General features: G+C 58.1%; 61 protein-coding genes, 1 tRNA gene and 1 riboswitch (2 of these 63 only partly in view). Of the genes, 28 read left to right on the top strand and 34 right to left on the bottom strand.

Features of this window, described 5'->3' with window-relative positions; genetic code table 11:
* The 8 genes from B9Z42_RS07230 to ntrC all read left to right on the top strand — a co-directional run.
* Positions 1-403 carry the 3' portion of a polysaccharide deacetylase family protein gene (locus B9Z42_RS07230; protein WP_100132794.1) on the top strand. Its footprint begins 383 nt before the window's first position, so only the last 403 of its 786 coding nucleotides appear in the window; its start codon lies off the left edge, out of view; it ends in the stop codon at positions 401-403.
* Positions 391-1,371, top strand: coding sequence for a sterol desaturase family protein (locus B9Z42_RS07235; protein ID WP_100132658.1), 981 nt, complete (start codon positions 391-393; stop codon positions 1,369-1,371). Before B9Z42_RS07230 ends, B9Z42_RS07235 begins: the two co-directional genes overlap by 13 nt.
* 22 nt (positions 1,372-1,393) lie before the next feature.
* On the top strand, positions 1,394-2,272 hold the full coding sequence (locus tag B9Z42_RS07240; protein ID WP_100132659.1) for an EI24 domain-containing protein: 879 nt from the start codon (positions 1,394-1,396) through the stop codon (positions 2,270-2,272).
* Entirely contained in the window at positions 2,241-3,092 is an 852-nt protein-coding gene (locus tag B9Z42_RS07245; RefSeq protein WP_100132660.1) for a molybdopterin-binding protein, read from the top strand. Before B9Z42_RS07240 ends, B9Z42_RS07245 begins: the two co-directional genes overlap by 32 nt.
* A 234-nt stretch (positions 3,093-3,326) precedes the next feature.
* Positions 3,327-4,742 (top strand): type I glutamate--ammonia ligase, encoded by a 1,416-nt coding sequence (gene glnA, locus B9Z42_RS07250; RefSeq protein ID WP_100132661.1) that lies wholly within the window; start codon positions 3,327-3,329, stop codon positions 4,740-4,742.
* 189 nt (positions 4,743-4,931) lie between these two features.
* Positions 4,932-5,456, top strand: a complete 525-nt coding sequence (locus tag B9Z42_RS07255) for a hypothetical protein (protein ID WP_233203555.1) — start codon at positions 4,932-4,934, stop codon at positions 5,454-5,456.
* Between the two features lie 98 nt (positions 5,457-5,554).
* Positions 5,555-6,589, top strand: coding sequence for a nitrogen regulation protein NR(II) (glnL, locus tag B9Z42_RS07260; protein ID WP_100132795.1), 1,035 nt, complete (start codon positions 5,555-5,557; stop codon positions 6,587-6,589).
* Between the two features lie 49 nt (positions 6,590-6,638).
* A complete protein-coding gene (ntrC, locus tag B9Z42_RS07265; protein WP_100132663.1) occupies positions 6,639-8,189 on the top strand; it encodes a nitrogen regulation protein NR(I) in 1,551 nt (516 codons plus the stop codon).
* Positions 8,190-8,233: 44 nt separating this feature from the next.
* Here ntrC and xth read toward each other — a convergent pair whose 3' ends face one another.
* The 4 genes from xth to B9Z42_RS07285 are packed head-to-tail and all read right to left on the bottom strand — an operon-like array spanning position 8,234 to position 10,967.
* Entirely contained in the window at positions 8,234-8,998 is a 765-nt protein-coding gene (gene xth, locus B9Z42_RS07270; protein ID WP_100132796.1) for an exodeoxyribonuclease III, read from the bottom strand.
* A 17-nt stretch (positions 8,999-9,015) separates the two neighbouring features.
* Positions 9,016-9,591 (bottom strand): DUF4337 domain-containing protein, encoded by a 576-nt coding sequence (locus tag B9Z42_RS07275; RefSeq protein ID WP_100132664.1) that lies wholly within the window; start codon positions 9,589-9,591, stop codon positions 9,016-9,018.
* Between the two features lie 14 nt (positions 9,592-9,605).
* Positions 9,606-10,112, bottom strand: a complete 507-nt coding sequence (locus B9Z42_RS07280) for a dihydrofolate reductase (RefSeq protein ID WP_100132665.1) — start codon at positions 10,110-10,112, stop codon at positions 9,606-9,608.
* Between the two features lie 27 nt (positions 10,113-10,139).
* Complete coding sequence (locus tag B9Z42_RS07285) at positions 10,140-10,967, bottom strand: thymidylate synthase (RefSeq protein WP_100132666.1); 828 nt, start codon at positions 10,965-10,967, stop codon at positions 10,140-10,142.
* 173 nt (positions 10,968-11,140) lie between these two features.
* Between B9Z42_RS07285 and B9Z42_RS07290 the strand changes: the two genes are divergently transcribed.
* Together B9Z42_RS07290 and B9Z42_RS07295 are read left to right on the top strand one after the other, a co-directional pair.
* A complete protein-coding gene (locus B9Z42_RS07290) occupies positions 11,141-12,070 on the top strand; it encodes a hypothetical protein (RefSeq protein ID WP_100132667.1) in 930 nt (309 codons plus the stop codon).
* Between the two features lie 21 nt (positions 12,071-12,091).
* Positions 12,092-12,781 carry a response regulator transcription factor gene (locus B9Z42_RS07295; protein ID WP_100132668.1) on the top strand — a complete coding sequence of 230 codons (690 nt, stop codon included), beginning with the start codon at positions 12,092-12,094 and terminating at the stop codon, positions 12,779-12,781.
* Here B9Z42_RS07295 and B9Z42_RS07300 read toward each other — a convergent pair.
* Positions 12,756-14,189 (bottom strand): FAD-binding oxidoreductase, encoded by a 1,434-nt coding sequence (locus tag B9Z42_RS07300; protein WP_233203556.1) that lies wholly within the window; start codon positions 14,187-14,189, stop codon positions 12,756-12,758. The two genes, B9Z42_RS07295 and B9Z42_RS07300, sit on opposite strands and share 26 nt — an antisense overlap.
* Positions 14,190-14,201: 12 nt before the next feature.
* Positions 14,202-14,633 (bottom strand): DUF2069 domain-containing protein, encoded by a 432-nt coding sequence (locus tag B9Z42_RS07305; RefSeq protein ID WP_100132798.1) that lies wholly within the window; start codon positions 14,631-14,633, stop codon positions 14,202-14,204.
* Between the two features lie 22 nt (positions 14,634-14,655).
* Here B9Z42_RS07305 and B9Z42_RS07310 point away from each other — a divergent pair, with 22 nt between their 5' ends.
* On the top strand, positions 14,656-15,876 hold the full coding sequence (locus tag B9Z42_RS07310) for a YihY family inner membrane protein (protein WP_233203557.1): 1,221 nt from the start codon (positions 14,656-14,658) through the stop codon (positions 15,874-15,876).
* Positions 15,877-15,879: 3 nt separating this feature from the next.
* On the opposite strand, the gene B9Z42_RS07315 is transcribed toward B9Z42_RS07310, so the two are convergent.
* Both B9Z42_RS07315 and B9Z42_RS07320 read right to left on the bottom strand, forming a co-directional pair.
* The gene (locus B9Z42_RS07315) at positions 15,880-16,719 is read right to left on the bottom strand and encodes an alpha/beta fold hydrolase (RefSeq protein ID WP_100132799.1); all 840 of its coding nucleotides are present in this window, start codon (positions 16,717-16,719) and stop codon (positions 15,880-15,882) included.
* A 12-nt stretch (positions 16,720-16,731) separates the two neighbouring features.
* Entirely contained in the window at positions 16,732-18,075 is a 1,344-nt protein-coding gene (locus B9Z42_RS07320) for an O-acetylhomoserine aminocarboxypropyltransferase (RefSeq protein WP_100132800.1), read from the bottom strand.
* Positions 18,076-18,151: 76 nt separating this feature from the next.
* Between B9Z42_RS07320 and B9Z42_RS07325 the strand changes: the two genes are divergently transcribed.
* The 8 genes from B9Z42_RS07325 (at position 18,152) to B9Z42_RS07360 (ending at position 25,838) form a co-directional block, all read left to right on the top strand.
* Entirely contained in the window at positions 18,152-18,610 is a 459-nt protein-coding gene (locus B9Z42_RS07325; protein ID WP_100132670.1) for a CBS domain-containing protein, read from the top strand.
* Between the two features lie 43 nt (positions 18,611-18,653).
* The gene (gene aroC / locus B9Z42_RS07330) at positions 18,654-19,754 is read left to right on the top strand and encodes a chorismate synthase (RefSeq protein WP_100132671.1); all 1,101 of its coding nucleotides are present in this window, start codon (positions 18,654-18,656) and stop codon (positions 19,752-19,754) included.
* Positions 19,755-19,848: 94 nt separating this feature from the next.
* Positions 19,849-20,973, top strand: coding sequence for an MFS transporter (locus B9Z42_RS07335; RefSeq protein ID WP_233203558.1), 1,125 nt, complete (start codon positions 19,849-19,851; stop codon positions 20,971-20,973).
* A gap of 86 nt (positions 20,974-21,059) precedes the next feature.
* Entirely contained in the window at positions 21,060-22,268 is a 1,209-nt protein-coding gene (locus tag B9Z42_RS07340) for a 3-hydroxybenzoate 6-monooxygenase (protein ID WP_100132673.1), read from the top strand.
* A 15-nt stretch (positions 22,269-22,283) separates the two neighbouring features.
* Positions 22,284-23,321 carry a cupin domain-containing protein gene (locus tag B9Z42_RS07345; RefSeq protein WP_100132674.1) on the top strand — a complete coding sequence of 346 codons (1,038 nt, stop codon included), beginning with the start codon at positions 22,284-22,286 and terminating at the stop codon, positions 23,319-23,321.
* A gap of 72 nt (positions 23,322-23,393) precedes the next feature.
* Entirely contained in the window at positions 23,394-24,095 is a 702-nt protein-coding gene (locus tag B9Z42_RS07350) for a fumarylacetoacetate hydrolase family protein (RefSeq protein WP_100132675.1), read from the top strand.
* A 19-nt stretch (positions 24,096-24,114) separates the two neighbouring features.
* Complete coding sequence (maiA, locus tag B9Z42_RS07355; protein WP_100132676.1) at positions 24,115-24,756, top strand: maleylacetoacetate isomerase; 642 nt, start codon at positions 24,115-24,117, stop codon at positions 24,754-24,756.
* A gap of 95 nt (positions 24,757-24,851) precedes the next feature.
* Positions 24,852-25,838, top strand: coding sequence for a tripartite tricarboxylate transporter substrate binding protein (locus B9Z42_RS07360; protein ID WP_100132677.1), 987 nt, complete (start codon positions 24,852-24,854; stop codon positions 25,836-25,838).
* On the opposite strand, the gene B9Z42_RS07365 is transcribed toward B9Z42_RS07360, so the two are convergent.
* From B9Z42_RS07365 to nrdR, 19 genes are read right to left on the bottom strand one after another with little or no spacing between them, the layout of a single operon-like run.
* The gene (locus tag B9Z42_RS07365) at positions 25,802-26,845 is read right to left on the bottom strand and encodes an acyltransferase (RefSeq protein WP_158235922.1); all 1,044 of its coding nucleotides are present in this window, start codon (positions 26,843-26,845) and stop codon (positions 25,802-25,804) included. The two genes, B9Z42_RS07360 and B9Z42_RS07365, sit on opposite strands and share 37 nt — an antisense overlap.
* 24 nt (positions 26,846-26,869) lie before the next feature.
* On the bottom strand, positions 26,870-27,853 hold the full coding sequence (tolA, locus tag B9Z42_RS07370) for a cell envelope integrity protein TolA (protein ID WP_100132679.1): 984 nt from the start codon (positions 27,851-27,853) through the stop codon (positions 26,870-26,872).
* 25 nt (positions 27,854-27,878) lie between these two features.
* Positions 27,879-28,310, bottom strand: coding sequence for a biopolymer transporter ExbD (locus B9Z42_RS07375; RefSeq protein WP_100132680.1), 432 nt, complete (start codon positions 28,308-28,310; stop codon positions 27,879-27,881).
* A gap of 14 nt (positions 28,311-28,324) precedes the next feature.
* Positions 28,325-29,014, bottom strand: a complete 690-nt coding sequence (gene tolQ / locus B9Z42_RS07380) for a protein TolQ (RefSeq protein ID WP_100132681.1) — start codon at positions 29,012-29,014, stop codon at positions 28,325-28,327.
* Positions 29,011-29,415, bottom strand: a complete 405-nt coding sequence (gene ybgC, locus B9Z42_RS07385; protein WP_100132682.1) for a tol-pal system-associated acyl-CoA thioesterase — start codon at positions 29,413-29,415, stop codon at positions 29,011-29,013. Before ybgC ends, tolQ begins: the two co-directional genes overlap by 4 nt.
* 5 nt (positions 29,416-29,420) lie before the next feature.
* Entirely contained in the window at positions 29,421-30,608 is a 1,188-nt protein-coding gene (locus tag B9Z42_RS07390; RefSeq protein ID WP_100132683.1) for a pyridoxal phosphate-dependent aminotransferase, read from the bottom strand.
* Between the two features lie 2 nt (positions 30,609-30,610).
* Entirely contained in the window at positions 30,611-31,147 is a 537-nt protein-coding gene (nusB, locus tag B9Z42_RS07395; protein ID WP_100132684.1) for a transcription antitermination factor NusB, read from the bottom strand.
* Entirely contained in the window at positions 31,144-31,617 is a 474-nt protein-coding gene (gene ribH / locus B9Z42_RS07400) for a 6,7-dimethyl-8-ribityllumazine synthase (RefSeq protein WP_100132685.1), read from the bottom strand. The genes nusB and ribH overlap by 4 nt, the downstream gene beginning before the upstream one ends.
* A gap of 11 nt (positions 31,618-31,628) precedes the next feature.
* Positions 31,629-32,765 (bottom strand): bifunctional 3,4-dihydroxy-2-butanone-4-phosphate synthase/GTP cyclohydrolase II, encoded by a 1,137-nt coding sequence (gene ribBA / locus B9Z42_RS07405; RefSeq protein ID WP_100132686.1) that lies wholly within the window; start codon positions 32,763-32,765, stop codon positions 31,629-31,631.
* Positions 32,762-33,451 carry a riboflavin synthase gene (locus B9Z42_RS07410; protein WP_100132687.1) on the bottom strand — a complete coding sequence of 230 codons (690 nt, stop codon included), beginning with the start codon at positions 33,449-33,451 and terminating at the stop codon, positions 32,762-32,764. Before B9Z42_RS07410 ends, ribBA begins: the two co-directional genes overlap by 4 nt.
* 31 nt (positions 33,452-33,482) lie before the next feature.
* A complete protein-coding gene (gene ribD, locus B9Z42_RS07415) occupies positions 33,483-34,586 on the bottom strand; it encodes a bifunctional diaminohydroxyphosphoribosylaminopyrimidine deaminase/5-amino-6-(5-phosphoribosylamino)uracil reductase RibD (RefSeq protein WP_100132688.1) in 1,104 nt (367 codons plus the stop codon).
* Positions 34,587-34,607: 21 nt separating this feature from the next.
* Entirely contained in the window at positions 34,608-35,024 is a 417-nt protein-coding gene (locus B9Z42_RS07420) for a type II toxin-antitoxin system HicB family antitoxin (protein ID WP_100132689.1), read from the bottom strand.
* 11 nt (positions 35,025-35,035) lie between these two features.
* Entirely contained in the window at positions 35,036-35,215 is a 180-nt protein-coding gene (locus B9Z42_RS07425) for a type II toxin-antitoxin system HicA family toxin (RefSeq protein WP_100132690.1), read from the bottom strand.
* Positions 35,216-35,241: 26 nt separating this feature from the next.
* Positions 35,242-35,709, bottom strand: a complete 468-nt coding sequence (locus B9Z42_RS07430; protein ID WP_100132691.1) for a type IV pilin protein — start codon at positions 35,707-35,709, stop codon at positions 35,242-35,244.
* An 8-nt stretch (positions 35,710-35,717) separates the two neighbouring features.
* On the bottom strand, positions 35,718-36,365 hold the full coding sequence (locus tag B9Z42_RS07435; RefSeq protein WP_100132692.1) for a pilus assembly protein: 648 nt from the start codon (positions 36,363-36,365) through the stop codon (positions 35,718-35,720).
* Positions 36,362-37,099 carry a PilW family protein gene (locus tag B9Z42_RS07440; protein ID WP_158235923.1) on the bottom strand — a complete coding sequence of 246 codons (738 nt, stop codon included), beginning with the start codon at positions 37,097-37,099 and terminating at the stop codon, positions 36,362-36,364. Before B9Z42_RS07440 ends, B9Z42_RS07435 begins: the two co-directional genes overlap by 4 nt.
* Before the next feature lies 1 nt (position 37,100).
* Positions 37,101-37,643, bottom strand: a complete 543-nt coding sequence (gene pilV, locus B9Z42_RS07445) for a type IV pilus modification protein PilV (protein WP_100132694.1) — start codon at positions 37,641-37,643, stop codon at positions 37,101-37,103.
* On the bottom strand, positions 37,640-38,161 hold the full coding sequence (locus tag B9Z42_RS07450) for a Tfp pilus assembly protein FimT/FimU (RefSeq protein WP_100132695.1): 522 nt from the start codon (positions 38,159-38,161) through the stop codon (positions 37,640-37,642). The genes pilV and B9Z42_RS07450 overlap by 4 nt, the downstream gene beginning before the upstream one ends.
* Positions 38,162-38,214: 53 nt before the next feature.
* Complete coding sequence (gene nrdR, locus B9Z42_RS07455) at positions 38,215-38,664, bottom strand: transcriptional regulator NrdR (RefSeq protein ID WP_100132696.1); 450 nt, start codon at positions 38,662-38,664, stop codon at positions 38,215-38,217.
* A 40-nt stretch (positions 38,665-38,704) separates the two neighbouring features.
* Between nrdR and B9Z42_RS07460 the strand changes: the two genes are divergently transcribed.
* Complete coding sequence (locus B9Z42_RS07460) at positions 38,705-39,007, top strand: hypothetical protein (RefSeq protein WP_100132697.1); 303 nt, start codon at positions 38,705-38,707, stop codon at positions 39,005-39,007.
* 37 nt (positions 39,008-39,044) lie between these two features.
* On the opposite strand, the gene glyA is transcribed toward B9Z42_RS07460, so the two are convergent.
* Together glyA and B9Z42_RS07470 are read right to left on the bottom strand one after the other, a co-directional pair.
* Positions 39,045-40,289 carry a serine hydroxymethyltransferase gene (glyA, locus tag B9Z42_RS07465; RefSeq protein ID WP_100132698.1) on the bottom strand — a complete coding sequence of 415 codons (1,245 nt, stop codon included), beginning with the start codon at positions 40,287-40,289 and terminating at the stop codon, positions 39,045-39,047.
* 27 nt (positions 40,290-40,316) lie between these two features.
* Positions 40,317-40,445: riboswitch (ZMP/ZTP riboswitch) on the bottom strand.
* A 4-nt stretch (positions 40,446-40,449) separates the two neighbouring features.
* Positions 40,450-41,295, bottom strand: a complete 846-nt coding sequence (locus B9Z42_RS07470; protein ID WP_100132699.1) for a lytic transglycosylase domain-containing protein — start codon at positions 41,293-41,295, stop codon at positions 40,450-40,452.
* 82 nt (positions 41,296-41,377) lie between these two features.
* On the opposite strand from B9Z42_RS07470, the gene B9Z42_RS07475 reads away from it, so the two are divergent.
* Positions 41,378-44,158, top strand: coding sequence for a DUF349 domain-containing protein (locus B9Z42_RS07475; protein WP_100132700.1), 2,781 nt, complete (start codon positions 41,378-41,380; stop codon positions 44,156-44,158).
* Between the two features lie 83 nt (positions 44,159-44,241).
* Here the strand turns inward: B9Z42_RS07475 and B9Z42_RS07480 are convergent, their stop codons facing one another.
* The 4 genes from B9Z42_RS07480 to B9Z42_RS07495 all read right to left on the bottom strand — a co-directional run bounded on the left by B9Z42_RS07480 (position 44,242) and on the right by B9Z42_RS07495 (position 46,970).
* On the bottom strand, positions 44,242-45,111 hold the full coding sequence (locus B9Z42_RS07480) for a UDP-2,3-diacylglucosamine diphosphatase (RefSeq protein WP_100132701.1): 870 nt from the start codon (positions 45,109-45,111) through the stop codon (positions 44,242-44,244).
* A gap of 75 nt (positions 45,112-45,186) precedes the next feature.
* On the bottom strand, positions 45,187-45,693 hold the full coding sequence (locus B9Z42_RS07485; RefSeq protein ID WP_100132702.1) for a peptidylprolyl isomerase: 507 nt from the start codon (positions 45,691-45,693) through the stop codon (positions 45,187-45,189).
* 42 nt (positions 45,694-45,735) lie between these two features.
* Entirely contained in the window at positions 45,736-46,341 is a 606-nt protein-coding gene (locus B9Z42_RS07490; RefSeq protein ID WP_100132703.1) for a peptidylprolyl isomerase, read from the bottom strand.
* Positions 46,338-46,970 (bottom strand): tetratricopeptide repeat protein, encoded by a 633-nt coding sequence (locus B9Z42_RS07495; protein ID WP_100132704.1) that lies wholly within the window; start codon positions 46,968-46,970, stop codon positions 46,338-46,340. The genes B9Z42_RS07490 and B9Z42_RS07495 overlap by 4 nt, the downstream gene beginning before the upstream one ends.
* Before the next feature lie 115 nt (positions 46,971-47,085).
* Between B9Z42_RS07495 and cysS the strand changes: the two genes are divergently transcribed.
* From cysS to B9Z42_RS07525, 6 genes are all read left to right on the top strand, one after another.
* The gene (gene cysS / locus B9Z42_RS07500; protein WP_100132705.1) at positions 47,086-48,468 is read left to right on the top strand and encodes a cysteine--tRNA ligase; all 1,383 of its coding nucleotides are present in this window, start codon (positions 47,086-47,088) and stop codon (positions 48,466-48,468) included.
* Between the two features lie 2 nt (positions 48,469-48,470).
* Complete coding sequence (locus tag B9Z42_RS07505; RefSeq protein ID WP_100132706.1) at positions 48,471-49,115, top strand: DNA-3-methyladenine glycosylase; 645 nt, start codon at positions 48,471-48,473, stop codon at positions 49,113-49,115.
* Positions 49,116-49,135: 20 nt separating this feature from the next.
* Entirely contained in the window at positions 49,136-50,113 is a 978-nt protein-coding gene (locus tag B9Z42_RS07510; protein ID WP_100132801.1) for an acetyl-CoA carboxylase carboxyltransferase subunit alpha, read from the top strand.
* Positions 50,076-51,044: a tRNA lysidine(34) synthetase TilS gene (gene tilS, locus B9Z42_RS07515; protein ID WP_100132707.1), complete on the top strand. Its 969-nt coding sequence runs from the start codon at positions 50,076-50,078 to the stop codon at positions 51,042-51,044. The genes B9Z42_RS07510 and tilS overlap by 38 nt, the downstream gene beginning before the upstream one ends.
* Before the next feature lie 34 nt (positions 51,045-51,078).
* Positions 51,079-52,347 (top strand): aspartate kinase, encoded by a 1,269-nt coding sequence (locus tag B9Z42_RS07520; RefSeq protein ID WP_100132708.1) that lies wholly within the window; start codon positions 51,079-51,081, stop codon positions 52,345-52,347.
* Between the two features lie 24 nt (positions 52,348-52,371).
* Positions 52,372-52,464 (top strand) — tRNA-Ser (locus tag B9Z42_RS07525).
* Between the two features lie 46 nt (positions 52,465-52,510).
* On the opposite strand, the gene B9Z42_RS07530 is transcribed toward B9Z42_RS07525, so the two are convergent.
* Positions 52,511-54,268 (bottom strand): IlvD/Edd family dehydratase, encoded by a 1,758-nt coding sequence (locus tag B9Z42_RS07530; protein ID WP_100132709.1) that lies wholly within the window; start codon positions 54,266-54,268, stop codon positions 52,511-52,513.
* Between the two features lie 365 nt (positions 54,269-54,633).
* Here B9Z42_RS07530 and B9Z42_RS07535 point away from each other — a divergent pair, with 365 nt between their 5' ends.
* Positions 54,634-54,975, top strand: partial view of an EAL domain-containing protein gene (locus tag B9Z42_RS07535; RefSeq protein ID WP_100132710.1) — the beginning only. The gene runs 1,113 nt beyond the window's last position; 342 of the gene's 1,455 nt are visible here — the first part of the coding sequence; its start codon is at positions 54,634-54,636; its stop codon lies off the right edge, out of view.

Raw genomic sequence — 54,975 nt, forward strand, 5'->3', positions numbered from 1 at the left:
GAATAGCCAGCGCTATTGCGCTGAGTTGCAGCGCGCCAACACCCGTTTGCAGCAGGTGACGGGTCAAACCCCGCTGCCCTTGTTTCGCGCGCCTGGCGGTAAAACGTCGCCCTCGTTGCTGGCTGCAGCCAAGCAATGCGGGTTTGGCCATGTGGGTTGGGCGGATGCAGGCTTCTTGGGCGACGAGTTGCCCAGCGACAAATACCCCAACGCGATGTTGTTGCAGCGCGGGTTGAAAAACGTGCGCTCTGGCGACATCTTGATGGCACATTTGGGCATTTGGTCGCGCCAAGACCCGTGGGCGCCTGCGGTGTTGGAGCCGCTGATTGAAGGCTTAAAGGCCAAAGGGTTTTGTTTCGCCACCCTGCAGACGCATCCACAATTCAAAGCATGGACACACTGACCGACCTGTTCGCCGACGCTCAAGCCGCCTTGTACGAAGGCGTGATGCAGCCCTTGGCGTTTGCGTTGGGGCTAGGCAACCGCTTAGAAGATTTGTTTGATGGCACGGGGTGGTTGCTGGTGGGCTTGCTGCAAATTCTGGTCATGGTGGTGGTGATCGGCCCCTTGCAGCGCTGGCGTCCAGCAGAGGCTCAAGGCCCAGCCAGTTCGGTGCGCACCGACGTGATTTACACCCTCATCCATCGCTTGGGACTTTTTCGGATTGCCTTGTTTTTCACCATCGAGCCTGTGTTGGACGATGCGATGGGCGTGCTGCGCACCGAAGGTGTGGGCTCTTTCCATTTGGACGGTCTTTGGCCCGGCGTGACCGATGGCCCGTGGGTCAGTTTTTTGATTTACTGGTTGGTCTTCGACTTTTTGAACTACTGGCTGCACCGTGCCCAACACCAATGGCATTGGTGGTGGACCTTGCATGCGATGCACCACTCGCAACGCCACATGACACAGTGGACCGACAACCGTAACCACTTGCTCGACGACCTTATCGGTGCCGTGGTGTGGGTGATGGTGGCGCAGATCGTGGGCATCGCGCCCAGCCAATTTGTGGCCGTGGTGGCCCTGACACAACTGAGCGAAAACTTCCAGCACGCCAACTTGCGGGTGAGTTTTGGCAAATGGGGCGAGCGCCTGTGGGTGAGTCCGCGTTTTCATCGTTTGCACCACGCCATTGGTTTGGGCCACGAAACCCAGCAAAACGCGAAGGTGGTGTTGGGCGGTCACAACTTTGGGGTGTTGTTGCCTTGGTGGGACATGCTGTTTGGTACAGCCAACTTTTCAGAGAAATTCGAGTCCACAGGCATTCGCGATCAAGTGGAGAAGGGTGTGGACTACGGCGAAGGCTTTTGGGCGCAGCAGCGCTTGGGGCTGTCGCGTTTGCTGGCCGTTTTGAAGGGGCACACTGAAAGTTGATCGCCTCGGTTATGCTTTTCCAATGCGATTGTTTTTAGATTCTTTTTGGCGCGCCTTGGGCTACTGCCTGATGCCGCGCGTGATGCTGCTGTCTTTGCTGCCCTTGGTCATGCTGTTGGCCTTGGCGATGAGCTTGGGCTATTTTTACTGGCAGCCCACCCAAGACTGGGTGCGCGAGATGCTGGACTCCTGGCAGATGTTGCAAAGCATGATGGACTGGTTGCAAGCGCGCGGCGCCGGCGGCTTGCAAAGCGTGATGGTGCAGCTGGTCATCATCTTTGCCATCACCCCTGTGCTGGTGATCGTCTCCCTTTTGGCGGTGTCGTTGATGATGACGCCTGCGTTGCTCAACTTGGTGGTGGAACGCCGCTTTCAGCACCTATCACGCAAGCAAGGCGGAACCATGGTCAGCAGTTTGATGTGGACTTTGGGCTCTACCTTGGCAGCCATCCTAGCTATGCTGATTTCGCTGCCCTTGTGGGTGGTGCCGCCACTCATGTTTGTGGTGCCGCCTCTGATTTGGGGTTGGTTGAGCTACCGCGTGATGGTGTACGACGCGCTGCTGGCACATGCCAGCCGCGAGGAACGCATCACCATCGGTCGGCGGCACCGTGGCTGGCTGTTGGTGATGGGGGTGCTGACTGGCTACATGGGGGTTTTGCCCAGCATGGTGTGGGCATCTGGGGCCTTTTTTGCTGCTGCGTTTGTGCTGTTGGTGCCCTTGGCCATTTGGATTTATGCCTTGGTATTTGCCTTCACCTCCCTGTGGTTCACCCATTACAGCTTGGCGGCGTTGGAAAGTCTGAGGGCGGAGTCGGACTTTGTGGTGGTCGGCGCCTCAGAACCGCTGCCCGCGCTAGCATTGCCGGATGAACCACACGCCACACCCCCTGCCGTCTGAGACGCGCCCCGAATTTGGTCTGATCATCGTCGGTGACGAAATCTTGTCTGGCAAACGCGCTGACAAGCACATGCCCAAAACCATTGAGTTGTTGTCCGCCCGCGGTCTCACGCTGGAGTGGGCCGATTACGTGGGCGATTCGCCCGAGCGCATCACCCGCACCTTGGCCAGGGCTTTTGAAAGCAACAGCATTGTGTTTTCGTGCGGCGGTATCGGTGCCACGCCGGACGACCACACCCGCCAATGCGCGGCGCGCGCTTTAGGGGCTGAGCTTGAGCTGCATCCTGAAGCGGAAGCCTTGATTCGTGAGCGCATGCAAGACACGGCCAAAGAGCAGGGCATCCCCTACGAGCCCGACCGCGCGGACAACGTGCACCGCCTCAACATGGGCGTGTTCCCCAAAGGGGCCAGCATCATTCCCAATCCCTACAACAAGATTCCTGGTTTCAGCTGTCACGGCAAAGGTGGTGGCACGGTGCATTTTTTGCCTGGCTTTCCGGTCATGGCTTGGCCCATGATGGCTTGGGTGCTCGACACGCATTACCCGCATTTGTTCCAGCACGAGGCGTGGATTGAAAAGTCAGTCGTTGTTTACGGCTCCATGGAGGCCACGCTGACGCCCTTGATGGAGACCTTGGAGCGTGAGCACGCAGGCATCAAAGTGTTCAGCCTGCCCAGCGTGGATCATCCGGTGCATGGGCGCCACATTGAGTTGGGTGTGAAGGGGGCGCCGGCGCTGGTAGCCTTGGCTTATCCCGCTTTGTTGGCAGGCCTGCAGCCGTTTGGCGTGCAATTGGGCCCCGAACTGGTGCGGCCTTGATGGTGCATTCATTTGGTGCACTCTCTGTGACTTGCACCAATTTTGTGCGTATTGCGGCTGCCTTTTTATGCATCAAACCACATACCTGCGTCTGAGTCACCTCGAACTCAGTGCAAAATATGAGGCTTGACGGGAGAAGTGATGTCTGAACTAGGTCGTCCATGACTTGGCACAGAAACTGCATCCTTAATCCTTGAAAACTTTTTAAACCAACTACCCTAGCAGGAGAACTTGATGGCCAAGACCGTCGCAGACGTAATCAAAATGGTGAAAGAGAACGAAGTCAAATTCGTGGACTTCCGTTTCACCGACACCCGTGGCAAATGGCAGCACATCACTGCGCCCGTGTCGCAGTTTGACGAAAGCAAGTTCGAAGACGGTCAAGCGTTTGACGGTTCTTCCATCGCCGGTTGGAAAGGCATTGAAGCCTCTGACATGCTGTTGATGCCCGATCCCAACAGCGCCATCATTGACCCGTTCTTTGAAGAAGTCACTTTGGTGTTGATCTGTGACGTGATCGAACCCACCGACGGCAAAGCCTACGAGCGTGACCCACGTTCGATCGCCAAGCGCGCTGAGTCTTTCCTCAAGCAGTCTGGCATTGGCGACACCGCTTACTTCGGTCCAGAGCCAGAGTTCTTCTTGTTCGACGAAGTGCGTTGGAGCACTGAGCCTAACAACACGTTCTACGCCATCAACGAATACGAAGCCCCTTGGAACAGCGGCGAGAAAATCGAAGGCGGTAACCGTGGTCACCGTAACCGCGTCAAAGGCGGCTACTTCCCCGTGCCTCCCGTCGACAGCACACACGACATGCGCAGCGAAATGTCGTTGTTGCTCGAGTCCGTGGGCATCCCCGTCGAAGTGCACCATCACGAAGTGGCTGGCGCTGGCCAGTGCGAAATCGGCACACGTTTCTCCACTTTGGTTGAGCGCGCTGACTGGACATTGCTGCAAAAGTACGTGATCCACAACGTGGCCAACGCTTATGGCAAAACTGCCACGTTCATGCCTAAGCCCTACGCTGGCGACAACGGTTCTGGCATGCACGTTCACCAGTCCATCTGGAAAGACGGCAAGAACTTGTTCGCAGGCACTGGCTACGCTGGTTTGTCTGACTTGGCCCTGTACTACATCGGCGGCATCATCAAGCACGCCCGTGCTTTGAACGCCATCACCAACCCAGGTACCAACAGCTACAAGCGCTTGGTGCCTCATTACGAAGCACCGGTTAAGTTGGCTTACTCGGCCAAGAACCGCTCAGCATCGATCCGTATTCCTAACGTCGCAAGCGACAAGGGCCGCCGCGTGGAAGCGCGCTTCCCAGATCCATTGTGCAACCCTTACCTCGGCTTCGCAGCCTTGTTGATGGCTGGTTTGGATGGCATCGAGAACAAGATTCACCCCGGTGAAGCAGCGACCAAAGACTTGTACCACCTCCCTCCAGAGGAAGACAAGTTGGTGCCAACCGTTTGCTCCAGCTTGGACCAAGCGTTGGACGCCTTGAACGCCGACCGTGCCTTCTTGACCAAAGGCGGCGTGTTCACCGACTCGTGGATCGACGCTTACATCGAATTGAAGATGCAAGAAGTCAACCGCAACCGCGTTGAAGTGTCTCCTGTCGAATACGATATGTACTACTCGCTGTAATTCGTTACAACGTGAGATACACAAAAAGGACGGCGCGAGCCGTCCTTTTTTGTTTCAATTGAGATTGATGTTTCAACGTGGGCTGACATGACCTGTATTGCTTTGCTTCGCTTGCCACGCAGACTTGGGTGCTTCTGTCTTTGCCTAGGTCAGGTGCGAGTACGGTTGGCCGTTTTATTCGTTAGCGTCTTGGCACTTTGGATTGTTCCAGCGGCGCAGGCCGAGTCGCCACGCGTGTTTCGTTGCGGCAACGTGTACACCAACCAACCGGCCCCCAGTCAAAACTGCAAACCATTGACGGGTGGCCATGTCACGGTGATTGAGGGCACGCAGGTGCAAACGCCTGTTTCATCGGCAACACCGGGTTCGACGGCGTTAGCCGCGTCATCCGCTTCGTCCGACGCAACGGCTTCTGCCGCGCCTCCCAGCAAGCATAAAGTCGACCCTCAAGCGCAACGTCAACGCGATGCACAAGCCAGTGTGTTGTTGCAAACGGAGTTGCAAAGAGCCCAAGCGCGCCATACCGAATTGCTGCAACTGTGGCGCAACGGCGAGCCAGAGCGCCAAGCCGATGAGCAGCGACAGCCCCAAAAATACCAAGAGCGCGTGGCCCAGCTGCGCGCTGCCTTGCAACGCAGTGAAGCCGATGTGGCCGGGCTGCTGCGCGAATTGGCACGCTTGCCCAACACTCCTGTCGCCACGAGCACCCCATGAAACCCTCAAAAGCCGCTACAGCTTCCGCGCTCAAGCCCCAAGCCAAGCCAACCTCCCAAGACAAGTCAAGCTCACACGACAAGTTAGCCCCCACACACATGTTTGACTTGCTCGCCACCCTCGTTGCGATCGTGCGCGTGGATGGCATCGTGGTGTTTGCCAACGCTGCACTCGAGGACGTGATGGGTTTGTCACGCCGCAACATTGAGGGCACATCGCTGTCGGCGTATTTCACCGAAGCGCATGCGCTGAACAACGCCTTGCAAGGCGCGCAAACCAACGCCTTCGCCGCCCTGCGCTACGACGCGCACTTGCGCCGCCCCAACCAAGACCCGTTGCCTGTCCACGTCATCGTGGCCCCCAGCGATCGGGCCGATGAAGTGCTGGTGGAGTTGTTGCCCTTGGAGCAGCAAACCCGCCAAGACCGCGAAGATCGCCTGATCGACCAAGCCCAAGCCAACAAAGAGCTGATTCGCAACTTGGCCCATGAAATCAAAAACCCACTGGGTGGTATTCGCGGCGCGGCGCAGTTGCTGCAAATGGAAGTCGAGAGCAAAGACCTCATCGAATACACCCAAGTCATCATTCACGAAGCCGACCGCTTGCAGGTGTTGGTCGACCGCTTGCTGGCACCACACCGTCGTCCGCATGTGGTGGGCGACGTCAATATTCACGAGGTGTGCGAGCGCGTGCGGAGTTTGATCTTGGCTGAGTTTCCCAAGGGCTTGCGCGTGGTGCGTGACTACGACATCTCTATTCCTGAGTTGCGCGGCGACCGCGAACAGCTCATTCAAGCGGTGCTCAACATCGTGCACAACGCCGCGCAAGCTTTGGTGGATCGGATTGCGACAGGCGACGCGCAGATCATTTTGCGCACCCGCATCAATCGACAAGTAACTTTCAGCAAACAACGCTATCGGTTGGCACTGGAATTGCATGTGATAGACAACGGGCCCGGCATTCCGGAAGAAATCAAGGACAGGTTGTTCTTTCCCTTGGTTTCGGGACGAGATGGCGGATCAGGCTTGGGGCTGAATTTGGCACAAACTTTTGTGCAACAGCACCACGGCTTGATTGAGTGCGACAGCGTGGTGGGACGTACAGATTTCAAAATCTTGATCCCGCTGCCTTGATGCCTCTGACCCACGGCCCACCTATGAATTTTGAGAAAGTAGCGCTGACATGAAACCGATTTGGATTGTGGATGACGACCAGTCAATTCGCTTCGTGCTGGAGAAGGCGCTGCTGCGCGAGAACATGCCCACGCGCAGCTTCACCAACCCCCGCGAAGTGTTGCAAGCACTCGATGTCGCAGGACCTGACGACGGCCCGCAAGTGCTGGTCAGCGACATCCGCATGCCGGGCGGGTCGGGCCTGGATTTGCTGGGCAAAGTCAAAGAGCGCTTGCCTGCCTTGCCTGTCATCATCATGACGGCGTTTTCAGACTTAGACAGCGCGGTTTCTGCCTTTCAAGGCGGTGCTTTTGAGTACTTGCCCAAGCCGTTTGACTTGCCCAAAGCGGTGGAGCTGATCCGCCGTGCGGTCGAGGAAAGCCAGCGTGAGCAAGCGCAAATTGAGTTGCAAGATGCCACGCCTGAAATGCTGGGCCAAGCGCCTGCCATGCAAGACGTGTTTCGTGCCATTGGTCGCCTGAGCCAAAGCAATGTGACCGTGATGATCACCGGTGAAAGCGGCTCTGGCAAAGAGCTGGTGGCCCGGGCCCTGCACAAACACTCGCCACGCGGTGACGCGGGCAACAAAGGCCCCTTTGTGGCCATCAACACCGCCGCAATCCCCAAAGATTTGCTGGAAAGCGAGCTCTTCGGGCACGAACGTGGTGCATTCACGGGCGCACAAACCACACGCCGTGGCCGCTTTGAACAAGCTGAAGGCGGCACCCTGTTTTTGGACGAAATTGGCGACATGCCGTTCGACTTGCAAACCCGTTTGCTGCGCGTGTTGAGTGACGGCAACTACTACCGCGTCGGCGGCCACAGCGCCATCAAGGCCAATGTGCGGGTGATTGCGGCGACGCACCAAGACTTGGAGAAGCGCGTCAAAGATGGCGTGTTTCGCGAGGATTTGTTTCACCGTCTGAACGTGATTCGTTTGCGTCTGCCCGCTTTGCGGGAGCGACGTGAGGACATCCCCGCACTCACGCGCCACTTTTTGCAGCAGAGTGCACAACAATTGGGCGTGGAGTCCAAACGTATCTCCGATTTGGCGCAGAACGTGTTGAACCAGTTCAGCTTTCCCGGCAACGTGCGTCAGTTAGAGAACATTTGCCATTGGTTGACCGTGATGGCGCCCGCGCAGGTGATTGAGCCCAAAGATTTGCCGCCTGAAGTGCAGTTGCAAGGCGAGGGGGCAGACCTGGCCGTGCATGTGGGTCAAGACACATCGGCGGTGGCAATGGGCCATAGCCCTGCGTCTTCCGAGTTGCCCAAAGCCTCGGCACCGGTTTCAAGCGCCTCAGACAGCGGCGTAGCTGCACCCGTGGTGCTGAACATGCCCGGTGCTGACTGGGAGCAGGGCCTAGAAGCCGAAGCCATGAGCTTGCTCGTGGCAGGACGCACCGACATCTGGGACGTGCTGATCAACCGCTTTGAAGCGCGTTTGATTCAAACGGCTTTGGTGAACACGCGCGGACGGCGCATTGAGGCGGCCCAAAAACTGGGCATTGGCCGCAACACCATCACCCGCAAGATTCAAGAGTTGGGCCTCGACGATTGACGGCAGGCTGAGCGAGCCGCTGCTGTGGCGGCTCGTCGGGCGATTTAGCCCAGTGTGACTACCACCGGCGTGTGGTCGCTGGGGCGCTCGTTTTTACGCGGTGCTTTGTCGATCACGCAGGCTTGCACAGAGGGCTTCAAAGCGTCGCTGACCAAGATGTGGTCAATGCGCAAACCACGGTTGCGGCGGAAGGCGAACTCGCGGTAATCCCACCAACTGTAGGTTTTCTCGGCTTGGTCGAACAAACGGTAGGCGTCATGCAAGCCGGCGTCAATCAGCGCTTGGAAGTGCGCGCGTTCTTCCACGGTGCAATGGATGGTGTCTTTCAGGCCAACCGGGTCCCACACATCACGGTCGTCTACGGTGATGTTGTAGTCACCCATGAGCACCAATTTGGGGTACTGCTTGAGCTCTTCGCGAACCCACTGGTTCAAGGCTTCTAGCCAGCGCATTTTGTAGACAAACTTGTCGCTGTCCGGCGCTTGCCCGTTGGGAAAGTAGGCACCAATCACGCGTACGCCGTTCACGGTGCCTGTGATCACGCGCGCCATGTCGTCCTCAAAGCCGGGGATGTTTTTCACCACCTCGGTGGCATCGTTGCGTGAGAGCAGGGCCACGCCGTTGTAAGTTTTTTGCCCGAAAAAAGCCACTTGGTAACCCGCGGCTTCGATGGCGGCTTGGGGGAATTTGTCGTCGGTGGTTTTGGTTTCTTGCAGCACCAGGGCGTCAACAGGGTTGGCCGCCAGCCAGTCGAGCACTTGCGGCAAGCGGACGGTGAGGGAGTTGACGTTCCAGGTGGCCAGTTGCATGGGGAGCGCGCTCGCCATTAGAGGTGCATGAAGGCCAAAACGCCCACGCTCACGCCAGCAGCGCCCACACCAAACATGGCAAATTGCAGCCAGCGTTTGCGAGTCAGCAAGGCGATGGCAGCCAAGGCAATGGCGACTTGCAAAAAGGTGGTCGCTTGGGCCCAGCGATGGTGTTGGTGCATTTGATCGTCAGAAGCTTGGTCCCACTCGTTGGACTTGGCTTCCAGCGATTCAGCTTTGGCTTTGATCTCTGCTTTTTCGGATTTGTAGCGCTTGATTTCATCGGTGTAGAAATCTTTTTTGCTCGCAGGTGCCAGTTCCAAGGCCAGCTCACTCAAGTTTTGTTTGCTGCTTTTGGCTTGGTAGTAGTTCCACTGGTTGGAGGCTTCGGTTTTTTTGATGGCGGCATTGTTCTTGTACAAACCGGCATTGGCTTGGGTGGCGCCACCCATGTAGCCAAAGATGGCGCCCACAGTGGCGATGATGGCCGTGAACAAGGCGATTTTGTTGGTGAAGCCATCGCCATGCCCTTGGGCAGCGTGCTCGAGTTCGTGGTCGTGGGGACCGTGGACGTGGAAGCCGTGGTTGGACATGGAAGTTTCCTCAATTAGTGGGGGTTCGAACGGGTCAAGGTGACAAAACTGTAGGCCAAGCCATTGGCCGAGGTGTGTGCTGTGCGATTGGTTTCATGCCAAGTGGTGTCGAATTCGGGGGCGAATGCGTCGCCTTCAAATTCAGCATCGATTTCGGTGATGACGGCACGTTGCGCCAAAGGCAAGGCTTGGGCGTAAACCTCTGCGCCGCCAATGACCCAGGCTTCGCCTTTGTCGTTGCTATCTCCATCGCAAAGAGCCAAGGCTTGCGCCATGCTGTGAGCGACGTGGGCGCCAAGAGCTTGCCAATCGGTTTGACGGGTGACGACGATGTTGGTGCGCCCAGGCAGGGGACGAAACTTCGGAGGCAATGATTCCCAAGTCTTGCGGCCCATGATGACGGGCTGGCCCAAGGTGGTGGCTTTGAAGTGCGCCAAGTCCTCAGGCAAATGCCAGGGCAATGTGTTGTTTAGGCCAATCACACCACGCCTGGCGCGAGCAAAGATCAGGTTCAAACGCATGGTTTTAAAGAGCCCAAACGTTGCGCGTTAAACCGCGACCGGTGCTTTGATGGCCCCGTGACATTGGTAGTCCATGACTTCGAAGTCTTCGTACGCGTAGTCAAAGAGGCTGTCGGGCTTGCGCTTGATGTTCAGCGTGGGATAGGCAAAGGGCTCGCGACTCAGTTGCAGCGCCACTTGCTCGTGATGGTTGCGGTAGATGTGGCAATCGCCGCCGGTCCAGATGAAGTCGCCCACATCCAAATCGCACTGCTGGGCCACCATGTGTGTGAGCAAAGCGTAACTGGCGATGTTGAAGGGAACGCCCAAGAAAATGTCGGCACTGCGTTGGTATAACTGGCAGCTTAAGCGGCCGCGTTCACCTGGGTTTTGAGCGGGTGCGACATAAAACTGAAAAAACGCATGGCAAGGCATTAAAGCCATTTGGTTGAGTTCAGCCACGTTCCATGCGCTGACGATGATGCGGCGTGAGTCTGGATTGGACTTTAAGGTTTGGATGACTTCTGAGATTTGGTCAATGTGCCCGCCATCGGGCGTGGGCCAGCTGCGCCATTGCACGCCGTAAACAGGGCCTAAGTCGCCGTCTTCACGCGCCCATTCGTCCCAAATGCTGACGCCGCGGTCTTTGAGCCAGTTGTTGTTGCTGGAGCCGGTTAAAAACCACAACAATTCTTGAATGATGGAGCGCAGGTGTACTTTTTTGGTGGTGACCAGCGGGAAGCCTTCGTTCAGGTCGAACCGCATTTGGTAGCCAAACACGCTTTTTGTGCCGGTGCCGGTGCGGTCCGTCTTGGCCACGCCGTGCGTGTCAACGTGGTGCATGAAGTCTTCGTATTGGCGGCGGATGGGGCGCATAGGAGGGTAATCACTGAAAAAAAAGCTGTTTGAGTTTAAGCGGTTTGAATAACTTAAAGTTACCATTAAAGTATTATCCGCAAATTGGCGTATTGACATTGAAAGATTCTTGTCAGATATTGCATGGTTGCCAAACACATCCGCTTCGAACTATTTTCAACACATTTCAAGCCATGACTGAAACACAGCCTAATGTTTATGAAACGTGTGACCCCACGTATTTGCAGCAATTGCGGGGCAGCGTGGGCATGGATGTGGTTCAGCTCGCTCGCATTGCTTGTTTGTCGGTGGCGCAAGTGAAGTCGTTGGAGACCGGCGGCGATGACTTGTTTTACTCCACGGCCATCAAGCGCCAAGCCTACAAGCGGACATTGATGATTTTGGGTGCGCCGCCTCCATCTGCTTTCGCCGTTCCCGAGATAACACAAGACCTTGCGCCTGTGGCAGCCGCCTCTGTGAATGAGAGCTTGAACGACATCGCTGACCTGACCACACAACCCGTCGATGACTGGGCGTCCCCCAACCGTGCGGGTCTTCGAATGAGCAGCCCACGGGTCGTACTCATGGGTTTCGCCGTCCTGGTTGCATTGGGTGGTGGTTTTGCCTTTTATCCCATGGATGGGGATGTTTCTTTGACGCTGGCGTCGGTTGCTTCGAATACCACCCCCGATCAACCGCTGCTTGCCACGGCTGACAAGCCGACACAGATGGCACCCGCACCGCTTGCTTCGGTGGTGTTGGCCCCAGACACGGGCAAACTCCCGTCGGCCGAGACGGTTGCTGTGCCCCGTTCAGCTGGGGCCTGCGCGTTTTCTGGCGATCCTGGCCCCGAAGTTTCAGCAGCGATGCCCAAAAAAGATGGCAAGTTTGTGTATGTGATGAGCCCAACTGACACCAACTTGTGCGTGGTCGATGGCAACAAGCAAGCCAGCACCTTGGAACTCAAGGCGGGTGAGGGACGCAGTGTGTATGGCGCCGCGCCTTGGCAGATTTCTGGCAACAACTTAGCGCAGGTTCAAATCTACTTTCAAGGCTGGCGTGCCAGCTTGCCTGAGGGCAGCGTGCAAAAAATAGTCTTGGTGGAGAAAGCGCTGACGCCTTGATTTTTGGCATGATCTGCCCCCATGTCTGTTTTCTCTTTTCAAGCCACCACGTACCTTGGTCATGTGGTGGTCATCGATGACGATGCCTCCATTCGCCGCAGCCTCACCACGTTGTTGACCCGTACCGGTTATGACGTGACTGTGTATGAAGGTGCCGATGCTTTCTTGCAAAACCCTGTTTTACCCCTGCCCTGTGTGATTTTGTTGGACATGCGCATGCCGGGCACCGTGGGTGTGGATTTGCAAGCGCAGTTGCAGACGCGTTTGCAAGCGACTGCGCAATCGGTCCCCGTTGTCTTTGCCAGTGGCGACAGCCGTTCGGAGGAAATCATCCGTGCGATGAAGCAAGGGGCCGTGGACTTCTTGCTCAAACCCTTCACACCACAAAGCTTGCTCGACGCGCTGCAGCGCGCCATGCACTTGGCCGTGAACACGCACAAGCAAGAGGATCGCTTGGACGAAGTCAAAGCACGGCTGAAGAGTTTGACTGCGCGTGAGTTTGAGGTGTGCAGCTGGATGGTCCGTGGCTACACCAACCAACAGATTGCGGAGCTAGATGGGGGCGCTGCGGCTACGGTGAAGCTTCACCGTGCGCGGGTACTCAGCAAGTTACGCTTGCAAGCCTTGCCTGACTTGATGGCGTTGCTCGAGGGCGTTGACTTGACACCCGAGCTCTACCTCGAGATCAACGCACCACACGACCCGGATTGAGTAAGCCCTGCGGGTCCAGTGCCTGCTTGACTTGGCGCATCAAGGCCAAGGCCACAGGGTCTTTGTAGTGCGGCAGGCTGTCGACTTTGAGGCTACCCACACCATGCTCGGCCGAGATCGAGCCCCCCAGAGCTGTGACGGCCTCGTAGACCAAGGTGTTTACCCGGTCTTCTTGAGTCTGCAAGAACAACTTGTTGTCGCTGCCTTTGGGTGACTGCACGTTGTAGTGCAAATTGCCATCGCCCAAATGGCCAAAATTCACAATGCGAACGCCTTCAATTTCGCGTGTCAGCAGCGCATCGGTGCTGGCCACAAACGCCGGAATGGCAGACACCGGCAGCGAGATGTCGTGCTTGATGTTCAAGCCTTCCTCGGCCTGTGCCAAGGTGATGCTCTCGCGGATGTGCCACAAATTGCGGGCTTGTGACAAGCTCTCTGCTACCACAGCGTCTGTGACGCAGCCGTCTTCAAAAGCCAGTTCTAGCAAATGCTCAAAACGGCTGCGGGCATGTGCTTCCGATTCTGTGTCTGAGTTTTCCAGCAGCACACAGTAGGGCGTGTTTTGCCACAACGGCACGCGCAGTTGGGGGTAATGGGTGTCGACCAAGCTGAGGGCGAATTGGCCCATCATCTCGAAGCCCGTCAAGCCAGCGCCTAAATGTTGGTGCGCCAGTCCCAGCAGTTTGACAGCGTGTTCGACCGAGGGCACAGCCGCCCACGCGGTCAGGCTGACGGCGGGCAGAGGGTAGAGCTTCATGGTGGCGGCGGTGATGATGCCCAGCGTGCCTTCGCTGCCAATCATCAAGTTGCGCAGGTCGTACCCCGTGTTGTCTTTGCGCAGGCCGCTGAGGGTGTGCATCACTTCGCCTTGGGCGGTGACCACTTCGAGGCCCAGGCAAAGTTCGCGCGTGTTGCCGTAGCGCACCACCTGTGTACCGCCCGCGTTGGTCGCCAAATTGCCACCAAGGGTGCAACTGCCTTCGGAGCCCAAACTCAGGGGGAATAAAAAGCCCGCTTGCTCGGCCACTTGCTGCACGTTTTGCAACACGCAACCGGCTTCCACGGTGAGGGTGAGGTTGTCGGCATCGATGGCGCGCACGGCATTCATGCGCTGCAAGCTCAACAGCACTTGGGTGCCCGAGGCGTCGGGAATGGAGCCCACCACGAGGCCGGTGTTGCCGCCTTGCGGCACCACACTCACGCCGGCTGATGCACAGGCTTTGACCACGGCCACCACTTCTTGCGTGTTGCCGGGGCGCACGACGGCCAAGGCTTTGCCGCGCACACGTTTGCGCCAGTCTTGCTCGTAAGACGACAAATCGCCGTCGGTCAACACATAAGCATCGCCCAACGCAGAGCGCAAAGCGATGAGCAAATTTTGGTGGGTGGTTATGGTGGAGTGAGACATAAAACCTCGGGTTCAGACGGGGGTGGACACGTTTGGTGCGTCGTCAGGTGCTGGGTTGTTTTTGGCATGCCGTATGCGCAAGCGCACATGCAGGGCACATGCTGCAAACAGCACCAAGCACAGCAGCACTTCCAACAGGGCGCAATAGTTGCTGGGGGCAGCATCGCCCCAAGCCCTGACCACGCCTTCGGTGAAATACAGCCAAATCAACAAACTGAGCCAGCGGTAGGTGTACATGCGGTTTTTCAGCAAGCCGGTGAGAGGGAAACACAGGGGCAAGACTTTGAGCGCCAGCAGTGTGCCGCCTGGGCGCAGAGGCGCTAGCCACAGCTCCCAAGCCAAACCAAGCACGATCAGCCCGAGCAAGCTGCCGACAGCCAGTCCTCGGGTGAGCGTGACGTGACGAAGGGTGATTTCTGCAGGGGGTGTGGGTGGGGTGTGCATAGACGGTGGCATGATTCAGGCCATGATTGTCCCGCAACTGCAAAGCTTCCTTGACCGACTCGCCCGATTCCCTTGGCGCAACACCGCCCGCGTGCTGCGCCAGCGCTTTCGTGAGGACCGCTTGGGGCAAACCGCAGGCAGCTTGACCTTCACCACCACCATTGCTTTGGTGCCCTTGCTGGCGGTGACGTTGGCGGTGTTCACGGCATTTCCGATCTTCAGCGACTTTCAAACGGTTTTGCAAAAACGACTGGTTGAGAGCTTTGTGCCCGACAACATTTCGCGCCAAGTGTTGGGCTATTTGAGCCAATTTGCCAGCAAGGCCAGCCGCTTGGGTGTGGTGGGTGTGACCGCTTTGTTTTTGTCGGCGGTGACGTTGGTGTTGACCATCGATCGCACGCTCAACGCCATTTGGCGCGTGCGCAAGCGTCGCCCGTTTGCGCAAAGTTTGCTGCTTTATTGGACGGCTATCACCTTGGGGCCGCTGTTAATGGGGGCGAGCTTGGTGCTCATGTCTCAGTTTGTGGCAGTTTCCCAAGGCTTGGCCCCCGATATGACGGGCAATATGCGATGGCTGCTGAGTACCTTGGAGTTTTTGTTGTTGGCGTGGAGCGTGAGCGCCATGTACCGCTACGTGCCCTACACCCAAGTGCGCTGGAGCCACGCGCTGGTGGGCGGCGTGTGGGTGGCGGCCGCAACCGAAATTGCACGCAAAGTGTTGACCTATTACTTTGGCCAAATGCCCACCTATTCGGTGGTCTACGGCGCTTTTGCGACTGTGCCAATTTTGTTGATCTGGATGTACTTAGCGTGGACCATTGTGTTGCTGGGGGCCGTGTTGGTGGCCAATTTACCCAGTTTGTTAGATGGCATTTCCCGCGATGGACGTAGCGTAGGCTGGCGCTTTCAACTCGCGTTGGAAGTGTTGCAACGGTTGCAGCTGGCGCGCAGCACGCACGAACATGGTGCAAGTCTCAGCACCCTGTGTGCGGACTTGCACCTGGACCCCTTGCAGCTGGAAGAAGTGCTCGCCACTTTGGTTGACTTGGATTGGATCGCTCGTTTGAGCGAGCAAGTCGATGCCCAACAAACCCACCTCAAGGAAGCCCGCTACGTGATGTTGGCCGACCCGCACCAAACTTCACTCTCGCCTCTGATGGCGCGCTTGCTCTTGGTGCGCAGCCCCGAGTCTGAGGGGTTGTGGATGCGCTGGCACGACCTGCGTTTGAGAGACGTGCTCTGAGTTTTAAACGGTTACGCCCAAAAACGTTTTCAGCGCTTGCAAGGTTTCTTCGGGCGATTCGCTCATTTGGTGGTGACCCATGGGCACGTTGACCACACTGTAGGTTTTGCCGCCTGCCTTGGCTTGCTCGATCAAGGACTTGGCCGCTTTGGGCGTGGTCATTTGGTCGGTCGCGCCTAGCAAGAACAGAATGGGGCAGGTCACGGCATCTATCGCTGCCAAGCCGTTGGCATAGCTGTCGCAGGCCACAAAGCCGCGGTGAAACACATTCACGGCTGTGTTGCTGACTAGTACACGACGACCCAGTGCCATCGACGCGCCGAACACCCAAGTGCCGGGGCCCAGCGCCGAGGGCGGGGCGGCCAAGGTCGAGCGCGAAAACACATTCACCATTTGCAGCGCTTTCATGGGCGCGTTGAGCGAGGCATCGATCAACCCGGGCGACACCTTCATGGGGAAGGCTGTGCCTACCAGCGCCAAGTGGGTGATGCGGTCTGTCAAGCGTGCTGCAGTTTCCAGCGCGATCAACGAGCCCCAGCTGTGGCCCACCAACGCTGCTTTTTCGATTCCCGCAGCATTGAGCAAGGCTTCGATGAATTGCGCAGCTTCTTCGACCGTCGATGGCGCGTCGCCACCGCTGCGGCAATGGCCGGGCAGGTCGACTGCCAGCACGTTGAAGCCGTGGTGCGCGAGGTAGCGGCTTTGCAAAATCCACACGCTGTGGTCGTTGAGTACGCCGTGGATGAACACGAGTGTGGGTTTGGCCGCGTCAAAGGCTTTGCCGCCGGTGTAGGCATAGGCGTCAAAGGCTTGACCCGAAGCAGTTTGGAGTTGGAGTTTCATGGCCATCTCTCCTTAGGCTTGGGGGGCTTGATGCGTTTGAGCCATTGCATCGCCTGCTTTTTCAGCGGCTTTCAAGGCACGTTTCAAATCGTCGATCAAATCGGCGGGGTCTTCCAAGCCAATGGACAAACGGATGGTCCCCGGGCCAATGCCTGCACCCGCCAAGGCCTCATCGCTCATGCGGAAGTGCGTGGTGCTGGCGGGGTGAATCACCAAGCTGCGGCAATCGCCCACGTTGGCGAGGTGGCTGAAGAGTTTCAAGGCTTCGATGAAGGCCACGCCTTGCGCACGGCTGCCTTTTAAGTCAAAGCTGAACACCGAGCCTGCGCCGCGTGCGCCAAAGCGCAGCAGCTTTTCAGCCAAAGCGTGGCTAGGGTGACTCTCGATGAGGGGATGGCCCACGCGGCTGACCATGGGGTGGCTAGCCAAGAACTGCACAACTTTTTCGGTATTCGCCATGTGGCGCTCCATGCGCAGGGGCAGGGTTTCGATGCCTTGCAAAATCAGCCACGCGCTGTGCGGGCTCAGGCAGGCACCAAAGTCGCGCAAGCCTTCGCGGCGTGCGCGCAGCAAGAACGCGCCGATGGTGCTTTCTTCGCTGAACACCATGTTGTGAAAGCCTTCGTAGCTTTGGGTGAGCTCTGGGAATTTGCCACTTTTTTCCCAATCAAAGCTGCCGCCATCGACCACGATGCCGCCAATCACGGTGCCGTGGCCGCTTAAGAACTTGGTGGCCGAGTGGTAGACCAAATCAGCCCCTAACTCGAAAGGTTTGATCAGGTAGGGCGTGGTGAGGGTGGAGTCGACCAGCAGCGGCACACCTGCCTCGTGTGCGATGGCCGAAATGGTGGGGATGTCGAGCACATCCAAGCCCGGGTTGCCCACGCTTTCGCCAAAGAACAGCTTGGTGTTGGGGCGCACAGCGGCCTTCCAGCCATCGATGTCGTTAGGTTGTACGAAGGTGGTCTCAATGCCAAAACGGCTCAGCGTGTAGTGCAATAGGTTGTGCGAACCGCCATACAAGGCCGTGCTGGCCACGATGTGCGAGCCCGCGCCCATCAGCGTGGCAATGGTGAGGTGCAAGGCCGCTTGGCCGCTGGCGGTGCTGATCGCGCCAATGCCGCCTTCGAGGGCGGCCACTCGTTGCTCCAACACCGCATTGGTCGGGTTGCTGATGCGGCTGTACACATGGCCGGCACGCTCCAAGTTGAACAGCGCAGCGGCGTGATCGCTGGACTCAAACACGAACGAGGTGGTCAAGTGAATGGGCACCGCGCGTGCGCCTGTGCTGGGGTCGGGCGTGGCACCTGCGTGCAGCGCGAGCGTGTCAAAACTTGGATCGGTGTAGCCAGGCATGGTTTCCTCGGGTGATTTGTCAGTTTTACGCTGCGATTGTGGGCTATATTTCAAACCCCACCCGAGGAGAAATACCATGAAAGTCAGCGACATCTTGCGCGTCAAAGGCGGCGGAACTTTGTTCACCATCGACCCGATGGAGCCCCTATCCAGTGCGGTGGCCACCATGGCTGAAAAAGACATGGGCTCGCTCTTGGTGATGGAGCACGGCGATTTGGTCGGTTTGCTGACCTTCCGTGAAGTCATTCAGGCCCTGCATCGCTGCGGCGGTGTGTTGGGCGAAACGACGGTGCGCAGCGCGATGGACGACCACCCGCTGACCTGTTCCCCCGACACCGAACTCGATGAAGCGCGCCGCATGATGCTCGAGAGCCATGCGCGTTACATCCCCGTCATTGGCAACCGCCAGTTGCAAGGCGTGATCAGCTTCTATGACGTGGCCAAGTCGGTGGTGGACAGCCAAAAATTCGAGAATCAAATGCTGAAGGCCTACATCAAAGACTGGCCGAGCGGAACCGAAGACGAGAAAGCCTGAGTCGGTTTTCAGATCCCAGCGCCGCTCAGGGATAATCTCAGCCATGAGCGGCAATACCTTCGGAACCCTTTTTACCGTCACCAACTTTGGTGAATCCCACGGCCCAGCCATTGGCTGCGTGATTGACGGCTGCCCACCGGGCATGTCGCTGTGCGAGGCTGACATTCAGGTCGAGCTCGACCGCCGTCGCCCCGGCACCAGCCGCTATGTGACGCAGCGCAACGAGCCCGATCAAGTGCAGATCTTGTCGGGCGTGTACGAGGGCAAGACCACGGGCACCCCGATTGGCCTGTTGATCCAAAACACCGACCAGCGCAGCAAAGACTACGGCAACATCTTGCAAACCTTCCGCCCAGGTCACGCGGATTACACCTATTTCCAAAAGTTCGGCATTCGCGACCCACGTGGTGGTGGCCGCTCTTCGGCACGTTTGACCGCGCCCACCGTGGCCGCTGGCGCCGTGGCGAAGAAATGGCTCAAAGAAAAATTTGGCACCACCTTCTTTGGCTGCATGACCCAAATTGGCGAGTTACCCATTCCCTTTGAGAGCTGGGACCACGTGGGCCATAACCCGTTCTACGCGCCTTGTGCTGACGTGCAAGCATTTGAGGCCTACATGGACAGCCTGCGCAAAGCGGGCGACTCGTGCGGCGCACGCATTCGCGTGGTGGCCACGGGCATGTCTGTGGGTTTAGGTCAACCGCTGTACGACAAACTCGATGCCGACATTGCTTACGCCATGATGGGCCTCAATGCCGTCAAAGGTGTAGAAATTGGCGCAGGCTTTGCCAGCGTGGCGCAGCGCGGCACCACACACGGTGACTCGTTGACCGCAGAGGGCTTTCTGACTAACAACGCCGGTGGCGTGTTGGGCGGCATCAGCACCGGCCAAGATTTGGAAGTGAGCATTGCCATCAAGCCGACCAGCTCGATCTTGAGCCCGCGCGTGTCGATCGACCAAAACAGCCAACCCACCGAGGTGGTGACCAAGGGCCGTCACGACCCGTGCGTGGGCATTCGCGCCACGCCCATTGCCGAGGCTTTGCTGGCTTTGGTGGTGATGGATCACGCCTTGCGACACCGCGCCCAATGCGGCGATGTGCAGGTGGCGATGCCCGCTATTCCGGGTCATACCGCTGCTTGATGGCGTTGCATTTAGGTCTGTTTTGACTTCACCCGCCACAGAAGCGCGTTCTAGCAACGCGCTTTCTCGTTTTCAGCTTTTCCCATTTGCGGCCATGTCCGCCAGCTACTTTGCGCACATTGGGTTTTTTAACCCGTATTTGCCGTTGTGGCTCAAAGATTTGGGTTTCTCCATCACCATCATTGGCTTGCTCACGGCGGTGCAGGCGGCTACCCGTGTGTTGGCGCCTTACGGCTGGGGCTGGCTGAGCGACCACACGGGCGAACGCGTCAAGCTGCTGCGCTTTTGTGCGGGGGCTGCGCTCTTGTGTTCGTGTGGTTTGTTGGTGGAAGGCGGCGTGGGTTGGTTGGCTTTTGTGCTGCTGCTGATGTTCATCCACACCAGCGCCATGATGCCCATGAGCGAGGCCGCCTTGGCCCATTGGGTCAGCAGTGGCAAGGGCTTTGACGCGCGCCGTTATGGGCGCGTGCGCTTGTGGGGATCGCTGGGCTTTTTGGTCACGGTGATGGCCGCGGGCGTTTGGTTTGAGCGCATGGGCATGCAGAGTTTTCCGGTTTGGGCGGTGGGCTCTTTGCTGCTGCTCAACGTCAGCGTGTGGTGGTTGCCCAACCACCGTGAAGCGGCACACCATGACGAGGCTCGCCCACCAGTGTGGGGTGTGTTGCGCCAGTCCCACGTGCAGTGGTTTTTTGCCACCGTGTTTTTCCATGTGCTGTCGCACATTGGGGTTTATGTGTTTTTCTCCCTTTACTTGGATGAGTTGGGCTACAGCAAAACCATGATCGGCGTGCTGTGGGCCGTGTCGGTGGCAGCGGAGATTGTGTGGTTCTTCACCCAAAGTCGGTGGTTGCCGCGTTTCAGTTTGTCGACATGGCTGCTGATTTGCGCGGCGGTCATGGTGCTGCGCATGGGGCTGACCACCTGGGCTGCGGGTTGGTTGTTTGCCTTGTTGCTGGCGCAAGTGCTGCACGCTTTGACCTTTGCCACCCACCATACCGTGTGCATTTCGCTGCTGTCGCAGTATTTCCCTGACCGTTTGCGGGGCAGGGGCCAAGCGCTGTATTCATCCATTGGCTATGGTGTGCCAGGGGTGTTGGGTGCCATGGGCGGTGGTGCGCTCAGCGACGCGTTTGGACTGTCCACGGTCTACGGCGTGTCCATGGCGATGTCTGTGCTGGCTTGTGGCTGCGCTTGGCGCTGCGTGCGTTCAAACGATTAGGGTTATCCCTTAATTTTGGGAAAGATTTGTCGTTTAAACTAAACATCAGCATACTGAATATACCCATACTTTTTAAAGGTGAGACCATGAGTGAACACACACACAGTTTGCCGGTGTTGGTAGCCGGCGGCGGCATTGGCGGCTTGGCGGCTGCCTTGGCGCTGACGCGTCAGGGCTTTCACGTCAAGGTGTTGGAGCAAGCGCCTCAGATTGGCGAAATCGGCGCTGGCATTCAATTGGGCCCCAACGGTTTTCATGCGTTTGACGCCTTGGGCGTGGGCGAGAAGGCCCGCAGTCGCGCGGTCTACACCGACTACATGGTCATGCACGATGCGATCGACGAGTACCAAGTGGGCAAGATTCCCACCGGTGAGGCATTCATTCAGCGCTTTGGCAACCCGTATGCGGTGATTCACCGTGTGGATGTGCACAAGTCGTTGCTCGAAGGCGCGCAAGAGACCGGCAAGGTCGAGTTCGTCACGTCCACTCGTGTGGAACACATTGAGCAAACCGACAGCACCGTCACCGTGACCGATCAGCATGGCAACACCCACCAAGGTATTGCCTTGATTGGTGCCGATGGTGTGAAGTCGGTGGTACGGGCCAAGTACGTGAACGACCCAGCGCGCATCACCGGCCATGTGGTGTACCGCGCCGTGGTCGAGAAAAAAGATTTCCCCGAAAACCTGCAATGGAATGCCGCCAGCATTTGGGTCGGCCCCAATTGCCACTTGGTGCATTACCCCTTGCGTGGTGGTGAGCAGTACAACGTGGTGGTGACCTTTCACAGCCGCCAGCAAGAAGAGTGGGGCGTCACAGACGGCAGCAAAGAAGAAGTGCAAAGCTACTTTGAAGGCATTTGCCCCAAAGCGCGCCAGCTCATCGACTTGCCCAAAACATGGAAACGCTGGGCCACCGCCGACCGCGAGCCCATCGGCCAGTGGACCTTTGGTCGGGCGACTTTGCTGGGCGATGCCGCCCACCCCACCACGCAGTACATGGCGCAAGGCGGTTGTATGGCCTTGGAAGATGCAGTCACGTTGGGCGAAGCGCTGCGCGTAACGAACAACGATTTCGTTCAAGCGTTTGATTTGTACCAACGCGCCCGCGTGTCGCGCACAGCGCGCATTGTGTTGTCGGGCCGCGAGATGGGCCGCCTGTACCATGCCAAGGGTGTGGAGCGTTTGGTGCGCAACGACTTGTGGCGCGGCCGCAGCCCAGAGCGTTTTTATGACGCGGTGGAATGGCTTTACGGATGGAACGTCAGCAACTGTTTGTCAGCCGCTGGCCATTGAACAAAGGAGACACCCATGCAAGAACTCGGACGTTTAGAAGATCTACCCAAAGACTACGTGCAAGACCTGCGCGACCTGAACTTGGTGCCCCTGTGGCCCAGCCTGCGCGGTGTGCTGCCCCCCAAGGTGCCCACGCGCCAAACCCAGCCCACTTGCTGGGCTTACAAAGACATCAAGCCCTTGCTGCTCAAAGCAGGCGAGCTGACCCCGATTGAAAAAGCCGAGCGCCGCGTGCTGGTGCTGGCCAACCCCGGCCATGGCCTTGAAAAAATGCAGGCCTCAGCCGCCATGTATTTGGGTATGCAGTTGCTCATGCCCGGTGAGTGGGCTCCCAGCCATCGCCACACCCCCAACGCAGTGCGTATGGTGGTCGAAGGCGAAGGTGCTTGGACCAACGTGGATGGCGAAAAATGCGCCATGAGCCGCGGCGACTTGATCCTCACGCCCACGGGCCTGTGGCACGAGCACGGCCACGACGGCACCGAGCCCGTGATCTGGCTTGACGTGCTGGACCTGCCGTTGGTCTATTACATGGAAGCCAGCTACCACATCAACGGCGACCGCCAGACCGTGGTGCCCGGCCAAGGCACCCAGCAATATGCCCGCGGTGGCGTGGTGCCCAGCCATGTGTTTGGCCGCAGCAAGAAGGCTTACCCTATGCTGCGCTACGCTTGGAAGGACGCCAAAGCTGCCCTCGAAGCGATGGCTGCGGACGATGGTGCACCCGAGCATCTGCAAGTGACCTACACCAACCCCGAAACCGGCGGCGACGCAGAAAACATCTTAGGCTTTTACGCCCTGATGCTGCGCCCCGGCCAAACCCTGCGCTTGCCTGCGCGCTCGCCCGCGCAGGTGTTTCACGTCATCGAAGGCGCGGTGCAAGCGAATATCGTCGCCAGCGCCTTCACGCTGGCCGAAGCCGACACCTGCTGCGCGCCGGGTTACGAAGCGGTGACGCTGACCAACTTGAATGCCGACAAAGCAGCCTTCGTGTTCATCGCCGACGAATCGCCCCTGCACCGCAAGCTGGGTGTGTACGAGAACCGCGGCTGATTTTTGACCTTGCTTTTTTCACGCAGCGGCCCCAAGCCTGTGTGTGAACCCGTTTTGTAATTTGGAAACTCCATGACTTCTTACCTCTTCACGCCCCCCGCCGTTCAGTCCCTTGCCATCCGTGGCAAGACCGAGCGCTTCCCCATCAACCGCTTGTTCTTCGTGGGCCGCAACTACCACGCGCATGCGGTCGAAATGGGCAAGCCCGTCGACAAAACGGTGGAGCGTCCGTTCTACTTCACCAAAGCCCCGCAAACCCTCACGCACAGCGGCGCGACCGTGGCCTACCCCCCTGAAACCAAGAACTACCACTTCGAAATGGAAATGGTCGTGGCCATCGGCAAAGCCGGCTTTCGTGTGAGCCAAGAGAATGCCCACGACGTGATTTACGGCTATGCCGCGGGTTTGGATATGACCCGCCGCGACCTGCAATTGGTGGCCCGCGACAAAGGCCGCCCTTGGGATTTGGGCAAAGACGTGGAGCAATCGTCGGTGTGTACCGAGATCGTTCCTATGGAAGGCCAGATCATCGACAAAGGCGCGATTGCCCTCGAAGTCAACGGCGAAACCAAGCAGTCGTCGGATGTGGACAAGCTGATTTGGAATGTGCGCGAAATCATCGCCGATCTGTCGCTTTTCTATCATCTGCAACCCGGCGACTTGATTTACACGGGCACTCCCGAAGGTGTGAACGCGGTGCAACCGGGCGACACGATCACCGGTCGCGTGGAAGGCGTGACCGAGGTTGCGTTGACCATCGGTGCTGCCGAATAACGCCGCCACGAAAGCAGATATGAAGCTCTACAACTTTTTCCGCAGCGCCACCTCCCACCGCTTGCGCATTGCCCTCAACCTCAAGGGCATCAGTACCGATTACATCGCCGTTGATTTGCGCACCGAAGCGCATTTGAAAGAAGCCTTCAAAGCCTTGAACCCGCAAGGCTTGGTGCCTGCCTTGGTTTTGGGCGACGAACAGGTGTTGATTCAATCGCCCGCCATCATCGAATGGTTGGAAGAGACTTACCCCACGCCAGCTCTGTTGCCCGTTGACGCGCTGGACCGCGCCCATGTGCGCGCTTTGGCTGCCATCGTCGGTTGCGACATTCACCCCATCAACAACCGCCGCATTTTGGAAACCCTGCGCAAGCAATTTGGTGCCAACGAAGACGTCATCAATGCCTGGTGCAACACCTGGATCACCGACGGCTTCAACGCCATCGAGGCCTTGTTGGCCGCAGACACCCGACGCGGCGCTTTTTGTTTTGGCAACACGCCCACCTTGGCCGATGTGTACTTGATTCCGCAAGTCGAGAGCTCACGCCGCTTCAAGGTGGACCTGAGCCAATGGCCTTGCATCGCGGCCGTGGAGGCTGCATGCATGCAACTGGAAGCCTTCCAAAAAGCAGCGCCACTGCAGCAGCCTGACGCATCTTGATGGCTGCGACAGACAAGGACTGAGCGCTTTTTCTCATCGGCTTGCCCTTCGATGTTGAGCTGACTTTTTCACCTGACTTTTGAAATGAAACGCATATGAATTTCTTGAAAACTTCTTTCGTTGCTTGTGTGGCAAGTGCCGTTGTCTGGACGCTGCCCGTTGCAGCCCAACAAGCTGCCACTTTCCCGACCAAGCCGGTCAACATCGTCACGGCTTTTGCAGCCGGCAGTGGCCCTGATGCTGTGTTGCGCCAAGTGTCTGACAAGCTCTCCAAGCTGTGGAACCAACCGGTGACCATCACCAACAAACCCGGTGGTGGCGGCTTCATCGCGATCGATGCGACCCAACGCATGCCCGCCGACGGTTACACCTTGTTGCAGCTCGACAGCGAACATTTGTCAGCGTTGCCGCTGCTGTACAAATCGAAAAACTTTGTCACGCTCAACACCTTTGACCCCGTGGCACCGCTGTTTCGCACGCCTTTCTTGGTGGCCGTGGCGACTGATTCGAAGTGGCAGAACATGAAGGACTTGATTGCGTCTGCCAAGTCTGAGCCCAACAAAGTGAGCTACGGGTCATGGGGCATCGGTAGCCCGGGCCATTTGGGTGGCGAGCAGTTGGAGTTGCTCACCAACTCCGAGATGACGCATGTGGCTTACCGCGAGGTGTCGCAGTTGTTCACCTCGGTGGGCGCCGGCGACATTCAGTGGAGCTTTGCCAGCATCCCGTCCAGCCAAGGTGTGTTCAAGGCCGGCAAGATTCGCTACCTCGCGGTGGCTGCGTCCAAGCGTTTGCCACAAATGCCAGACGTGCCCACGGTGACCGAAGCCACGGGTTTGGCAGGCTTTGACGTGAACTCGTTTGTGGTGCTTTTGTCACCCAAGGGCTTGGCCAGCGATGTGTCTGCCAAGATCAACGCCGATGTGCTCAAGGTGCTGGCAGACCCCGAGGTCAAAACCCGCTTCAACACCTTTGCGTTTGAATCACTCACTTGGTCACCCGACGAGATTCGCAAGAACGCTGATGCGAAAAGCAAAATTTACGATCAGTTGGTCAAGCGCAAAAACATCAGCTTGGATTGATGCGAGATCCAGTGGTGAACGGGAATTTCTGCTTTCTCATGCAGAAATAAACCCAATCCAACACAGCAGCACCAAGCAAACCCTGTCAGCGCAAAAGCGGTGACAGGGTTGTTCAAGTGGGTGATGTTCCAGATCGCGCTGAATACCACGATCATACCGAAGTGGGTTAAAAACAGCACATAGGCACTGTTGGCCAAGCGGTGGACCACGCGTTTCATGGGCGTCCAATGCACCATGCTTTTGGGTTTGATGGCGAGCCAGATTGCGGTGAGAAGCGCCAACGAGAGGCGCGTGCGGTACTCGATCCAAAGCGCCCCCAACGCCAGCAACACGGTGATCCCAAACACGGCCGCGTCAAAGCTTGAGCGCTTGGCCCACGCGGCCAAAATACCCAAACCATAGGCTGCAAAAAAGTAAATGGCCCAGAGGTCGAGTTCATCGATTCGGTTGAACCACCACATCGACAGCACACACAACAAAGCCACGCCCAAGGACAACATGCGCAAGCCAAAACGCTGCAACTGATGGCAAAGCACGATCAACAGCACAAAGAGTTGAAAGTCGATCGCCACATACCACGCGCCGCTGGATAGCGCCTCCACCCCTGCAAGATCGTGCACCAACAAGGCGTGGGCCAATAAATGCATGAAGGTGGGCGCACTGGGCAACCAATCGCCTTGGATATTGGCGCGTGACAGAGCGACCGCCAAGCTGATGAGGCTGATCGCCAAAATGAAGATGGGCGCCAAACGTACGTAGCGTTTCAAAATATGAATGAGGGGGTACAAGACCGGCTTGTTCATCACCGATTGCCCAGCCAAAAAACCGCCCACCACCAAAAACACCTGAACGGCCTGCCGCGCGTCAAAGTAAAGCCAGTGGATCAGCTGCGGCCATTGCAAGTTCATGGTGTCGGCCATCGGGCCATAGGCTGAGAAGTGGTGCCACACGATCAGCTGTGCCGCCACCACTTTCAAGACATCCACCGTGAATGAACGTTCTAACAAATCGATCGTCTCCTGCGCTTGCTGTTAATCGCGTGGACGGAAGCTGATGATCAGCGGCGAATGCACGCGACCATCGGTGTCGCGCGGTAGCACCTCGGTTTTGTCGATGGCCTTGAGCACCGCGTTGTCCCAGGCGGTGCTGCCGCTGGACTTGACCAATTTGCGACCCACGATGGTGCCATCAGGGGCACAGCGCACTTCCACTTCGGCCGGCGTGTTGCTGGCGATGTCTTCGGTGAAGGTGATGTTGGGCTTGATGCGCGCTCGAATGCGCCCGCCATAGCTGTCGGACGGACCTGACGCACGCAGGGCCGTACCCGTGGCGTTTTCACTGCCCGTGGCACCGGCCATGCCTGCGATACGGCGCATGTTTTCAGAGCGAATGGTGTCAAGCTTTTTGGCGTCTTCTGCGGCTTGCTTAGCGGCTTGTTGGGCTTCTTTTTGCGCTTGCAGTTGTTTGGCTTCTTTGCGCTCTTTCTCTTTGCGTTCGTCGTCGCGCTTGGCCTCTAGTTTGGCATCGAGCTTGCGTTTTTCTTCTTCAGCTTTGAGCTTGTCTTTCTTCTCTTGAGCCTTCTTCAACTCGGCTTTTTTGTCTTCTTCTTTTTGACGTTCGAGTTGCTTGCGCTTCTCCGCCTCTTTGGCCTCTTGCAGCTTTTTCTCGTCGTCGAGCTGTTTGCGGCGCTTGGCCAGCGCAATTTCAGCCTCACGGTTGTCTTCGGGCGGCGGTGGTTTCACCACCACAGGCTTCGGTGCTGGCTCAGGTTTGGGCTGGGGTGTGGGCTCAGGTGGTGGCGGTGGTTCTACTGCCGCCAACGGGGGCGCTGCGGCCATAGGTACGGCCGACCACAACTCGGCCTCGGCCGACAGGGGGTCGTCTTTCTGCCATTGAATACCTGCTGTCAGTGCCACCAGCAACAAGCCATGCACAAACAAGGCGGCCACCAGCGAACGTCCCATGCCATCGGCGGGCGGTGGTGCGAATTCCAGGTGTTTGTCTTGGGCCGTCATGTGTGTGACAAAGGGCGAGCGGGCTTCACTCGGCGAGTTGCACCGACAAGCCCACGCGTTGCACACCTGAGCGTTGCAGCTTGTCCATGGCTTTCACCACGGTTTCGTACTTGATGGTGCGGTCGGCAGTGATCACTACGGGGCCTTGCGCCACTTCGCCTTGCAAGGCTTTCACATCGCGCGCCAAAGCTTCGAGCGAACTGGGCAGGGTTTTGCTCACGGTGCCAGTGCTTTTGATCGTGATTTTTTCGTCTTTGCTGATCTCGACGTGAATCACTTGGTCGGGCACCGCCGACGCTTTGCCCACGCTGGGCAAGTCAATCACGCTGGGGGAAATCAAGGGGGCGGTGACCATGAAGATGATCAGCAGCACCAGCATCACGTCGATGAACGGCACCATATTGATGTCGTTCATGGCGCGACGGCCACGGCCGGAGCGGGGAGAGATGGAAGCCATGTTGCGCCGGCCGCTCAGTGGGCGTTAGACGACGCGCTGACGTTGCGCTGCAAGATGTTGCTGAACTCTTCAATGAAGGTCTCCAGCTTGATCGAGATGCGGTCAATGTCACGCGAAAAACGGTTGTAAGCCAACACGGCAGGAATGGCCGCAAACAGGCCAATGGCGGTGGCCACCAGCGCTTCGGCAATGCCGGGTGCCACCTTGGCCAAGGTCACTTGTTGCATGCCTGCCAAGCCTGTGAAGGCGTGCATGATGCCCCAAACAGTGCCAAACAAGCCCACATACGGCGACACCGAACCGACCGAGGCCAGCAGCGACAGGTTGGACTCGATGGCGTCCATCTCGCGTTGGTAGCTGGCGCGCATGGCTCGGCGTGCACCGTCCATCAACGCGCTGCTGTCGTTGATGCGGCGTTCACGCAGTTTTTGGTACTCGCGCATGCCGCTGGCAAAGATGCGTTCCATCGGACCCGACAACTTGGCGTTTTGTGCGGCCGAGGCAAACAGCTCGTTCAAGCTGGTGCCCGACCAAAACTCGCGTTCGAACTCGTCGTTCAAGGCTTTGATGTGTTTGATCGAAATGATTTTGCGAAAGATGGCGGCCCAGCTCGCGATGGAGACGCCCATCAGCATCAGCACCACCACTTGCACGACCCAGCTGGCGTTGAGCAACAAATGGATGATGGAAAAGTCTTGTGTCATGTCAAACGTTCCAATACAGAGGGGGGGATTCTCGCAGGCTTGAGGGTACTTTCGTCCACCCAGCCGATGCGAATCGTGCCTTCGCACAGCAGGGTGTCGCCACGCCACGCTTGTTGGGCAATGACCAAGCTGGCGCGTCCGCCTTCACTCAGGCGCGCAGTGACGCGCAGCAGGTCGTCGAGTTGGGCGGGGCGGTGGTATTTGACGGCGGTTTCGCTCACCACAAACATGCCACCCGTTTCTTCCCGCAGGGCGTGTTGGCCAATGCCCAACGCACGCAACCACTCGGTGCGCGCGCGCTCAAAAAACTTCAGGTAGTTGGCGTAAAACACGATGCCACCGGCATCGGTGTCTTCCCAATAAATGCGCACGGCGTGTTCAAATGGGGCGGGGTGGGTCATGCGGTTCAGCCTAACAGCGTTTGCAAACGCACCACGGCCGCTTGTAACTCGGGCAAGGATCGAGCGGTTGAGAAGCGCACATGACGCGAGGTGTCTGCATGGCCGAAGTCGCGACCCGGCGCGATGGCGATGTTGGCTTGTTTCATTACCTCGAAGGCGAAATCCCAGCTGCCTTGAATGCCCAGTTTGTCGCAGGCTGCCGTGCAGTCGGCCCAGGCGTAAAACGCCCCGTCAGGCATGACGGGCACGTTCAGGCCCAGTGCGTTGAGGGCGGGCACAAAGAAATCGCGGCGCGCTTTGAACTCGGCGCGGCGGCGTTCGTACTCGGCGATGCTGTCTGCCTCAAAGCAGGCCAGTGCGGCGTGTTGCGCCACGGTGCTGGCGCAGATAAACAGATTTTGTGCCAAGCGCTCGACCACGGGGAGCAGCGCATCGGGCACGACCAACCAGCCCAAGCGCCAACCGGTCATATTGAAGTATTTGGAGAAACTGTTGATGCTGATCACTTGGTCGTCCAACCCAAGGGCTGACTTGCCGAATTGCGCGTCGTAGCTGAGGCCTAAATAGATCTCGTCGATCAAGGTGAAGCCGCCACGCTCAGACACTTCGTTGTGAATGGCGCGCAGCTCGCTGGGGTGAATCGAGGTGCCCGTGGGGTTGGACGGCGAGGCCAGCAACACGCCTTGGGTTTTGCCCTTCACCCAATGCTCACGCACCTGCGCTGCACTGAGTTGAAAGCGCTCTGCCGCGGTGGTGGGCACCAGCACGGCACGGCCTTCTGCGGCGCTCACAAAGTGGCGGTTGCAGGGGTAGCTGGGGTCGGGCATGAGCACCTCATCACCCGCTTCAACCAAGGCCAGACAAGCCAGCTGCAACGCAGCTGAGGCACCCGCCGTCACCACAATGCGGCGCGCCGGCACGTTCACACCAAAGCGTGTGGCGTACCACGCGCTGATGCGTTCACGCAAGGCGCTTAAGCCGAGCGCGGGTGTGTATTGGGTGAGGCCGTCGTGGACGGCGCGGGCGGCAGCTTCTTGAACCAAAGGCGGTGCGGTGAAGTCGGGCTCGCCGATGTTCAAAAAGATCATGGGCGCATCGGTGTGCGCCACAAGGGCAGCGCGTTCGGCGGCGGCTTTGGCCACCTCCATCACGTAAAACGGCTCAATGCGCTGCGCGCGCTGGGCAATTTTCATGGTCAAGAACGCACGATGCCTTTGGCGCGGTCGGCCTGCACCTCGTGGGGGCGCAGTTGAGGCGCCAAGCCATTCAGCACCGCGTTGACATACTTGTGGCCGTCGGTGCCGCCGAATGATTTGGCCAACTCGATGTATTCGTTCAGCACCACGCGCCATGGCACGTCGATGCAGTGCTTGAACTCGTAGGCACCCATCCACATCACCGCGTGTTCGATGGGGGAGATTTCTTCGATCTTTCGGTCGAGCAAGGGCACGATCAAGGCGTCGAGCAGCTCGCGCTGCTCCACACAGCCGTAAAGCAACGCGTCGTAGTGCACCGAGTCGGATTTGTGAAAACCGCTCAAGTCGCGCGTGAATACGTCGATGTCTGCTGCTTCGTTTTTGCCCACCAAAAATTGGTAGAGGCCTTGCAACGCAAACTCACGCGAGCGGCTGCGGCCTGATTTGGCCATGCTCTTGGCTATGCCATTGCTGTCCGATTTACCGGCTGTTTTGCGGGGGGCTTTTTCGTCTGTAGCGGGAGTGTGATCGCTCATGCCAAGCTCTCCAACAACAAGGCCATTTCGACCGCCACGCGTGCCGCATCGCGGCCTTTGTCGGTTTGACGCGCTACCGCTTGGGGCATGTCTTCGGTGGTGAGGATGGCGTTGGCAATCGGGATGTGATAGTCCATGCCCACACGGGTCACGCCGGCGCCCGACTCGTTGGCCACCAATTCAAAGTGGTAGGTCTCGCCGCGGATGATGCAGCCCAGCGCAATGAGGGCGCTGAACGGTTCTGGATCTTCAATTTGCGCGAGCGCCGCCAAGGCCAAGGGCACTTCAAGCGCACCAGGCACATGAACATGGGTGATGCGGTCATCCGCCACGCCCATGGCTTTGAGCTCGGCAATGCAGGCATCGGCGAGTGCGTTGGTGATGTCGTCGTTGAAGCGCGCTTGGACGATGCCAATTTTCAAAGCGCTGCCGTCGAGCATGGTGGTGGAGGCGAGGTTGGAGACAAACATGTTTTTATTCTTTATTCTTTGGAGAGGTAGCCGGTGATTTCAAGTCCGTAGCCGGCCATGCTGGGCATGCGGCGTGGGTTGCCCATGAGGCGCATTTTGTGTACGCCGCAGTCGCGCAAGATTTGTGCGCCTACGCCATAAGAGCGCAAGTCCATGCGGCCGCGCTCAGGGGCTTGTGCTGAACGAGCCGTGCCTTCGAACTGCGCCAGCAGCTGCTCGCCGCTTTCGCCACAGTTGAGCAACACGACCACGCCGTGGCCTTCTTTGTCAATGCGCTGCATGGCGGCATCCAAGCCCCAAGAGTGCATGACGCGGTTGGGTTCCAAGGCATCAAAGACCGACAGGGGTTCGTGCACGCGGGCCAACACTTCGGCGTCGGGCTGCCAGGTGCCTTTGACGAGGGCCAGATGCACCGCGCCGCTGGTCATGTCTTTGTAGGCGTTGGCGCTGAATTCGCCGTGTGACGTGTGCATGGGACGTGAGCCCACTTTGTGCACCAACGACTCGTTGCGGCTGCGGTGTTCGATCAAGTCGGCGATGGTGCCGATTTTTAAGCCGTGTTCGGCGGCAAAGATTTGCAAGTCCGGCAAGCGGGCCATGGTGCCGTCGTCTTTCATGATTTCGCAAATCACAGAAGAGGGCGAACAGCCTGCCATGGCGGCCAAGTCGCATCCGGCTTCGGTGTGGCCGGCGCGCATCAGAACGCCGCCGTCCACCGCTTGGAGCGGGAACACATGGCCGGGCTGCACCAGGTCGGTGGGCTGGGTGGCTTTGGCCACCGCTACTTGGATGGTGCGTGCGCGGTCGGCCGCTGAAATGCCGGTGGTCACACCCTCGGCAGCTTCGATCGATACGGTGAAGGCCGTGCTGTAGACCGTGCCATTGCGAGCCGCCATGGGGGGCAACTTCAGGTATTCACAGCGCTCACGGGTGAGCGTGAGGCAAATCAAGCCACGGCCAAAGCGGGCCATGAAGTTGATGGCTTCGGGGGTGACGTGGTCAGACGCCAGCACCAAATCGCCTTCGTTTTCGCGGTCTTCTTCGTCGACCAAGATCACGATGCGCCCCGCCTTCATGTCGGCGACGATGTCTTCCACGGGAGAAATGCTGACGGGCGTTTTGCCCGTGGCCGTTTGGGATGCACTCATGGGTGAGCTTTCAAAGAGGTGGGGGCAGCCAACGTGGCGTCGACGCGCAACATGCGTTCGACGTAGCGGGCCACGGTGTCAATTTCGAGGTTCACGGTGCTGCCGGATTGGAGTGAGCCAAGCGCGGTGTTGTCGACCGTGTGGGGAATGAGGTTGATGCTGATTTCTGAGCCGCGCAGCGCTTCGTGGCCTTGCGGACCGTGGTCGCCCAAGAAGTCGTCAACGCGATTAACCGTGAGGCTCACGCCATTGACGGTGATCGAGCCTTTGTAGGCCAAGTATTTGGCCAACTCAGGCGGTGCCATCACCCGTAGCTCCCAGCTTTCGCCGATTTGCGCGAAATAGGTGACGGTACCAATGCCGTCCACATGGCCTGAAACGATGTGGCCGCCCAAGCGGTCGTTGGCACGCAAGGCTTTTTCAAGGTTAACGCGACCCAACTCCGTCAAGCCCCCGGTGCGGGCCAGCGATTCGGCAGAGATGTCGATGGTGAATTGGTGGGCGTCGAGGTCAAAGCTGGTGACGGTCATGCACGCGCCATTCAAAGCGATGCTGTCTCCCAAACCGACGTCGTCGAGATAACCCGCGGGCGTCTGCAAAGTGAGACGCTTGCCGTGGTGTAAAGAGCTACCCAGGTCGTGGACAGCGGTGATGCGCCCCACGCCGGTGATGATTCCGGTGAACATAGTTTGATATTTTCGCAGGTTTACGTGCGGCTTACCGCACAGGGCGGGCCAATATCCGTAAATCTGGCCCGATGTGAGTCACTTCGTGAAAGTGGAGGGGTTTGGCATCGCTCAATTGGGTGAGCGGGCCAAGGTTGGTCATGCCGCGCCCTTGGCCGATGAGCTGGGGGGCGAGGTAGACCAAGAGTTCGTCCACCAAGTTGGCCCGCAGCAGCGATCCATTGAGTTTGTGGCCCGCTTCGACGTGCACTTCGTTGATGTGGCGTTTGCCCAAGTCTTGCAACATGGCTGCAAGATCCACTTTGTTGTTTGGGTTGGGCAGGCAAATGACTTGGGCGCCTTTGGCTTCAAGGCCGGCGCGGCGTTCGGGATGGTCCACCGCGCAGTAAATCCAAACGGGCCGCTTGGGCACAAACAGCTTGGCGGTGAGCGGCGTTTCGAGTTGGCTGTCCATCACCACCAGCGTGGGCTGGCGAGGGGTGGGTACAGCGCGCACATCCAGCTGCGGGTCGTCTTCGCGCACGGTGCCAATGCCGGTGAGCACGGCGCACGCTTGGGCGCGCCAGGCGTGGCCGTCTTGGCGGGCGGGCTCGGACGTGATCCATTGGCTGACACCGTTGTCCAGTGCGGTTTGACCGTCGAGCGAGGCGGCGACCTTCATGCGAACCCACGGCGTGCCGTGTGTCATGCGTTTGAAAAAACCGATGTTGAGTTCGTTCGCTTCTTCACCCAGTAAACCCACATCCACCTGCACGCCTGCCGCATGTAAACGCGCGATGCCTTGACCCGCCACTTGCGGGTTGGGATCGCCTTGGGCCACCACCACACGCGCCAAACCGGCGTGGATGAGGGCATCGCAGCATGGGCCCGTGCGACCTTGATGGCTGCACGGCTCTAAGGTGACGTAAGCGGTGGCACTTTGTACGTTGTGTCCTTGCGCTTGGGCGTCGCGCAAGGCCATCACCTCGGCATGGGCCTCGCCTGCGCGCTGTGTGTGCCCGCTGCCCAGCACCACACCTTGAGGGCTGACGATGACGCAGCCTACGCGGGGGTTGGGCGAGGTGAGGAAAAGCGCTTCGCGTGCCAGCGCCAAGGCTTGTTGCATGAAGGCGGTTTCGTGTGCGGAAAAACTCATGAAAGACGTGTTCAGATGTTGTTAAGCAATTTGCACGTAAACATGCTTGCCAAGGACATGGGCTGCTGCCTCTATTTGGTCCATTTTGGAGGCATGTCGCAAGTCAAACAGTCGATCGACTTGTGGCATGTGCCAACCGAGTCGGCGGGCCAGTTCGGCTTTTTTGATGCCTTGCTCGGTCATGGCTTGGTACACGCCAAGCTTGGCGCATTCCAGTGCAGAAGGGCGCACGGTCACTTGTTGTGGGGAGGGTTGACTGGGAATTGGGAGAGGTTTGCGTGCATCGACATAAAACGACAAGCCAGTTTCGAGCGCATCAACGGCGTTCAAAAGGGCGTCGTCCTCATCTGCACCAAAGGTAATGGCTTCGGGGATGTCGACAAACGTGACCAACACGGTGCCGTTGTCAGGGGTCAGTGTCACGGGATAGTCAAACATCGTTCATTCCTTTATTTCAAACCAAGTTGTCGCTTGATAGCAGCCTCTAGTCCTTTGCCAAGTTCGGTCGTGCCGTGCATGGGCAGGGTGGACTGCTTGCCATTGAGAAAAACTTTCAGATGTGAACCTTTGCCAGGCTGAAAGGTGGCACCTTGCTGCTCTAACCACTTTTTCAGTTGCTTGGAATTCATAATAACAGAAGTGTTGTGTTTCTTGCTTAACGACCCCAGCACTGCGCTGCGGTTGGGTTGGCGTTTTGTATCCCTCGTGCCCCTAAATGGTTGAGCGTCAAGGTGCCGCAGGCGTCGGCGCTTTGCGGGCCGAAAGGGGTGGCGCTGAGGGTGTAGGTTTGGGCGGTGCTGCTAAGGCTGAGTTTGTAATTGACGCCTTCGACTTGCAGCACGCTGATGGGCACCTCGGCTGGCGCGGGGTAATTGCCGTTGGCACTGGCGGCGCGTTCTAGCCAATGGGCGGCTTGCAGCAGAGCGGTGCGGGCTTGGGCGCGTTGGTTGCGTTGCAGCAGTGCTTGGTAATTGGGCCATGCCAAGCTGGTGAGGAGGGCGGTGCAAGCCAAGGCGATGGTCAGCTCCAGCAGGGTGAAGCCAAGTTGGTCGACGGGCCGATGGGCGCATTGAGGTGCACACAGTGTGTTGCGGTTGAGGATGTTGGTGTGGGGGCGTGGCATGGGTGAGTTCAGTCTTGCAAGATGCGCCAACTGTGGCGTTTGCCCCGCGTGTCGCTCAGACTGGTGCGGGTCCAGAGGGTTTGCAGCACGGTGCTGCTGCTGGGCAATACGCCGTTGGCCAGCACGGTGATGCGGTAGATGAAGGGCCGCGCGCTGCTAGCGCTGGGATTGGTGGTGAGTTGAACGGCGTCGGGCTGAATGTCGACCCAGTACCACGCGGTGCCAGCGCCGTAAGGCGTGTCGCTGGCGCTCACGGGCATGGCTGAGGCGGTCATGCTTTTCCAGGTGCTCGCCTTTGAAAGGAGGTCGTCCTTTTCTGTTTTGGGGGGCGTGAGCGCGCAAATGCCGTTGCGGCAGGCATCGCTGCCCAAGCGTTGGCGCAACACCTCGCGTTCAGCCAGCGTGGTTGGAAAAAAGACGTGCGTTTGTGTGTTGTCACCGGCTGCGCTGGCTCTGCCCACAATGTCTTGCACCGCCAAAGGCAGCACGGCTTCTGCTTTGTGTTGGGTGCGCAGCTGATCGGCTTCGGTTTTCAACAGCACCTCGTTGACCCACAACTGCCGCCATGCCAACAACGTGCCGACGCTGGCCAGCATGAGCATCACCATCACGGTGGGCAGCGCCAAACCTTGTTGAGCTGCGTGATGGCGCTTCATGGCAGCAGACCATCGCGGTTGCGCAGCGTGATGACGCGGCGAAACACCCGCCGCAAGCGGCCATCGGCAGCCACCGTTTCGCCCGCGCAGCCTTGGCTGGCGGTGGATCCGTTGCTCACCGTGGTGACGCTGGCTACCCGCAAGCAAACCTCTATCGCCAGCACCTGTGACATGGCGCTGACTTGGTCAGCTGTTTTCCATTGCAGCGTTTGGGCCGCGGGGTTGGCTTGCGCATAGCGCACTTGAAAGTCTTCCACGCCTTCGGCCAAGGCTTGATAGGTGCTGCTGGTGGGGGAGAGGTCTTTGCACGTCAGCTCTTTGTCGGCGTTGAGTTTGAAGTCATTGCGAATAACTTGGATTCCTTTCGGCTGGTTGCCTTGGCAGTCGCGGTCATAGACGTTGACCCAGTGCCCCAGCGCGACGTGCTCGTCGGCTTTGTTTCCGTTCTCACCTTGCAAGTCGGGTTGGCCAGCGCTGTAGTTTGAGGAGAGTTGGGTGTTGGGCGATGCCGATTTGTCGAGGTAAGCGGCACCTGCGATTTGCGCGTGCTCGCGGATCTTGCGCAAGGCTATGCGGGCGTTGGCATGCACTGCATCAATGGCTGCCATGTTGCTCCACGTTTGTCGACTCACGCCATAGGCCGCGGTGGCGGCCGCGATCACCATCAACCCCAAAGACAGGCCAATCAGCAATTCGGGCAGCGTGTAGCCATGTACGTTGACACGGACGCGCATCTCAAACCCCCGGACGAAAAAACAAGCGCCAACAGCTTTTGTTGTCGGGACAAGCCGGCGTGCCAGACGCGCCATCGGTGCGGTAGGTCATGCGGTCGTCGCGCCAGGTCAGCACGATGCCCCACCAGCCAGGGGCGTCGGAGAGGGCGAACACGGCGACATCGCCCTCAGGCAGCTGGGTTTGCAGCGTTTGTTGCACTTGCTGCATGTCCCACTGGGCGAGTTCGGTGCGTAAGCAGGGTTGGGCGGCGCAGTCAGGCTGCTTTCCCGTACCGAATGCAGAAGCGCCCCACGCTTTGGCGTAGTCTGCTGCGCGAGGGGCGTTGAGTTGCATGCGCTCGGCCAAATCGTCGGCCAAACCCATGGCGACGGCGCGCATGACTTGTTGGCGTTGCAAGGCCAAGGCTTGTTGGTGTGTCCACAGCAAGGTCAGTACACCTGAGGCGAGCAGCAGCAGCGCCATCAAGGCTTCCAGAAGGGCCACGCCGGTTTGCGGTGAAAGTTGGCGGTGCAAGGTCAGGATGGCTGTGACGTTTGTTTTCAACTGCAAGCCTCCCCCGACACCCAGCGAATGCGGCTAGCGCTGTTGATGCAAACGGTGATGGCGACGTTCAGCGCCGTTTGCTTCGACTTGATCACCCACCGGTCGCCCACGGTGCCTAAGTCCCCGCGATGGCTGATGACCATTGGATCGTTTTTGGGAAAGGTCAAACCCAGAGGGTTGTGCAGCGGTGAGGTGAACACAATGTGTTTGTCGAGCTGGGTGGTCACCTGCCAGCCGCAGCTCCAATCCGTGTTTGCAGAAGTGGCCCAAGTGCAGTCGCTCAGCCGCGACAGCTCCAAGGCTTGCCCGAGTTGCAGTGCGCGCAATCGGGCGTTCTGCAAATCGTTCATCAGCTGGTCGCGGGCGGCTTCAACGCGGGCGCGTTCTTGGAACCGCACCCAGCTCGGTGCGGCAAAGGCGGTTAGCACGCCCAGCAGACATAAGCAAACCAGCAACTCCACCAATGTGAAGCCTTGCGAATTGGATGCCTTAAAAACAGAAAAGCCCAGCGTTTGCATGCCGCAAATGCTAGGCCTCTGAGGTCTGTAGACGCTTTGTTAGAACTCGAAAACTACGTGCGAACTTCGTCCACCAAACTCTTGAAATCGTCGATGTCCTCAAAGCTGCGGTACACGCTGGCAAATCGGATGTAAGCTACTTTGTCGAGTTTTTTCAACTCGCGCATCACCAACTCGCCAATGCGGGTAGTGGGCAACTCACGCTGTCCCGAGCTGAGCAGCTTCTCTTCGATGTGCTCAATCGCGTTGTCCACTTGTTCGGTGCTGACGGGGCGCTTGCGCAAGGCCAAACTCATGGAGTCGAGCAGCTTTTGGCGTTGGTATTCAATACGCCGACCATCTTTTTTGACGATGTTGGGAAACGTCACATCGGGCCGCTCGTAGGTGGTGTAACGCTTGTCGCAAGCGCCGCATTGGCGACGCCGGCGCACGGAGTTAGCGTCTTCGGAGATGCGCGTCTCAACCACTTGGGTTTCTAGGTTGCCGCAGAAGGGACATTTCATTTTGTGCTCTCTTTTGCTTTTTTCTTTGCGGTGCTAGGGGGTGCTTTTTTTGCTGGGCTCGCTGAGGGCATTTGGTATTGGCCGCTTCCTCATGCTGGAGTACCAAAAATCGTCAGCGGCCAATACCAAACAGCCTCAGTCTGCGACATGCTTTGCGTCGCTCGCAAACTTCAGCCGAAACGGTAAGCCTGCAAAGTTGCAACGCAACGAGCGAACCATTTCAAACCTCAAACAGCGCGGGTTGCGGGTGCAGCGGGTGATGATTTTCGGTACCCCGTATGAAGAACCCGCTGCACCCGCCACCCGTGTCCTATCCGGCGAGAAACCTCAACGCAATAAATAAAACCCCCGTCAAAAACTCAACGGGGGTTTGAAAGAAGTTACTTGTAAACAGGAAACTTAGAAGTCAGCGCATGCACCTTGGCACGCACAGCGGCCAAGTTGGCTTCATCGTGTGGGTTGTCTAACACGTCAGCAATCAAGTTGGCGGTGATGCGGGCTTCTTCGTCCTTGAAACCACGGGTCGTCATCGCGGGGGTACCAATGCGCACGCCGCTGGTGATGAATGGTTTTTCTGGGTCGTTGGGGATGGCGTTCTTGTTGATCGTCATGTGCGCCGCGCCTAAGGCCGCTTCGGCGACTTTGCCGGTGATCTTCTTGGAACGCAGGTCCACCAGCATCACGTGGCTTTGGGTGCCGCCGCTGACGATGCGCAAACCCCGTGCTGTCAACGTCTCCGCCACGATTTGGGCGTTTTTCACCACTTGGGCTTGGTAGTCTTTGAAGTCAGGCTGCATGGCTTCTTTGAACGCTACAGCCTTGGCTGCGATGACGTGCATCAAGGGGCCACCTTGCAGGCCTGGGAAGATGGCGCTGTTGATGGCTTTTTCGTGCTCGGCCTTCATCAAGATGATGCCGCCGCGTGGACCGCGCAAGCTCTTGTGGGTGGTCGATGTCACCACGTCGGCGTGAGGCACGGGGTTGGGGTATTGGCCTGCGGCGATCAAGCCGGAGTAATGGGCCATGTCGACCATGAAGATCGCACCCACTTCTTTGGCGATTTTGGCAAAACGTGCCCAGTCGATGTGCAAGCTGTAGGCAGAAGCGCCCGCAATGATGAGTTTGGGTTTGTGCTCGCGGGCCTTGGCTTCCATCGCCTCGTAGTCGATGGCTTCGTTGGCGTCCAAGCCGTAAGACACGGCGTTGAACCACTTGCCAGACATGTTCAGCGCCATGCCGTGGGTCAAGTGACCGCCTTCGGCCAAGCTCATGCCCAAAATGGTGTCGCCGGGCTTCAAGAAAGCGAGGAACACGGCTTCGTTGGCCGATGCGCCGCAATGTGGTTGCACGTTGGCGGCCTCTGCGCCGTAAATCTGTTTCAGACGGTCAATGGCCAATTGTTCGGCCACGTCCACATGCTCGCAGCCACCGTAATAGCGCTTGCCAGGGTAGCCTTCGGCGTATTTGTTGGTCAGTTGCGAGCCTTGGGCTTGCATGACGGCGGGAGAGGCGTAGTTCTCGCTGGCGATCAGCTCAATGTGGTGCTCTTGGCGGGCGTTTTCGCCCTGAATGGCGGCCCAAATTTCGGGGTCGGTTTGTTCGATGGTGATGTTGCGGTTGTACATGCTGGCAGTCCTAGAAAAAGGTGGTTTTATGGCTGCCCAGGCGAACGGCAAAGCACCTCTTGTCAGAGAGGCTGCGCGCTTCCCAGTGGTCATACATCCACGTCAGCGGTACAGGGCTACTGCCCCGCACGCCTATCGCCAGTTGCGCACGAAAGAGAGTTTACCGTGGTTCTTCGTCGTCTTTGGGCTCTTTGCCGAAGGGGGTCAAGCGCTGTGCTTTCTCCCACAAACTCTCCAAACGGGCAGTGGCTGCCTCAGCTGCGGTCGACGGAGGCAGGGTGGTGGGTACTTTGACGCCTTTAGCGACTTGCAGCAATCGCGCGTGCTCAGCCACCACTTTGGCCGCGTAGCCGCTGTCGTCTTTGGTGTTGCCTGCGCCCACATAAAGCCGCAAACCCCCATCCAAGCTGCCTGCACGTGTGATGCATTCTTTGAGCACACTGACGCCCACCCGCAGGTTGGCTACCGGGTCAAAAGCAGCCATTGCGCCCCCAAAGCTTTGGTATTTGTCGGCGTGGACCTTGGTCATGACTTGCATCAGACCTTGAGCACCCACGCCACTTTGGGCGAAGGGGTTGAAGCTCGACTCCACGGCCATCACCGCCAAAATCAGGGTCGGATCGATGTCGTTGCGGGGGCCTAAGTCGTAGGCTTCGCTGACCAAGGCACTCACCGGTTCGGGGGCGACGCGGTATTTGCGGCTGAGCCAATAAGCCAAATTGGCTTGTTGTTTGGGTAAATCTCGCGGATCGGTGGCCGTGGCACGGTCCACCGCATCCACATCAGAGGCCAAACCCGTGGCGTCGTACTGGCGTTCTTGCAGCCAGCCAATCAGCTTGGTTTCGGTGATGGCGCGTAAATCGGGGCGCACCGTCATGGCCACCACGAAGAAAAACAAAGACAGCCCAACCACGGCCATGCCGTTGTGGGTGATGGCGAAAAAGCCTTGAGCCACGTCGGATGCAAACGTGCGCAATCCTCGCGTCAATGTGGCAACCAGGGGCATTCGTACAAATTTATAAAGTCAAGGGAATGAAAATTTTAAAGCCTAGGCGACAATCAGGGCTAATTTACTGTGAGCTCTACCTGTGACTGATTCTTCTGCCAAACCCCTCGACCTTGCTGCCCTTGACGTTTTGACCGGCGGCGCCTTCACCGCTTCTAACTCGGGAGACCGCACTGCGCGCTTGCGTGATTGGCTGTTGGGGCAGCCCACGTTGGAGCAATTGCAAGCCGTTTTTAACGAAATGAGCAGCAAAGACAAAGGCGCTGCCAAAGTCCTGCGCGAGAAGCTCGATGAGTTGCGCCGCACCAAAGACCAAGACGCTTTGATTGTTGAATGGGCCATCAAGGGCGAGGCTTTGCGCGACGCGTCCCGTATCAATTTAGCCGATGCCATGGGCTGGCAACGCGATGCCGCCAAAGCCGGCGCACCTTTGTCACGCGAGCCCTTGGCCGGATTGAAGACAGCGTTGGTCGAACGCGTCAAAGCCATTGAAGATTTGCAACACCAAACCCAAGTGCAACGTGAAGCCGCTGTGCTGTTGGCGCAGCGCATTGAGGTGCTGTCGACCAAGCCTTGGCAAGATGCCTTAGCCTTGCGCGATGGCCTGCAAGCTGATTTGGATCGCTGGAATGCGCAAGCACAAGCCTTGTTGGCCAATGCCCAGTGGCCCAGCGTCGATGCCAAGTTCGCTCCAGCGTTGCAAACCAGCGCCCAGCAAGTGCAAGCCGTGTGGACGGCCTTCAGCGCGGCTTTGAGTTTGACTGAACTTGCTGCAGCCGACACGTCAGCCCCCTTGCCAGATGTGCCGGCTTGGGCTGACCAATTGCGCTTGGCCCGTGGTGAAGCGTTGCCGCAAAAAGCAGCACCCGCCCCCAAAGTTCCCGCCGCTGGTGGTTTGGACGCGACCCGCAAGGTCAAGCCTACGGCCGATAAAACGCTGGTGGACCAAAAGCGCATGGAGCTGGTGCTCCAAGCCGAGGCGTTGTTCAAACCCGCGCCCGCGCCCAAAAAGGCGCGTGTGGTGGCGGAGGCGGTGACTGCCTCTCCGGTTGAGACTGCTGCTGAGATCGCTGTTGAGACCGTGCAGGTTGTTTCCGAAGCCGAGAGTTCGCCAGTCGTTGTAGAAGTGATCGAGTCTGCTGTGACGGCCGAGGTGGTGGCACCTGTGGCCGAAACTGCACCGGCTGTTGACACGGTCAAAACCCCCGAAGTTGTTGCCCAAGCTGACGTGCGCGTGCCCGCCATGGGCGGTCGCAAGTTGCAAGAAGCCTTGCGCAATTTGCGTGAGCAATGGAAAAAAATCGACAAAGAAGCCGCGCCTACCCCCGCGTTGTGGAAGCGTTTTGACGCTGCCTGCAACCGTGCGCACGAAGTGGTTGATGTGTGGCTCAAAGAAGCCCGCGCACAAACAGCTGCTCACAAAGCCCAGCGTTTGGCTCTGATTGAAGAAGTCAAAGCTTGGGCCGCTGAACATGCCCAAGGCCCTGACTGGAAGGGCGTGGCGCGTCAACTTCACCAATTTGCCCAACGTTGGCGCGATAGCGGCCATCTGAGCGAGAAGATGTTTGCTGAGTTGCAGCCCACTTGGAAAGCTGTCATTCACGCTGCACACGAGCCTTTAGAAGCCGTGCAAAAAGCCAGTTTGGCGCGTCGCCATGGCCTGATTGCCGAAGCCCAAGCCTTGGGTGCCGCACCCACCTTGCGCATTGATGCGGTCAAAGCTTTGCAACAGCGTTGGCAAGAAGAAGCCCACACCGTCGTGTTGGATCGCAAGCAAGAACAAAAACTGTGGGACGCCTTCCGCCAGCCGATTGACGAGGCATTTGCCCGCAAAACATCGGCGCGTGAACAGACCCAAACTGCGTTGACACCGCTGGACAAAGCCGTGTTGGACGCTTCCAAAGCCCTTGAGTCAGCCATCGCCAAAGGCGACGGTGCACAAATTCGCTCCGCCATGCAAGCGCTGGATCAGATTGCCCGCGGTGAAATGCCAGTGGCAGCACCTGCCGCCCTTACGCCTGCCCCTGCTGCCGACACACCGAAAACGGCTGAGTCCTCGTCTGTGGATGCTGCGCAAGTGGCCCAAGACAAAAGTGAATCTGTTGCAGATGCTTCTGCACCTCCTGAAACCGCTCAATCGCAAGCCGATGGGTCGTCAGCAACTGAAGCTGCTCATTCAGCAACAGCCGAAACGGCTGCTGCACCTGCGCCCGCTCCCAAAGCTGCACCGCGTCCTGTGGTTGCCGTACGTGGTGATGACCGACCTGGTCAAAAGCGCACCGAAGTGGCGCCTGCCGGGCGTGGTCGTGATGGCAAGCCCGGTGGCGGCAAGTTTGGCGACCGCGCTGGCGGTGACAAAGGCGCTGGTTTTGGCCGTGACCGTGACGGCTTTGCCCCACGCGGTCCTCGTTTGGGCGATGCGGCGTTCCGTGCGCAACGCTTTGCTTTGGAGTCCGCGCAAGACGCCTTGCGTCGCTTGGCCGCCCAAGCGCACGGCGAAGTGCTGACCCAGTTGATGCATGCCTGGGAAAAGCGTGATGCCAGCCAGTTGCCTGCGGCACAAGCCATTGGCAACAAGCTCTCGCCTGCGCAACGCACGCAATGGGCGCAAGCCTTGGCGAGCGAAGTCAAAGCAGACACGGTCACGCCTTTGTTGCGCTTAGAAGTGGCGGCTGAATTGCCCACACCTGCAGCGCAAATGGACGCACGCCGTGCCTTGCAATTGCAAATGCTGACCCGTCGCAACGACCCGTCGCCCCAAATGACATGGGCTGCCGATGCGGCACATGTCTTGGCGGGAGCTTATGACGAAGCTGCTGCGCGTCGTTTGCAGTCGGCGCTCAAGGTGTTGCTCAAGCGCTGAGCGTGAAAAGGGCGGCCTAAAACCGTCCTTTTTTAGTTTGCCTTCTTAAGCCAAGCCTCAAACCCCAAAATGCCGCAGCTCATTTATGAGTGGCTCAGCGGCAATCGACAAAGCCCCCTCGTGGGGCTTTTTTCTTGGCTACGCAACCAGCTCAGCACTTCCAAGCGTGGCGGTTGTGCGTCGGCATGCCAATCGCTGAGTACCCAGCGGGTCAAGCCATCCCCCAAGTCGTGGACAGCGGGCTTGTGGGTGTGGCCATGTAAAAAAACCGAAGCTTGCGCTGCGTCTAGCCAACTGCGAGCAGCGGGGTGGTCGACATCGGCGTAGTCGGTGTGTGTTTTCTTGCGAGCTTCGCTTTGCACGCGCAATTGGCGTGCGAAGGCTTGTCGTTGCGCCAAGGGCTGCCCTAAAAACGTGTGCTGCCAAGCGGGTTGGCGCACTTGTGCGCGAAAGGCTTGGTAATCGTGATCGTCCAAACACAGGCTGTCGCCGTGGCTGAGCAAGAGGCGCAGCGGCTGGTTGCCGCGTGAGTCAGTTGAGGAATGGAGGGCGCCGATGGCGGCAGGCTCGGTATCCATCGCTTCATCTATTTGCAAAACAGTGGGGTCGCTCAAACCCTGCATGCCTGTGGCTTTGAGCAGGGCGTCGCCCACCAAAAAGTCTCGGTTACCGCACATGAAGTACACAGGCAAGCGATGCGCGGCTTGCTGGAGCACGTCCATGCATTTCAGGGCAAAAGGGTCTTGGGTGTCATCGCCCACCCAGACCTCAAACAAATCGCCCAAGATGAAGAGGGCGTCAGCAGGGGTGTGTGCCATGTGCTGGGCCCACGCCTCAAAGGTGGCGGGCTCGCTGGCGTCTAGGTGTAGGTCAGAGATGAAGTCAATGCGTTGCCACTGCTTGGGTGCTTGCACGCAGGGCACAGGCAGTGTCAGCAGAGGTAGCGTTGGCATGGCGAGGCGAATTGAAGCCAGCGTTGTTCAAAGGCCGACTGGCTTCAGGCAATTCAGTGAGAAGAAGCAGGGGGCTCAGAGCGCCACAGCTTTTTCGATCACGACATCTTCTTTGGGCACGTCGTCATGAAAGCCCTTGCGGCCGGTTTTGACAGCAGCGATTTTGTCGACCACGTCGTTACCTGCCACCACTTTGCCAAACACGGCGTAACCCCAACCTTGTTGGCTGGGTGCTGTGTGGTTCAAAAAGTCGTTGTTGGCCACGTTGATGAAGAACTGGGCGGTGGCCGAGTGCGGGTCCGACGTGCGGGCCATGGCGAGGGTGTAGTGGTTGTTCTTGAGGCCGTTGTTGGCTTCGTTGTCGATGGGCGCGTCGCAAGACTTTTGGGTCATGCCTGGCTCAAATCCGCCGCCTTGCACCATGAAGCCGGGAATGACACGGTGAAAAATGGTCTTGTCGTAGTGACCTTTGTTCACGTAGCTCAAGAAGTTTTCCGTGCACTTGGGGGCTTTTTCCGCATCGAGTTCGATGGTGATGACGCCGTGGTCCAAGATGTGCAGTTCGACTTGTGGGTTGCTCATGGTGTGTTTCCTAAAAATGAAAAAAAGTGTTGCCTGTGCGTTTCAAAGCAAGGTGGCTGATTGGATGACGATGGGCGTACGGGGCACATCGGAGGGAAAGGGGCCGCCAGCACCTGTGGGGGTGGACTTGATCTTGTTCACGGTGTCCATGCCCGAGACCACTTTGCCGAACACGGTGTAGCCCCATTGTTGAGGGGTGGGGTCAAGAAAGCCGTTGTCCACCACGTTGATGAAGAACTGGGCGGTGGCTGAATGTGGGGCATTGGTGCGCGCCATGGCGAGGGTGCCCACCGTGTTGCGAGGTCCACCTTTAGCGAGAGCTTCGCGGCCTTCGTGCATCACAGGTGCACGTCCGGGGCGTTCCGAGTAGCGGCTGTCAAAACCGCCGCCTTGGACCATGAAGTTGCCAATCACCCGGTGAAAGATGGTGCCGTCGTAGTGCTTGTCACGCACATATTGCACAAAGTTTTCCACGGTTTTGGGGGCTTTGTCTGTGTAGAGCTCGACCACAAACTCGCCCGCGTTGGTGACGAACTTCACTTGCTGTACTTTGCCCATGTCTTGCGCCATAGCCAGCGGCGTGACGAAGCTGCAAGCGGCTAAGCCGATGGCGCAGAGGGTGCGACGAGAAAGGTTCAAAAGTGTCATGGTTTTTTGCCTTGGGTGAGTGCAAGTGCGGGTTGTAGAGCTTCAATTTTCTTCGCGGGTGCACGGTGTGCGGGCTCGATGCTGAGGGCCCGTTCGTAAGATTGCCGGGCCAACTGCACCATCAAATCACCCATGTTTTCGTGGGCAGCAGCGTAGTTAGGGTTAGCACGCAAAGCGGCTTCTACCGCCACTTTGGCGCGTGGGTAGTCACCTTGGGCGGCATACAGCACGCCCAAATTGTTGTGAGGTTCGGCCAGCTCGGGGTAGTCTTGGCTGAGGTTTTGGTAAATGGTGAGCGCTTGGGCTGTTTGACCCATGTGGTCCAGCATGAAGGCTTGCCAAAACCGCATTTGTGGGTCGTTGGGGTTTGTTTTGAGGCTCTTTTCAACCAACACCAAGGCTTGTGGGTACTTGGCCTGGCGCAGCAATTTGCGAACGCTGTCGTGCGGATCACTCTGCATTTGCGGCACAGAGGGTTGGCCGGGCTGCCAGTCTTGGCTGGCGTTGGTTTGGGCGAGTGCCAAGTCGGCCGTGCACAAGGCGCTTGTGAAAAACAGGAGCCCTAAACCCCAGCGCTTCAAAAACGGCAGCGAGGTTGCTGTGCGGAAAGAGATGTCAGGGTTTTTCATGTGCTTTGTATACTGACACTATTGTAAAACAGAGGGTCTTTATTGCACCGCTCTGCCACCCCCCTCAGTCACACCCCTTATGTCCGCCTCTAGCGCGGTCTTTCACGACTCACTCATGACGCTTCGCATTCACAACACGCTCACGCGTGCGCTGGAGAAATTTTCGCCACTCGAGCCTGGCCACGTCCGCATGTACGTCTGCGGCATGACCGTGTACGACCTGTGCCACTTGGGTCACGCCCGTTCGATGGTGGCATTTGACGTGGTGCAGCGCTGGCTCAAAGCCAGCGGCTACCGCGTGACCTATGTGCGCAACATCACCGACATCGATGACAAGATCATCAAACGTTCGCTGGAAAACGGCGAAACCGTGCGCGGCCTGACCGACCGCATGATTGATGCACTGCACCAAGATGCCGATGCATTGGGCATCGAGCGCCCCACGTACGAGCCCCGCGCCATGGACTACGTGCCGCAAATGCTGTCGATGATTGGCACGTTGCAGGAGAAAGGCTTGGCTTACCAAGCCAGCAACGGCGATGTGAACTACGCCGTCCGCAAATTTCCAGGCTATGGCAAGCTCTCTGGCAAGTCGCTCGACGAATTGCAAGCGGGCGAGCGGGTGGCCGTGAGTACCGAAGAAGGTGGCAAGCAAGACCCACTGGACTTTGTGCTGTGGAAATCCGCAAAGGCCAGCGAGCCCGAAGAGGTCAAATGGACCAGTCCCTTTGGTGCAGGCCGCCCAGGCTGGCACATCGAGTGCTCGGCCATGAGCTGCGAGATGTTGGGCGAGAGCTTTGACATCCACGGCGGTGGCGCTGACTTGCAGTTCCCGCACCACGAAAACGAAATTGCCCAAAGCGAAGGCGCAACAGGCCAAAAGATGGCCAGCGTGTGGATGCACAACGGCTTCATCAACGTGGACAACGAAAAAATGTCCAAGAGTTTGGGCAACTTTTTCACCATTCGTGATGTGCTCAAAGAGTTTGATGCGGAAACCGTGCGTTTCTTCGTGGTGCGCAGCCACTATCGCAGCCAGTTGAACTACAGCGATGTGCATTTGAACGACGCCCGAGGCGCGTTGAAGCGCCTCTACACCGCGCTGGGTACTGTCACGCCCGATGCGGTGACGGTTGACTGGGCCGAACCTCACGCCGCACGCTTCAAAGCCGCGATGGACGAAGACTTTGGCACCCCCGAAGCTGTGGCCGTGTTGTTCGAATTGGCGGGGGAAGTTAACCGAACACAGTCCACGCAGACCGCTGGTTTGATGAAAGCCTTGGGCGGCGTCTTGGGCCTGTTGCAAGACGACCCGAAAGCCTTTGCCCAAGCTGGCGCTGGCCTAGATGAAGCCGCCATTCAAGTCCAAATCGCGGCGCGCGCAGCCGCCAAAGCTGCCAAAAACTTTGCCGAAGCTGACCGCATTCGTCAAACCTTGGCTGCCGAGGGCATCGTGCTCAAAGATTCGCCCACGGGCACCACTTGGGAGCGTGGCTGAGCATGGCGACGACCGACAAAGTCATCATGGCCACGCCCGAGTATTGGGCGGAGGCTTGCAAACACCTGATGAAAAAAGACCGGGTGATGAAGCGCCTCATCCCCCAGTTTGGCGAGGCTTCCTTGCAGTCCCGAGGCGACGCGTTTGTCACTTTGGCACGCAGCATTGTGGGCCAGCAAATTTCGGTGAAGGCTGCGCAAACCGTGTGGGACCGTTTTGCGCTGCTGCCCCGCAAGGTGACCCCCATCAATGTGCTCAAGCTCAAGGTGGACGATATGCGGGCGGCAGGCTTGTCGGCTCGCAAGGTGGAGTACTTGGTCGATTTGGCGCTGCATTTTGACAATGGCGCCTTGCACGTTAAAACATGGTCCGACATGGACGATGAGGCCATCATCGATGAACTGGTGGCCATTCGCGGCATCGGCCGTTGGACGGCCGAGATGTTTTTGATCTTTCACCTCCTGCGGCCCAATGTGTTGCCGCTGGACGATGTGGGTTTGATCAATGGCATCAGCCACAACTATTTCTCGGGTGAATCTGTCAGTCGCAACGAAGCACGCGAGGTCGCCGCGGCGTGGGCCCCGTATCGCAGCGTGGCGACTTGGTATATTTGGCGCTCGCTAGATCCGCTGCCAGTTGAATACTGAGCAGCCAAGGAGTATTGAATTTGGCTAAGAAAACTTTCCTCGACTTTGAACAACCGATTGCCGAACTTGAAGGCAAGATCGACGAGTTGCGCTATGTGCAAAACGAGTCGGCGGTCGACATTTCGCAGGAGATCACCCAGCTCAGCAAGAAAAGCTTGCAGCTGACCAAGGACATTTACAGCGACCTCACGCCTTGGCAGATCACCAAGATCGCGCGTCATCCAGAGCGTCCCTACACGCTGGATTACATCCACGACATCTTCACCGACTTTGTGGAAATGCACGGCGACCGCCACTTTGCCGATGACTTAAGCATCGTGGGTGGCTTGGCCCGCTTCAATGGCCATGCTTGTATGGTCTTGGGCCAGCAAAAAGGCCGCGACACCAAAGAACGCGCTTTGCGTAACTTCGGCATGAGCAAGCCCGAGGGCTACCGCAAAGCCTTGCGTTTGATGAAGACGGCCGAGAAGTTCAAGCTGCCCGTGTTCACCTTTGTGGACACACCCGGTGCTTACCCCGGCATTGATGCCGAAGAGCGTAGCCAGTCCGAGGCGATTGGCCGCAATATTTTTGAAATGGCCCAACTCGAAGTGCCGATCATCACCACCATCATTGGTGAAGGTGGCTCGGGCGGCGCGCTGGCCATCAGCGTGGCTGACCAAGTGTTGATGCTGCAGTACTCGGTGTATTCGGTCATCAGCCCTGAAGGCTGCGCCTCGATTTTGTGGAAAACCTCAGACCGCGCTGAAGACGCTGCCGAAGCTTTGGGCATCACCGCACACCGCTTGAAAGCCTTAGGCTTGGTCGACAAAATCGTCAACGAGCCTGTGGGTGGCGCACACCGCGACCCCAAACAAATGGCTGCTCAACTCAAGCGCGGCTTGAACGATGCTTGGCGTCAAGTGAGTGACCTCAAAGTCAAAGACTTGCTCGACAAGCGCTACGACCGTTTGCAAAGCTATGGCCGGTTCACCGACACCAAAGCTGATACCCGCTAACTTTCCCTCGCTGGATGCGCTCCAGCACCTTGGCCCTTTTGCCGTCGCACTCAGCGGTGGGGCTGATTCCACCGCCATGCTGATCGCCTGTGCCACGCGCTGGCCGGATCGAGTACACGCCATTCATGTGCACCATGGGCTGCAGGTTGCAGCAGACGGCTTTGTTCAGCATTGCGAAGCGCTGTGCCAGCGCCTGAATGTGCCTTTGGTGGTGATGCGTGTGAATGCTTCGCACGCAGCGGGTGAAAGCCCTGAAAACGCTGCGCGCAAAGCCCGCTATGCCGCCTTCTTTGAAGCGTTAAAGCACAACTGGGACGGTCAGCTCAAAGACATCGTGCTGGCGCAACATGCCGATGACCAAGTGGAGACCTTGCTGTTGGCCTTGTCGCGCGGTGCGGGCTTGCCGGGTTTGGCCAGCATGCCCGATATGGTTCAGCGTGGCGGCGTGACCTACCACCGCCCTTGGCTGACCGTGTCGGGCCAAGCACTGCGCGATGTTTTGCAAGCCACGGGCGAGCCGTGGGTGGAGGACCCCACCAACATCGACACCCGCTTCACCCGTAACCGTATCCGCGCGCATGTGATGCCTGTGTTGGGGCAAGTTTTTCCGGCGTTTCGTCAGACTTTTGCCCGCAGTGCCCGTCATGCGGCGCAGGCACAAATTTTGTTGACTGAATTGGCTGAGCAAGATTTGCAAACGGTGGGGCATCCCCCCGTCATTCGCGCTTTGCAGCCGCTCAGCCAAGCGCGGCAGTCCAATGTATTGCGCCATTGGTTGGCGTTGGAGGGCACGCAGGCCAGCGAAGCGCAAATGCAAGATTTGTTGAAACAAGTCAAAGCGTGCACCACGCGTGGCCATCAGATTGACATCAAGGTGGGGTACGGCTTTGTGCGCCGAGATGGGGCTGTGTTGCGTTGCTACAATCTTTAGCTTTGCCTGACACAACCACACTTTTCCAAGCAATATGGCATTGATCGTTCACAAATACGGCGGCACATCGATGGGCTCAACAGAGCGCATTCGCAATGTCGCCAAGCGCGTGGCCAAATGGGCCCGAGCTGGCCACCAAATGGTGGTCGTCCCCTCCGCGATGAGCGGGGAAACCAACCGCTTGTTGGCCTTGGCCAAAGAGCTGGCACCCTCCAAAGCTGACACCGCTTACAACCGCGAACTCGACATGCTGGCCTCTACTGGTGAGCAAGCGTCTTCTGCGTTGTTGGCCATCGCGCTGCAAGCCGAAGGCCAGCCTTCCGTCAGCTACGCCGGCTGGCAAGTGCCTATTCGCACCAACAATGCCTACACCAAAGCCCGCATTGAGTCGATCGACGACGCTCGCGTGCGCGCTGATTTGGACGCGGGTCGTGTGGTCATCATCACCGGCTTTCAGGGCAAAGACGATCAAGACAACATCACCACCCTGGGCCGTGGCGGTTCAGACACCTCGGCTGTAGCTGTGGCGGCTGCACTGAAAGCCCATGAGTGCTTGATTTATACCGACGTGGACGGCGTGTACACGACCGACCCGCGTGTGGTGCCCGAAGCGCGCCGTTTGCACACCGTCAGTTTTGAAGAAATGATGGAAATGGCCTCTTTGGGCAGCAAAGTGTTGCAAATTCGCTCGGTTGAATTTGCCGGTAAATACAAGGTGCCGCTGCGAGTGTTGTCCAGCTTCACCGCGTGGGACATTGACATCAACGAAGAAGCCAAATCAGGCACGTTGATCACCTTTGAGGAAGACGAAAAAATGGAACAAGCAATCGTATCGGGCATCGCATTCAACCGCGATGAGGCCAAAATTTCTGTGGTCGGCGTGCCCGACAAACCCGGCATCGCCTACCAAATCTTGGGTGCTGTGGCCGACGCCAACATCGAAGTGGACATGATCATCCAAAACATCAGCAAAGATGGCAAAACGGATTTCAGCTTCACCGTGCACCGCAATGACTACGCGCGCACCACGGATTTGCTCAAAGAAAAAGTGCTGCCAGCCTTGGGCGCTACCGAGGTTCAGGGCGACACCAAAATTTGTAAAGTCTCGATTGTGGGCATTGGTATGCGCAGCCATGTAGGCGTGGCCAGCAAGATGTTCCGCTCGTTGAGCGAAGAGGGCATCAACATCCAAATGATCTCCACATCTGAAATCAAGACCTCGGTCGTGATTGACGAGAAATACATGGAACTCGCTGTGCGCGCGTTGCACAAAGCTTTCGATTTGGACCAACCCAGCGCCTAAGCTCGGCTATAATTTGAGACTGCTGGAAACGTGACCGAGTGGCCGAAGGTGCTCCCCTGCTAAGGGAGTATGGGGTGTAGAGCCTCATCGAGGGTTCGAATCCCTCCGTTTCCGCCAGCAAACAAGCAAAGACGCCCCTCGGGGCGTTTTTCGTTTTCTGGCCTCAGAGCCTAGGCGTCTTGCCGACCATGCGCGGCGCACTTAAGAAATCAAAGTCAACGCCCTTGTCGGCCTGCGTCACGGTTTGCAAAAATAACTTGCGGTAGCCGCGCTCGGCGGTGGGTTCCACCACCACGTTATCTCTGCTGCGCTGAGCCAGTTCGGCATCGGAGATCAGCAAACTGATTTCACGGTTTTTGACGCTGAGTCGAATTCGGTCGCCGTTACGCACCTGGGCCAGGGGCCCGCCCACGGCCGCTTCCGGTGTGACATGCAAGATGATGGTGCCAAAGGCGGTGCCACTCATGCGGCCATCGGAGATGCGCACCATGTCCTTGACACCGGCCCGCGCCAGCTTCAGGGGGATGGGGATGTAGCCCGCTTCTGGCATGCCAGGTGCACCCTTGGGGCCTATGTTTTTGAGCACCAAGATGTCGTCAGCCTGAACATCTAAATCGTCGCTGTCGATGCGCTTGACCAAGTCTTCGGCATTCTCAAAGACGACAGCACGGCCTTCGTGCTCCATCAGTTCTGCATTTGCCGCTGACTGCTTGATGATGGCGCCGCCTGGGGCCAAATTGCCAGCCAGCACCGCAATGGCGCCTTGCGGATAAATGGGTCTGTCTATAGGGCGCACCACGTCTTGCGCAAAGCCGGGGCCTGAAGCTTCTAGCTCTTCGCCTAAGGTGCGGCCGGTGACGGTCATCGTGTTGAGCTTGAGCAACGGCTTCAAGGTTCGTAACAGGGTGGCCATACCACCCGCGTTGTGAAAATCTTCCATGTAATGCTGGCCCGAGGGCTTCAGGTCGAGCAGCACTGGGGTGTCGCGGCCCATGCGGTCCAGCGCTTGCAAGTCGAGCTCTAGGCCAACACGGCCTGCAATCGCGGCAAGGTGCACGATACCGTTCGTCGATCCACCAATAGCTAATAGCACGCGCATGGCGTTTTCGAAGGCGTCGGCTGTCAGGATCTTGTCGATCGTCAGGCCTTCATGCGCCATCTGCACCGCACGTGCCCCCGATTCCTCGGCAATGCGGATGCGGTCGGCTGTCACGGCGGGTGGCGTGGCACCACCCGGCACTGTCATGCCCAGAGCTTCGGCCACGCAGGCCATGGTGCTTGCCGTGCCCATCACCGAGCAGGTGCCAATGCTTGCCACGAGCTGGTTGTTCACATCGTCTATTTCTTGCGCGTCAATTTCTTCGGCGCGGAATTTGCCCCAGTAGCGACGGCAATCGGTACAAGCGCCTACGCGTTCGCCCCGGTGCGACCCGGTGAGCATGGAGCCGGTGATGAGTTGAATCGCAGGAATGCCTGCCGAGGCGGCGCCCATCAACTGAGCCGGCACGGTCTTGTCACAGCCGCCGATCATCACGACAGCGTCCATCGGTTGGGCCCGAATCATCTCCTCGGTGTCCATGGACATGAGGTTGCGCAAATACATGCTGGTCGGCGCAGCAAAGCTTTCGTGGATGGAAATCGTCGGAAAGTCCATCGGTAATCCGCCAGCCAGCATCACGCCTCGCTTGACAGCTTCGACCAGTTGCGGTGCATTGCCGTGGCAGGGGTTGTAGGCACTGCCCGTGTCAATGATGCCAATCACCGGCCTGTTGAGCGCCGCATCCGTATAGCCGGCTCCCTTGATGAAGGCTTTACGCAGGAAAAGGGAGAAACCTTGGTCGCCATAAGAGGTCAAACCTTTGCGCAAACCGGTGGCAGCGGGTTCAGAGGGGGGGAGTTCTTTTTTGGAGTTGCTTGTCATATGAATGGTTGATTCTGTCCATCGCAATAAAAAGAGTAAGGCGTGGTCGGTATCTTTAGACCATAAAAATTTTATGCTTACATGTTCAGCTCATTTTCCAGTGTTTTTGGAGCGATTCACGCTGCTCGTTTTGTGCGGTGTTTGTCTGGAAGTTGGGCAGTGTCAATTGGTCAAGAGAACCGCATTTATGCAGAAATTGTTAATTTAATGAGTAAAAGTAAATAAATGCCAGTTTAATTGAATACTTAACATTTATATGTGTAATACTCTTGCCAACCTTTGTAACCCAGAGTAGCTATCTTGTCCTTGATGGCCAAGAGCGCGATGAGGGGTGAGACGTGATTTCGAATAGGCAGGAGTTTGAGATGAAACATATGGAACAAGACACCCTGGTAAAGCGCAAGAAGGCACGTTTTCGCCCTCAACTTGCCGTCGCTTTGGTGGTGGGTGCGATTCTTGTCAGCGGTTTTGGGTTTGTTTACTTGCGCAACGCCTTGATCGAGAGCAAAGAGCAGTTGGCAGCTTCTTTTGCGCAGCGCGTGCTTGGCGCTTTGATGGCCAATGACGCGCAGCAAGTTGCCGTTTTGATGAAGTCTTTAGAGGACGTTCCTGGTGTGCAGGTGGCCGAATTGGTCGCGCACAATGGTCAGACGTTGGCGAGCTATTCACGCGCGGGTCAGCCGGTGGATTACGCGCAGCAGGCCCAG

Source organism: Limnohabitans sp. B9-3, from assembly GCF_002778325.1.
In the GTDB taxonomy this organism is placed as follows: domain Bacteria; phylum Pseudomonadota; class Gammaproteobacteria; order Burkholderiales; family Burkholderiaceae_C; genus Limnohabitans; species Limnohabitans kasalickyi.

Coding starts and splice junctions, on each gene's coding strand:
- B9Z42_RS07360 (WP_100132677.1), top strand. CDS start 24,852: ATGAATTTCTTGAAAACTTCTTTCGTTGCTTGTGTGGCAAGTGCCGTT.
- aroC (WP_100132671.1), top strand. CDS start 18,654: ATGAGCGGCAATACCTTCGGAACCCTTTTTACCGTCACCAACTTTGGT.
- B9Z42_RS07300 (WP_233203556.1), bottom strand. CDS start 14,189: ATGTCTCACTCCACCATAACCACCCACCAAAATTTGCTCATCGCTTTG.
- xth (WP_100132796.1), bottom strand. CDS start 8,998: ATGCAACTGGCCACCTGGAACGTCAACTCCCTCACCGTCCGCTTGCCG.
- tolA (WP_100132679.1), bottom strand. CDS start 27,853: ATGACGGCCCAAGACAAACACCTGGAATTCGCACCACCGCCCGCCGAT.
- B9Z42_RS07315 (WP_100132799.1), bottom strand. CDS start 16,719: ATGAAACTCCAACTCCAAACTGCTTCGGGTCAAGCCTTTGACGCCTAT.
- B9Z42_RS07435 (WP_100132692.1), bottom strand. CDS start 36,365: ATGAAGCGCCATCACGCAGCTCAACAAGGTTTGGCGCTGCCCACCGTG.
- nrdR (WP_100132696.1), bottom strand. CDS start 38,664: ATGAAATGTCCCTTCTGCGGCAACCTAGAAACCCAAGTGGTTGAGACG.
- B9Z42_RS07505 (WP_100132706.1), top strand. CDS start 48,471: ATGGCGACGACCGACAAAGTCATCATGGCCACGCCCGAGTATTGGGCG.
- B9Z42_RS07470 (WP_100132699.1), bottom strand. CDS start 41,295: ATGCCCCTGGTTGCCACATTGACGCGAGGATTGCGCACGTTTGCATCC.
- B9Z42_RS07450 (WP_100132695.1), bottom strand. CDS start 38,161: ATGCAAACGCTGGGCTTTTCTGTTTTTAAGGCATCCAATTCGCAAGGC.
- glnA (WP_100132661.1), top strand. CDS start 3,327: ATGGCCAAGACCGTCGCAGACGTAATCAAAATGGTGAAAGAGAACGAA.
- B9Z42_RS07410 (WP_100132687.1), bottom strand. CDS start 33,451: ATGTTCACCGGAATCATCACCGGCGTGGGGCGCATCACCGCTGTCCAC.
- B9Z42_RS07345 (WP_100132674.1), top strand. CDS start 22,284: ATGCAAGAACTCGGACGTTTAGAAGATCTACCCAAAGACTACGTGCAA.
- B9Z42_RS07285 (WP_100132666.1), bottom strand. CDS start 10,967: ATGCGCCCCATCCGCCGCCAATACGAAGACTTCATGCACCACGTTGAC.
- B9Z42_RS07530 (WP_100132709.1), bottom strand. CDS start 54,268: ATGACAAGCAACTCCAAAAAAGAACTCCCCCCCTCTGAACCCGCTGCC.
- B9Z42_RS07245 (WP_100132660.1), top strand. CDS start 2,241: ATGAACCACACGCCACACCCCCTGCCGTCTGAGACGCGCCCCGAATTT.
- B9Z42_RS07305 (WP_100132798.1), bottom strand. CDS start 14,633: ATGCACACCCCACCCACACCCCCTGCAGAAATCACCCTTCGTCACGTC.
- B9Z42_RS07350 (WP_100132675.1), top strand. CDS start 23,394: ATGACTTCTTACCTCTTCACGCCCCCCGCCGTTCAGTCCCTTGCCATC.
- B9Z42_RS07520 (WP_100132708.1), top strand. CDS start 51,079: ATGGCATTGATCGTTCACAAATACGGCGGCACATCGATGGGCTCAACA.
- ribBA (WP_100132686.1), bottom strand. CDS start 32,765: ATGAGTGCATCCCAAACGGCCACGGGCAAAACGCCCGTCAGCATTTCT.
- cysS (WP_100132705.1), top strand. CDS start 47,086: ATGACGCTTCGCATTCACAACACGCTCACGCGTGCGCTGGAGAAATTT.
- maiA (WP_100132676.1), top strand. CDS start 24,115: ATGAAGCTCTACAACTTTTTCCGCAGCGCCACCTCCCACCGCTTGCGC.
- ribH (WP_100132685.1), bottom strand. CDS start 31,617: ATGTTTGTCTCCAACCTCGCCTCCACCACCATGCTCGACGGCAGCGCT.
- B9Z42_RS07485 (WP_100132702.1), bottom strand. CDS start 45,693: ATGAGCAACCCACAAGTCGAACTGCACATCTTGGACCACGGCGTCATC.
- B9Z42_RS07430 (WP_100132691.1), bottom strand. CDS start 35,709: ATGCCACGCCCCCACACCAACATCCTCAACCGCAACACACTGTGTGCA.
- B9Z42_RS07325 (WP_100132670.1), top strand. CDS start 18,152: ATGAAAGTCAGCGACATCTTGCGCGTCAAAGGCGGCGGAACTTTGTTC.
- B9Z42_RS07340 (WP_100132673.1), top strand. CDS start 21,060: ATGAGTGAACACACACACAGTTTGCCGGTGTTGGTAGCCGGCGGCGGC.
- B9Z42_RS07335 (WP_233203558.1), top strand. CDS start 19,849: ATGTCCGCCAGCTACTTTGCGCACATTGGGTTTTTTAACCCGTATTTG.
- B9Z42_RS07280 (WP_100132665.1), bottom strand. CDS start 10,112: ATGCGTTTGAACCTGATCTTTGCTCGCGCCAGGCGTGGTGTGATTGGC.
- B9Z42_RS07420 (WP_100132689.1), bottom strand. CDS start 35,024: ATGTTTGACTATCCCGTGACACTGACCCCTGACAACGGCACCGTGTTG.
- B9Z42_RS07440 (WP_158235923.1), bottom strand. CDS start 37,099: ATGCGCGTCCGTGTCAACGTACATGGCTACACGCTGCCCGAATTGCTG.
- B9Z42_RS07240 (WP_100132659.1), top strand. CDS start 1,394: ATGCGATTGTTTTTAGATTCTTTTTGGCGCGCCTTGGGCTACTGCCTG.
- B9Z42_RS07275 (WP_100132664.1), bottom strand. CDS start 9,591: ATGTCCAACCACGGCTTCCACGTCCACGGTCCCCACGACCACGAACTC.
- B9Z42_RS07295 (WP_100132668.1), top strand. CDS start 12,092: ATGTCTGTTTTCTCTTTTCAAGCCACCACGTACCTTGGTCATGTGGTG.
- nusB (WP_100132684.1), bottom strand. CDS start 31,147: ATGAGCGATCACACTCCCGCTACAGACGAAAAAGCCCCCCGCAAAACA.
- ybgC (WP_100132682.1), bottom strand. CDS start 29,415: ATGACCCACCCCGCCCCATTTGAACACGCCGTGCGCATTTATTGGGAA.
- B9Z42_RS07425 (WP_100132690.1), bottom strand. CDS start 35,215: ATGAATTCCAAGCAACTGAAAAAGTGGTTAGAGCAGCAAGGTGCCACC.
- glyA (WP_100132698.1), bottom strand. CDS start 40,289: ATGTACAACCGCAACATCACCATCGAACAAACCGACCCCGAAATTTGG.
- B9Z42_RS07290 (WP_100132667.1), top strand. CDS start 11,141: ATGACTGAAACACAGCCTAATGTTTATGAAACGTGTGACCCCACGTAT.
- B9Z42_RS07235 (WP_100132658.1), top strand. CDS start 391: ATGGACACACTGACCGACCTGTTCGCCGACGCTCAAGCCGCCTTGTAC.
- B9Z42_RS07375 (WP_100132680.1), bottom strand. CDS start 28,310: ATGGCTTCCATCTCTCCCCGCTCCGGCCGTGGCCGTCGCGCCATGAAC.
- B9Z42_RS07480 (WP_100132701.1), bottom strand. CDS start 45,111: ATGCCAACGCTACCTCTGCTGACACTGCCTGTGCCCTGCGTGCAAGCA.
- tolQ (WP_100132681.1), bottom strand. CDS start 29,014: ATGACACAAGACTTTTCCATCATCCATTTGTTGCTCAACGCCAGCTGG.
- B9Z42_RS07310 (WP_233203557.1), top strand. CDS start 14,656: ATGATTGTCCCGCAACTGCAAAGCTTCCTTGACCGACTCGCCCGATTC.
- ribD (WP_100132688.1), bottom strand. CDS start 34,586: ATGAGTTTTTCCGCACACGAAACCGCCTTCATGCAACAAGCCTTGGCG.
- B9Z42_RS07490 (WP_100132703.1), bottom strand. CDS start 46,341: ATGACACTTTTGAACCTTTCTCGTCGCACCCTCTGCGCCATCGGCTTA.
- ntrC (WP_100132663.1), top strand. CDS start 6,639: ATGAAACCGATTTGGATTGTGGATGACGACCAGTCAATTCGCTTCGTG.
- tilS (WP_100132707.1), top strand. CDS start 50,076: ATGGCCGGTTCACCGACACCAAAGCTGATACCCGCTAACTTTCCCTCG.
- B9Z42_RS07495 (WP_100132704.1), bottom strand. CDS start 46,970: ATGAAAAACCCTGACATCTCTTTCCGCACAGCAACCTCGCTGCCGTTT.
- B9Z42_RS07390 (WP_100132683.1), bottom strand. CDS start 30,608: ATGAAAATTGCCCAGCGCGCGCAGCGCATTGAGCCGTTTTACGTGATG.
- B9Z42_RS07320 (WP_100132800.1), bottom strand. CDS start 18,075: ATGCCTGGCTACACCGATCCAAGTTTTGACACGCTCGCGCTGCACGCA.
- glnL (WP_100132795.1), top strand. CDS start 5,555: ATGTTTGACTTGCTCGCCACCCTCGTTGCGATCGTGCGCGTGGATGGC.